Below are 56,811 nucleotides of genomic sequence, written 5' to 3'. Positions count from 1 at the left end.
GCAGGTCGGTGCCCGGTGTCTTGCCCGAGCTGTCCGACGCGGACGCGATGTCGATGATGTCGTCGGAGATCTGGAACGCGGTCCCGATCGTCGCGCCGAACCTGTGCAGCGACTCCACCTGCGCGTCCGTGCACCCGGAGAACATGCCGCCGTAGCGGCCGGACGTCGCGATCAGCGATCCGGTCTTCTCCGCGATCACGGCGAGGTAGTGCTCCACCGGGTCGTCGTCCGGGCGCGGCCCACGGGTCTCCCGCATCTGGCCGGTCACCAGCTCGGCGAACGTGTCCGCGATGATCCGGACCGCGATCGGGCCGAGGTCGGCCACCAGCCGCGACGCGTGCGCGAACAGGAAGTCGCCGGTGAGGATCGCGACCGTGTTGTCCCACCGCGAGTTGGCGCTCTCGGCCCCGCGGCGCATCGTCGCGGAGTCCATGACGTCGTCGTGGTAGAGCGTCGCCAGGTGGATCAGCTCGACGACGGCCGCGGCCGTGATGACCTCGTCCCCATCGGGATGCGGCCCGACGTGCGCCCCGAGCAACGTGAACAACGGCCGGAACCGCTTCCCACCCGCGTCGATCAGATGCAGCGAGGTCTCGGTGACGAACCGGTAGTCGCTGTGCACCTCGCGGTGCAGCAGGTCCTCGACCCGCTTGAGGCCATCCGCCGCCGATGCGGCCAGATCCGGGTCGCCGAGTTCGACTCCCGCAACGCTGTGCGTCTCCACCCGGTCAGCCTACGAAGTTGCCACCGCTGGCCCAGTTCAAGGCCAGCGTCGGGACAATGCCGAGCAATAGGGTGACGAGCACACCGAGCGTGATCGCCGCGGTGGTGAACGCCCCGGGCACCGCCACCGACGGCCCGTCCGGGGCCGGGTCGCTGAAGTACATCAACACGATCACCCGCAGGTAGAAGAACGCGGCGATCGCACTGGCCACCAGCGCGATGACCACCAGCGGCGCCATCCCGTCGCCCAGGGCCGCGGAGAACACCGCGAACTTGGCGGTGAACCCGCTGGTAAGCGGGATCCCGGCGAGGGCGAGCAGCAGGAACGTCATCACCCCGGCGACCAACGGCGAGCGCTTGGCCAGCCCGGCCCACTGGGACAGGTGGGTGGCCTCGCCGTCGGCGTCACGCACCAGGCTGATCAGACCGAACACGGCCACCGTGGTGAACCCGTAGGCCAGCAGGTAGAACAGCGTGCTCGACGTGCCCGCGCTGGTGATCGCCATGGCGCCGAGCAGCAGGAAGCCCGCGTGTGCGATCGAGGAGTACGCGATCATGCGCTTGATGTCGGTCTGGGTGAGACCGATGACCGCACCGATCACCATCGACGCGATCGCCACCGCCCACAGCACCCCGCGCCACTCCCACCGGGTGTCGCCGAAGGCCACGTGCAGCACCCGCAGGATGGCGCCGAACGCCGCGACCTTGGTGCAGGCCGCCATGAACGCGGTGACCGGCGTCGGGGCGCCCTGGTAGACGTCGGGCGTCCAGGTGTGGAACGGCCCGACCGAGCCCTTGAACAGCAGCCCGACGATCAGCAGCGCCAGCCCGCCGAACAGCAGCGCGTCGGACTTGTTCGAGCCGACGGCGGCGTCGGCGATGGCCGACAGCCGCACCGAACCGGCGTAGCCGTAGAGCAACGCGAGACCGTACAGGAAGAACGCCGAGGCGAACGCGCCCAGCAGGAAGTACTTGACCGCGGCCTCCTGCGACAGCAGCCGCCGGCGCCGCGCGAGCCCGCACATCAGGTACAGCGGCAGGCTCAGTACCTCGAGCGCGATGAACATCGTCAGCAGGTCGTTCGCCGCGCAGAAGGCCATCATCCCGCCGAGCGCGAACAGCGTGAACGGGAAGACCTCGGTCTGCATGGTCGGCTGCTCGCCGGCCAGCCCGTACGGGCGGTCCTCCGCGCCGTCCACCGGGCCGCCGATGGCGCCGCCACCGCCGGCGGCGACCCGGGCCGCCGGTGCTGCGACGAACGCGCCGCCGGGCTCGACCGAGCGGTCCGCGATCAGCAGCACGCTGGCCAGCGCGAGGGCCAGCAGGGTGCCCCACAGGAACAGCGTCGGGCGGTCGACGGCCACCATGTCGGCGAACGTGGTCAGCCCGCTGGGCCCGGTGCCGGCGTAGAAGCCGAGGGCCAGCCCGGCGCCGGCCAGCGTGACGAGGGTCAGCGTGACCTGCACCGGCCAGCGCTGGTGCCGGGGCAGGAACGCCTCGGCCAGCACCGCCAGACAGGCCCCGCCGAAGACGATCAGCATCGGCGCGACGGCCGCCCAGTCGATCGGCGGCGCCGAGAGCTGACCGGGAACCTGGGCAGCCTGCGCGAGGCTGATCTGCGCGCTCTGCGCGAAAACGGCCGGGATCACCGGGACATCCCTCCCACCGGGTCGGCCAGGCCGACCTCGGACATCGTGGCCGCCACCGACGGGTTGATCACGTCGAGCACCGGGCCGGGGAAGAACCCGAGCACCACGATCAGCACCACCAGCGGCGTCAGCAGCGCGATCTCCCGCTTGGACAGATCAGGGAAACCGGCCGCGCCGCGCTGCGCGGCGACGGCCGGGTCGAGCATCGTGCCGGGGCCACCGGGACTCGGCCCACCGGCCCCGCGCTCGAGTGCCGCGAGCACGGCGTTGCCGCGCACCGGGCCCTGCATCGTGCGCTGGTACATCCAGAGCACGTACAGGGCGGCGAAGATGATCCCGACGGTGGCCAGGATCGTGTAGACGGGTTCGCGCGGGAACGCGCCGATCAGCACCAGGAACTCGCTGACGAACGAGTTCGTGCCGGGCAGCGCCAGCGAGGACAGCCCCGCGAGGAGGAACAGCCCGGCCAGTACCGGGGCCAGCTTGTGCACCCCGCCGTAGTCGGTGACCAGCCGCGAGCCGCCGCGGGCGATCAGCAGGCCGACCACGAGGAACAGCATCCCGGTCGAGATGCCGTGGTTGACCATGTAGAGCGTCGAGCCGGCGAACGCCTGCGTCGAGAACGCGAAGATGCCCAGCGCGATGAAACCGAAGTGCGCGATCGAGGTGTAGGCGACGAACCGCTTCATGTCGGTCTGGCCGACCGCGAGCAGTGCGCCGTACAGGATCCCGATCACCGCGAGCGTCAGCACCAGCGGAGCCAGCTTCTGCGAGGCCGCCGGGAACAGCGGCAGGCAGTAGCGCAGGAAGCCGAACGTGCCGACCTTGTCCAGCACGCCGACGAGCAGCACACCCGCACCCACCGGGGCCTCGGCACCGGCGTCGGGCAGCCAGGTGTGGAACGGCACCAGCGGCGCCTTGATTGCGAAGGCCAGGAAGAAGCCCAGGAACAGCCAGATCTGGGTGGACTCGGGGATGCCGGCCGCGATCCGCTGCAGCTCGGTCCAGGTGAACGTGCCACCGGTCGGCAGCCGCTCGCCGCTCACCACGAACAGCCCGATCACCGAGGCGAGCATGACCAGCCCACCGAGCAGCGAGTACAGGAAGAACTTCACCGCGGCGTATTGCCTGCGCGGCCCGCCGAACCGGCCGATCAGGAAGTACATCGGGACCAGCATGGCCTCGAAGAACACGTAGAACAGGAAGACGTCGGTGGCCGCGAACACCCCGACGAGCAGGCCCTGGGTGGCCAGGATCAGCGCGAAGAAGCCGGCCGGATGGCGGCCCTCGGGGAGCTTCTCCTCCCAGGAGTAGGCCAGCACGATCGGCACCAGCACGGCGGTCAGCGCGAGCATGACCAGCGCGATGCCGTCGATGCCCAGCGCGAACCGGGCACCGAACTCCGGGATCCAGTTGACGGCGAACTCGAGCTGGAAGCGGGCCCCGGCGGCGGCGTCGGCCACCGAGTAGGAGAACCACGCGACCGCGGTCAGCACCAGCTCGACGAGCGCGACGCCCATCGCGACCAGCTTGGCCATCCGCGGGTCGCCGCCCTTGAGCGAGGCGACCACCAGCGCGCCGGCCAGCGGCACCAGTAGCAGGACGAGCAACAACACGCTTCCCCCAGTCACGCGAACCTCACCGCCAGCAGCGCCGCGATGACCAGCACCGACCCGCCGAGCATGCTCAGCGCGTACGACCGGACGAAGCCGGTCTGCGCCCTGCGCAATCGCCCGGAACTACCGCCCAGCAGCGCCGCAGTGCCGTTGACCACACCGTCCACCCCGCGGTTGTCGACGTAGACCAGCGCCCGGGACAGCCAGGTGCCCGGCCGGGCGATGAGCGCCTCGTTGATCGCGTTGGCGTACAGGTCGGCCCGCGCCGCCCGGACCGGCAGCGCGACCTGCACGGGCCGCTGCACCGGCACCCGGTGCCGCCCGACGGTCAGGTAGGCGATCAGCACCCCGAGCGCCGACAGTCCGAGGACCAGCCAGGGCACCACCGCGTGCGGCAGCGCGCCGCCCGGTAGTTCCTCGAGCTCACCCAGCGTCGGGGCGAGCCAGCGGACGATGCGGTCTCCGTTGTAGAGCAGGAAGCCCGCGAACACCGACCCGAACGCCAGCACGATCATCGGCACCGTCATCGACGACGGCGCCTCGTGCGGGTGGTACTCCTCGCCGTCGGCAGTGCGCAGGTCCTGCCAGCGCTTCTCACCGAAGAACGTCATCAGCACCAGCCGCGTCATGTAGAACGCGGTGATCCCCGCGGCGAGCGCGGCGAGACCGCCGAACACCCAGCCCTGCCAGCCCGGCTGCGTGAACGCGGCCTCGATGATCGCGTCCTTGGAGTAGTAGCCGGACAGGAACGGGAAGCCGATCAGGGCCAGGTAGGCGAGCCCGAACGTCACGAACGTGATCGGCATGTACTTCGCCAGCCCGCCGAAGCGGCGCATGTCCACCTCGTCGTGCATCGCGTGCATCACCGAGCCCGCCCCGAGGAACAGCCCCGCCTTGAAGAAGCCGTGCGTGAGCAGATGGAAGATGCCCAGCGCGTACCCCGCCGGGCCCAGCCCGACCGCGAGGATCATGTAACCGATCTGGCTGACCGTGGAGTACGCGAGCACCTTCTTGATGTCGTCGTACGCGCAGCCGACGATCGCACCGATCATCAGCGTGATGACGCCGATGAACGCGACGACCAGCCGGCCCGTTCCGGTCAGGTTGTAGATCGGGTTGCACCGCGCGATGAGGTAGACCCCGGCGGTGACCATCGTGGCCGCGTGGATCAGGGCCGAGACCGGGGTCGGGCCCTCCATTGCGTCCGGCAGCCACGACTGCAGCGGGAACTGGCCGGACTTGCCGCAGGCGCCGAGCAGCAGCAGCAGCGTGATGGCGAGGATGTCGCCGGGCGGCACCTCGCCGATCCGGGCGAAGACCTCGGTGTACTGCAGCGTGCCGAGATCCCGCCAGATCAAGAAGATCGCGATGGCCAGGCCGACGTCGCCGACCCGGTTCATCAAGAACGCCTTCTTCGCCGCGGTCGCCGCGGACGGCCGGTCCTGGTAGAAGCCGATGAGCAGGTAGGACGCGAGACCGACGCCCTCCCAGCCCAGGTACAGCATCACGAAGTTGTTGCCGAGGACGAGGATCAGCATCGCCGCGACGAACAGGTTCAGCTGCGCGAAGAACCGGCGCCGGCCGGGGTCGTGGCTCATGTAGCCGACCGAGTAGATGTGGATCAGCGACCCGACACCGGTGATCAGCAGCACGAACGTGATCGAGAGCGGGTCCAGCCGCAGCCCGAAGTCGATGTTCAGCGCGCCGACGTGGATCCAGTCGTAGAGCGACAGCTCGCGGGTGCGCTGCGCCGCGGCGAGGCCGAGGGTCTGGACGAAGATCGCCAGCCCGAGCACGAACGACGCGACCACGCTCAGCACGCCGAGCCAGTGACCCCAGCGGTCGGCGCGACGACCGGCGAGGAACAGGATCAACGCGCTCAGCGCGGGCAGTACGAAGAGCAGCCAGGCCACGGACGCGGCGCCGGTGGCCGGAGCGACGGAGCCGGCCTCGGGGAGCTCGGTAAGCACGGGGGCGCTCCTAGTACTTGAGCAGGTTCACGTCGTCCACCGAGGCGGAGCGACGAGTGCGGAAGATCGACATGATGATGGCCAGGCCGACGACGACCTCGCAGGCCGCGACCACCATCACGAACAGCGCCATGACCTGCCCGTCCAACGCGCCGTTGATCCGCGCGAACGTCACGAGGCTGAGGTTCACCGCGTTGAGCATCAGCTCGATGCACATGAACACGACGACGGCGTTGCGCCGGACCAGCACGCCGACCGCGCCGATGGAGAACAGCAGCGCGGAGAGCAGCAGGTAATACGTGGGGGTCACGACTCGTCCCGCTTCTCGATGCCGGTGGTGACAGGGGCCGCCGCGCCGTCGGCGGCGGCCGACCCGTTGGCGCCGGTCGGGCGGGCGCCGTCGCCGCGGCCGCCGGTGAGGGCGTGCGCGTCGGGGTTGTACCGCTCGATCTCGCGCACCGGCGTCGACTCGATGATCTCGGAGAGCGACTCCGGGGCGATCGAGCCGTCCGGCAGCACCGCCGGCATGGCCACCGAGTTCGCGGTGGCGTACACGCCGGGACCGGGCAGCGGGGAGACCCTCGCGTGCTCGCCGCGCAGCCGGGCCGTCACGGTGGCCCGCTGGCCGCGCTTCTCACGCGCCCTGGTCTGGGAGAACGAGAAGACCATCGCGCCCAGCGCCGCGGTCATCAGCAGCGCCGCGGTGAGCTCGAACGGGAACAGGTACTTGGTGAAGATCAGCGCGCCGAGGCCGGTGACGTTGCCGCCCGAGCCCGCCGCGTTCTGCCCGAGCCCGGCCGGGGTGACCGCGACCAGCGACCGGCCGATCCCGGCCACCAGCAGCGCGGCCAGCGCGACGCCGAGTACCAGGGCCGCCACCCGCTGCCCGCGGAGCACCTCCACCACCGAGTCGGAGCTGTCCCGGCCCACCAGCATGAGCACGAACAGGAACAGCATCATCACCGCGCCGGTGTAGACGATGATCTGCGCGAAGCCGAGGAACGGCGCCTGCTGCACCATGTAGAGCACCGCGAGGCTGAACATCGCGACCACGAGCATCAGCGCGGAGTGCACGGCGTTGCGGGCGAAGACCATGCCCAGCGCACCGGCCAGCGCGAGCGGGCCGAGCACCCAGAACGCGATGGCCTCACCGGTGGTGACCTGGCCCGCCCCGCTCTGGGCGGCCTGTGCGAGGACCGTGGTGATCGTCGGGGTGATCGTCGGGGTGATCATCGAACCTGCTCCCCCACCGGATCGGAGAGGTCGCCGCGCTCCGCCGCCTTGCGGGCGAGCTCGGGGCCCTCCACGTAGTAGTCCTGCTCGTCGGAGCCCAGCCGCATCGGGTGCGGCGGCTGCTCCATGCCCGGCAACAGCGGGGCGAGCAGCTGCTCCTTGGTGTAGATGAGGTCCTGCCGGTTGTCGTCGGCCAGCTCGTAGAAGTTGGTCATCGTGAGCGACCGGGTCGGGCAGGCCTCGATGCACAAGCCGCAGCCGATGCAGCGCAGGTAGTTGATCTGGTAGATCGCCCCGTAGCGCTCACCCGGGGAGTAGCGCTCCTCGTCGGTGTTGTCGCCGCCCTCGACATAGATCGCGTCGGCCGGGCAGGCCCAGGCGCACAGCTCGCAACCGACGCATTTCTCCAGGCCGTCCGGGTGCCGGTTGAGCTGGTGGCGCCCGTGATAACGCGGCGCTGCGGGCGGGAAGTCCTCCGGGTACTCCTCGGTGACGACCTTCTTGAACATCGTCGAGAAGGTGACGCCGAAGCCCTTGAAGAACTCAAACATCGTCGGTCTCCTTCCGGGAGTCCGCGGCGTCGCGGACCCCGCCGGCGAGCGCCCCGGCGGGCGGGCGCCCGTCGGGCGTCACCGCGGGGCCGCGCAGCTTGTGCCGGGGCGGCGCCGGCACCTTGAGGTCCAGCGGGGGCACCGGGTAGTCCGAGGCCAGCTCCACGGTGGCCTCCGGCTGCCGCTTGTCGGGCACCAGGAAGGCGATCACCAGGACGACGGCCAGCACGATGCCGAGGGTGAACAGCAGCGCGGTGACGTCGCCGCCCGCGCTGTTGCGGTAGATCCGGATCGCGAAGATGACGGTGATCCACAGCAGGCTGATCGGGACCAGGACCTTCCAGCCCAGCCGCATGAACTGGTCGTAGCGCAGCCGGGGCAGCGTGCCCCGCAGCCAGATGAAGAGGAACAGGAAGATCAGCGTCTTGATCAGGAAGGCGACCATCTGCAGCCACCCGTTGGAGTTCAGGAACGACAGCGGCCACGGCCAGGACCCGCCGCCGAGGAACAGCGTGGTGGCCATGGCGGAGACGGTGACCATGTTGACGTACTCGGCCAGGAAGAACAGCGCGAACTTCAGCGACGAGTACTCGGTGTGGAACCCGCCGACCAGCTCCGACTCGGCCTCCGGGAGGTCGAACGGAGCCCGGTTGGTCTCGCCGACCATGGAGATCACGAAGACCACGAAGCTCGGCAGCAACAGCCAGACGTACCAGCCTCCGGACTGGGCGGCGACGATGTCGGCGGTGGACAGCGATCCGGCGTAGAGGATCACCGCCACGAGCGACATGCCCAGCGCGATCTCGTAGGAGATCACCTGCGCGGCGCTGCGCAGCGAGCCGAACAGCGAGTACGGCGACCCGGAGGCCCAGCCGCCGAGCACGATCCCGTAGACGCCGAGGGAGCTGCACGCGAGCACCACCAGCACGCCGACCGGCAGGTCGACCAGCTGCAACACGGTGCGCTGGCCGAAGATCGAGACCTCGCCGCCGAACGGGATCACCGAGAACGCGACGAAGGCCGGGATCGTCGAGAGCACCGGGGCGATGAAGTAGACCTTCTTGTCGGCCAGGGCCGGCATGATGTCTTCCTTGAAGGCCAGCTTGAGGCCGTCGGCCAGCGACTGCAGCCAGCCGTTGGGGCCGACCCGGTTCGGGCCGGGACGCTGTTGCATCCGGGCCACGACCTTCCGCTCCCAGTTGATCATGAACAGGGTCAGCAGGACGCCGATCGCGAACAACGCGACGACCTTCAACGCGATGAGCCAGAACGGGTCGTCGGCCAGCAGCTGCTGCGTGTGGGTCATGCGGCACCTCCCGCGCCGTTGCTCGAGCCCGCGAGCGACTGCTCGGCGACCACACCCGTCACGGCGGTCACGCCGACGAGGTCACCGTGGCCCGCCCCGAGGGTCGCCCGTACCCGGGAGCCCGCCGAGTTGGCCGGCAACCAGACCACGCCGTCGGGCAGGTCGGTCAACGCCACCGGCAGCGTGATCGCGCCGAGGTCGGTGCGCACCGTGGCCGGCAGGCCCTCGGTGACGCCGAGCCGCTCGGCGGTCGCGGCGTTCAGCCGGAGGAAGGCGGCCCGGGCGGTCCCGGCCAGGGCCAGCTCGTCGACGGCCAGCGTGCTCTCATCGACGAGCTGGCGCCAGGTGGCGAGCACGGCCTGTCCGTAGGCCGGGCGCCGGGCCTCGCCTGCGGCCACCGACGGGCCGGGCGGGGCCGCTCCGACGAATCCGCCGAGCCGGGCGAGCTCGCCGGCGGCCGCCGCCGGGGTCTGGGTGAACAGGTCGACGTCCATCTCGACCGCGAGGGTGTCCAGCACCCGGCAGTCCGGCAGCACGCCGCTGGCGTCGAGGGTGATGTCGAACCGCCTGGCCCGGCCCTCCCAGTTGAGGTAGCTGCCGGCGCGCTGCGCATCCGGGGCGACCGGGAGTACCACGTCGGCGAGCTCGGTGACCGCGGAGGTGTGCAGTTCCAGACTGACGAGGAAGCCCACCTCGCGCAGCCCGGCCAGCGCCACCTGCGGGTCCGCCAGGTCGTACGGGTCGACCCCGCCGACCACCAGGCCGGCCAGCTCCCCCGCCGCCGCGGCGGCGAGGATCTCGTCGGTGCTACGGCCCGCCGCGGCCGGGATCGCGCCCTGGGCCAGGCCCCAGGCCCGCTCGATCTCGGCCCGGGCGGCCGCGTCGGCGACCGGCCGCCCGCCCGGCAGCAGGGTCGGGACCGCACCGGCGTCGAGCGCGCCGCGGTCACCGGCACGCCGCGGGATCCAGCCCACCGCCGCCCCGGTGCGCCCGGCCAGCGCGGACACCGCCGAGTACAGCCCGGGCACCTCGGCCGCGCGCTCACCGACCAGGATCACGCCACCGCCGGTCAGCGCCTCGACGACCTCGGCCGGGAGGTCGGCCAGCACGGCCGCCTCGGCGCCGGGCACCGCGTGGATCAGGTTGTCGTGGGCGGCGGGCTCGGCCGCGCCGCGCTCGAGCGCGCTCTTGCGCACCGCCGGCGTCGTCCACTGGCCGAGGTGGAACACCAGCTGGGCGTGCTTGCGGGCCGCCTTGCGCAGCCGCAGGAAGACGATCGGTGACTCCTCCTCGGGCTCGAACGCCACACAGAGCACCGCGGGCGCGGCCTCGAGCCGGGCGTAGTCGAGCACCTCGGGACCCTTGCCGACGACGTGTGCGGCCAGGAAGTCCAGTTCCTCGGCCGAGTGCGGCCGGGCCCGGAAGTCGATGTCGTTGGTGCGGACCGCGACCCGGGCGAACTTCGCGTAGGCGTAGGCGTCCTCGACCGTGAGCCGGCCGCCGGGCAGCACCCCGACCCCGCCGGCCGCCCGCGCAGCGAGCAGGCCCTCGGCGGCCTTCTGCAGCGCCTCGGTCCACGACGTCTCGGCGAGCACGCCGTCGGCCCTGCGCACCAGCGGCCGGGTGATCCGCTGCTTCGAGGTCAGGTAGCGGAACGCGAAGCGGCCCTTGTCGCAGGTCCACTCTTCGTTGACCTCGGGATCGTTGCCCGCGAGACGGCGCATGACCGTGCCGCGCCGGGAGTCGACCCGCTGCGCGCAACCCGACGAGCAGTGCTCGCACACCCCGGGCGTCGACACCAGGTCGAACGGCCGGGACCGGAACCGGTAGGCGGCGCTGGTCAGCGCACCGACCGGGCAGATCTGGATCGTGTTGCCCGAGAAGTAGGACTGGAACGGCTTGTCCTCGGCCACTCCGATCTGCTGCTCGGCGCCGCGCTCGAGCAGGTCGATGAACGGGTCCCCGCCGATCTGGTCGGAGAACCGGGTGCAGCGCTGGCAGAGCACGCAGCGCTCGCGGTCGAGCAGCACCTGCGAGGAGATCGGCAGCGGTTTGGGGAAGGTCCGCTTGGTCTCGACGAACCGGCTGTCGGTGCGCCCGCTCGTCATGGCCTGGTTCTGCAGCGGGCACTCGCCGCCCTTGTCGCAGATCGGGCAGTCCAACGGGTGGTTGATGAGCAGCAGCTCCATCACGCCCTGCTGCGCCTTGCCGGCCACCGGCGAGGTGTGCTGGGTCTTGACGACCATCCCGTCGGCCACCGTCATCGTGCAGCTGGCCTGCGGCTTCGGCATCGGGCGCCCGCCCATCTCCACCTCGACCAGGCACTGCCGGCAGGCACCGGCCGGGTCGAGCAGCGGGTGGTCGCAGAACCGGGGGACGATGATCCCGAGCCGCTCACAGGTGCGGATCAGCAGCTCGCCCTTGGGCGCGTCGACCTCGATGCCGTCGATGGTGAGCCGGACGTGGCCCTCCGGTACCGGCCGGGCGTCGGTGCCCGAGTCCTGGGTCAGGGTCATCTCGCCGCCTCCGCGGGAAGAAGAACGTCGGCGGGTGTCATGCTTGGGCTCCCACGAGATCGTCGAGCTGCTCCGGACGCTTGACCGCGGGCTGCTCGGCGATCAGGTCCAGGAACTCCTGGCGGAAGTACTTGATGGCGCTGGTGATCGGGCTCGTCGCGCCGTCACCGAGGGCGCAGAACGAGCGGCCCAGGATGTTGTCGCAGACGTCGAGCATGGTCTCGATGTCGGCCTCGGTGCCCTCGCCGTGCACCATCCGCTCGAGGATCTGGACCAGCCAGTAGGTCCCCTCGCGGCACGGCGTGCACTTGCCGCAGGACTCGTGCTTGTAGAACTCGGTCCACTTCATGACCGCCCACGGCACCGACACGGTCTCGTTGAAGACCTGCACGGCGGTGGTGCCCAGCATCGAGCCGGCGGCCGCGGCCCCCTCGAAGTCCAGCGGGACGTCGAGGTGTTCTGCGGTGAACAGCGGGGTCGACGAGCCGCCCGGGGTCCAGAACTTCAGCGGGATCCCGTCCTTCATCCCGCCGGCCAGCTCCAGCAGCTCGCGCAGCGTGATGCCGAGCGGGGCCTCGTACTGGCCGGGCCGCTCGACGTGCCCGGACACCGAGTAGATCTTGGGGCCGGGGCTCTTCTCCGAGCCCATGGTGCGAAACCAATCACTCCCGCCCTGCACGATCGCGGGAACCGAGGCGATCGTCTCCACGTTGTTCACCACAGTGGGCGATGCGTAGAGCCCCGAGGTGGCCGGGAACGGAGGCTTGAGGCGAGGTTGACCGCGACGCCCCTCGAGCGAGTCGAGCAACGCCGTCTCCTCGCCGCAGATGTACGCCCCCGCGCCGGCGTGCACCACGATGTCCAGGTCGAACCCGGAGTCGAGGATGTTCGTGCCGAGGTAGCCCTTGGCGTAGGCCTCGTCGACCGCGTTGCGCACCCGGCGGATGCAGTGCAGCGCCTCGCCGCGGACGTAGATCGCGCAGAAATTCGCGCGGATCGCATAACAGGTGATGATGCAGCCTTCGACCAGCGCGTGCGGGTCGGCCATCATCGTCGGGATGTCCTTGCAGGTGCCCGGCTCGCCCTCGTCGGCGTTGACCACCAGGTACTTGGGCTTGGCGCCCGGGCCGGTGCTGCCCTGCGGGATGAACGACCACTTCATCCCGGTCGGGAAACCGGCGCCGCCGCGGCCGCGCAGGCCGGAGTCCTTGACCAGCGCGATGAGCTGGTCGGGGTGCGCGGCGAGCGCGGTGCGCAGCGCCCGGTAGCCCTCGAGCTGCTCGTAGGTGTCGATCGACCAGGAGCGCGGCGACTGCCAGCGCCGGGTGAGGACCGGGGTGAGCGGGTCTGGACGCGCGATGGTGGGCTCGGTCATGACGTCACCTCTTCTCCGGCAGGTCCGGCATGGCCGGCGGTTCGTCGGGCATCGGCGGCGCGACCCAGCCGCGCTCGGCGGCCAACTGCGCTCCGCGCAGCGTCTCGGCTGCGGCGGACGGGCCCTCCACGCTGACCTCCAGGTTGGGGAAGATCCCGGCCAGCTCGAGTTCGACGGTCGTGAAGTCGGTCAGCGGAGCGCCCCGGGTCGGCGCCGGCCGCTCGCCGGCGCGCAGCGCGTCGACCAGCGCCTCCGCCGACTCGACCGTCTGGTTGTCGAAGTACTCGTAGTTGACCTGGATGACCGGCGCGAGGTCGCATGCGGCCAGGCACTCGGCGTGCTCCAGGGTGATCGAACCGGGCGTGCCCGGCTCGCCCGCGGTCTCCTCGTGGCCCAGCGGCCTGCCGTCGGTGCCGAGCCGGGCCTGCAGCGCCGCGTAGATGTCGTCGCCGCCCAGCGCCGCGCACAGCGTGTTGGTGCACACGCTGACCAGGTGCTCACCGCACGGGGTGCGCTTGTACATGGTGTAGAAGGTGGCCACCGCGCTGACCTCGGCGGTGGTCAGCTCCAGCGCCTCCGCGCAGTACCGGATGCCGTCCTGGCTGACATACCCCTCGACCGACTGCACGAGGTGCAGCAGCGGGAGCAGCGCCGAGCGGGACTGCGGGTACCGGGCGATGATCTCCTTGGTGCGCCGGCGGGTGACCTCGTCGAAGGTCGGGGAGACCGGCGACGGCTCGGCCACCACCGGCTCCCACAGGATCTCCTCGGGTGCGGCCACCGGGCCGTTCGTCTCCGGCGTCCCTTCGGGCAACGTCATCGGTCCACGCCTCCCATGACCGGGTCGATGCTCGCGACGGCGGCGATGACGTCGGCGACCATGCCGCCCTCGCTCATCGCCGGCATCGTCTGCAGGTTCACGAAGCTGGGGTCCCGGACGTGGACGCGTACCGGGCGGGTCCCGCCGTCGGAGACCAGGTGGTAGCCCAGCTCGCCGCGCGGCGACTCGATAGGCACGTAGACCTGCCCGGCGGGCACGTGGAAGCCCTCGGTCACCAGCTTGAAGTGGTGGATCAGCGACTCCATCGACTGACCCATGATCTTGCGGACGTGCTCGAGCGTGTTGCCCATGCCGTCGGAGCCGATCGAGAGCTGCGCCGGCCAGGCGATCTTGCGGTCCTCCACCATGACGGGCCCCGGCTCCATCTTCTTCACGGCCTGCTCGATGATCTTGAGCGACTCGTGGATCTCGGCGACGCGCAGCCGGTACCGGGCGTAGCAGTCGGCCTCGGTGGCCGTCGGGACCTCGAAGTCGTACTCCTCGTAGCCGAGGTAGGGCTCGACCTTGCGCTGGTCCCAGGGCAGCCCGGCCGCACGCAGGATCGGGCCGGTCGCGCCGAGCGCGAGGCAGCCGTCGAGCGGCAGGTAGCCGACGCCCTCCAGGCGCTGCCGCCAGATCGGCTGGCCGGTCAGCAGCTTGTCGTAGTCGGGCAGCCGGTAGCGCATCACCTTGATGAAGTCGGTGACCTTCTCCGCCCAGTCCTCGGGGAGGTCCTGGGCCAACCCGCCGGGGCGGATGAACGCGTGGTTCATGCGCAGGCCGGTCAGGTACTCCAGCAGGTGGAGCACCTCCTCGCGCTCGCGGAACCCGGCCGTCATACCGGTCAGCGCGCCCAGCTCCATGCCGCCGGTGGCCAGGCACACGAGGTGCGAGCCGATCCGGTTGAGCTCCATGAGCAGCACCCGGGCGACCTGCGCGCGGCGCGGCGCCTCGACACCGAGCAGCTTCTCCACGGCCAGGCAGTACGCGGCCTCGTTGAACAACGGCGCCAGGTAGTCGGCCCGGGTCACGAACGTGACGCCCTGGGTCCAGGTCCGGTACTCGCAGTTCTTCTCGATGCCGGTGTGCAGGTACCCGATCACCGAGCGGGCCTGTGTGACGGTCTCGCCCTCGAGCTCGAGCACCAGCCGCAGCACGCCGTGCGTGGACGGGTGCTGGGGACCCATGTTAATGATGATGCGGTCGTCGTGCTCGGAGTCGATCAGGGTGTCCCAGTCGCCACCGGTGACCGTGTAGATGGTGCCCTCGGTGGTCTCCCGTCCCGGGGCGTAGGCGTCCGGCGGTGGGATCTCACCGAAGTTCGACGCGTTGATGACGTCGTCGTGAGTGGTGTCCGTCATTCCGCCGCCTCCGCGGTCATGAGTAGGCCCTGCCCCGGTCGAGGACGGAGCGGGGATCTCCGCGCCCTACGCGTTGTCACGAGTACGCCCGCCGCCGGTCGAGGACGGAGCGGGGATCTCCGCGCCCTACGCGTTGTCACGAGTACGCCCGCCGCCGGTCGGGCGGGGGGATCTCCGCGCCCTTGTACTCCACCGGGATCCCGCCGAGCGGGTAGTCCTTGCGCTGGGGGTGGCCGTCCCAGTCGTCCGGCATGAGGATCCGGGTCAGCGCCGGGTGACCGTCGAAGATCACGCCGAACATGTCCCAGGTCTCGCGCTCGTGCCAGTCGGCCGTCGGGTACACCTCGACGACGCTGGGCACGTGCGGATCGTCGACGTCCAACGCGACCTCGAGCCGGATGCGGCGCCGGTAGGTCATGGACAGCAGGTGGTAGACGACGTGCAGGCGCTGCGCGACGTCCTCGCCGTAGTCCACACCGGACACCGAGGAGCACAGCTCGAAGCGCAGCGCGGCGTCGTCGCGCAGCGTGCGGGCCAACTCCAGCACCCGCTCGCGCTGCACGTAGAAGGTGATCTCGCCGCGGTCGACGGTCACCTGCTGCACCGCACTGCGCGGGATGCCGCGCTGGTCCAGGGCGTCGGCGAAGTCGTCGGCGAGTTCGTCGAACCAGCCGCCGAAGGGCCGCTCGGCCGGGGCCGGCGCGTACGCCGGGAGGCGCAGGCCGCCGAAACCCGAGGTGTCACCGGTGCCCCGGACCCCGAACATCCCGGCGCGCTCGCGCCCGGCCGGCGCGGCCGGGCGGGTGCCGCCCTCCGGCGCCATCCCGTTGCCGGAGCGGTGCTCGGCGAACTCGGTCGCGCCCGCCTCCGGCGCTTCGCCACCTCGGACCCGGTGCTCGGCGACGGCGGCGCCGCTCTCCTCGGCCGAGGACTGCGGCCCGCCGGTGGGCTCCGCGTCGTCCTTCGAGGTTCCCGTGGGTTCGGTCATCGCTGGATCACTTCTTCTTCGCGTACTTGATCGAGGACGGGATCAGCTCGGTCCTGTGCCCGCTCTCGGCCAGCGCCGCAGCGCGCTTCTGGCCCAGCGGCTCGTCCATGATCTTGGCGTGGATCTTGAGAATCGCGTCCATCAGCATTTCCGGGCGCGGCGGGCATCCCGGCAGGTACATGTCCACCGGCACCACGTGGTCGACACCCTGCACGACCGCGTAGTTGTTGAACATCCCGCCCGAGGAGGCGCAGACCCCCATCGCCAGCACCCATCGCGGTTCCGGCATCTGGTCGTAGATCTGCCGGAGAACGGGGGCCATCTTGTTGCTCACCCGGCCCGCGACGATCATCAGATCGGCCTGCCGCGGTGAGGCCCGGAAGACCTCCATGCCGAATCGCGCCAGGTCGTAGCGCGGGGCGCCGGTCGTCATCATCTCGATCGCGCAGCAGGCCAGCCCGAAGGTGGCCGGCCACAGCGAGGATTTGCGGGTCCAGTTGACCAGCTTCTCGACGCTGGTCAGCAGGACGCCGTTCGGCAGGTGCTCTTCGAGACCCATGACCTCAGTTCCAATCCAGCCCGCCGCGCCGCCACACGTAGGTGTAGGCGAAGCCGACCGTGGCGATGAACAGCACGATCTCCACCAGCCCGAACAGGCCCAGCGCGTCGGCGTTGACCGCGAACGGGTAGAGGAAAATCGTCTCGATGTCGAAGAGGATGAACAGCATCGCCGTCAGGTAGAAGGCGACCGGAACCCGGCCACCACCCACGATCGGCTGCGGCGACGGCTCGATCCCGCACTCGTAGGAGTCCAGCTTGGCCCGGTTGTAGCGCCGCGGCCCGATGTAGGGCGCGGCCGTCACCGAGAACAGTGCGAACGCGCCGGCCAGTGCGAACATCAGCACCAGCGGGAGATAGGGATCGAGCATCGTGACACCTTCGTCGTCTGCGCGGTCAGTTTTCCCTGATCGACACCGTCCGGCCGACCCTAGGTCGGGTCGATCATGCGGCCGTATTCAGGACAGCCTTACTACAAACTCGGTGCGAGCCTGGTCATCGCGGTGATGACCCGGTCGCTGATATTGCCTTCCTCGGGGTCGTAGAGATTCGCGAGCAACTTGAGCAGGAACGCCATCACCGTCTTGCGCGGCAACCCGTGCCGGGTCGCGATATGCATGACCGCAGGGTTGCCGATCAGCTTCGAGAAGGTGTTCCCGATCCGGTAGTAGCCGCCCAGCGCCTGGCTCATCCGGGCCGGGTACGCGGCGAGCGCGGCCTCCCGGGACGCACCCGCGCGGGCCAGTCCCTGCACCGCGCAGCGGGCCGCGATCGCGGCCGACTCCATCGCGTAGGCGATGCCCTCGCCGTTGAACGGGTTGACCATCCCGCCGGCGTCACCGACGAGCAGCAGGCCCGGCCGGTAGTGCGGGGTCCGGTTGAAGCCCATCGGCAGCGCGGCGCCGCCGACCTGGCCGATCGCGTTCTCCTCGCGGTAGCCCCACTCCTGCGGAGTCCCGTCGAGCCAGGACGTGAGCAGCGCCCGGTAGTCGGTCGAACCGAACGCCCGGCTGGTGGACAGGATGCCCAGCCCGACGTTGGACGTGCCGTCGCCCATCCCGAAGATCCAGCCGTAGCCGGGCAGGAGCCGGGGCCGCGCCGGATCCCTGCGGTCCCACAGTTCGAGGTGCGACTCGAGGTAGTCGTCGTGGCTGCGCGGGCTGGTGTAGTACCGGCGGACCGCGACACCCATCGGGCGGTCGTCGCGCCTGGCCATGCCCAGGCTCAGCGCCACCCGGGCGGACACGCCGTCGCAGGCGAGGGTGAGCGGCGCGCGGAAGCTGACCGGGCGCCTGTCCTTGCCCTTGCCGACATGTCCGGCGACCCCGGTGACCCGGCCGCTCCGCTCGTCGGTCACCGCCTCGGTGACCGCGGTGTCCTCGTGCAGCCGGGCACCGCACTTCTCCGCGTGCCGCGCGAGCAACTCGTCGAAGTCCTGCCGGGGCCGCACCGCGCCGTAGTCCGGGAACGACGCCAGCGTCGGCCACTCGAGTTCCAGACTGACCCCGCCGCCGACCACGCGCAGGCCCTTGTTGTGCAGCCAGCCGTTCCGCTCGGAGCAGTCGATGCCGAGATCGATCAGCTGCTTCATCCCGCGCGGGGTGAGGCCGTCACCGCAGACCTTGGGCCGGGGGAAGGTCGACTTCTCCAGCAGCAGAACGTCGAGTCCGGCACGGGCGAGGTACGCGGCAGCGGTGGAGCCCGCCGGACCGGCGCCGACGACGATCACGTCAGCCTCGGCGTCCGGGTGTCGGGTCCCGGCGCCGGTGGTGGGTCCGGGCGCGGCCATGCGGCTCCTTGTGAACAGATTCACGAAGTCCGTGGGCGAGTCTATGCGCCGCGTCCAGATCATGCGCGCCCGGTCCGTCACGCCATGTGCCGGAATGTCCGCCCCGATTCCGGGCGAAACATGATCGTTACCCGCGCGGACGCGGGGAGAGCTTCGTCACGGGCCCTTTCAGGGCCGGCGCGCGCGGTGCAGCGCGACAGCGCCGAAAGTCAGATCCCGCCACGCCACGTCGGCCCAGCCGGCGGCGGCGATACGCGTCGCCAGCAGCGGCTGCGCGGGCCAGGCCCGGATCGATTCCGCGAGGTAGGTGTAGGCCTCCGGATTGGACGACACCCGCTCGGCGACCGCAGGCAGCACGTGCTTGAGCACGACGTCGTGGTAGGCCACCCGGAACGGGGTCCACGTCGGGGTACCGAACTCGCACACCACCAGCCGCCCCCCGGGCCGGGTGACCCGGGCGAGCTCGGCGAGCGCCGCGTCCGGGTCGGCGACGTTACGCAGACCGAACGAGATCGTCACCGCGTCGAAGACGCCGTCGCGGAACGGCAGGTGCAACGCGTCGGCGGCCACCTTCGGCACGGCGCGCTTGTGCCCGGCGCAGAGCATGCCCAGCGAGAAGTCCGCCGCCACGCACCAGGCGCCGGACCGGGCCAGCGACACCGTCGACACCGCCGTGCCCGCGGCCAGGTCGAGCACCCGCTCGCCGGGCCGCAACGCGAGCGCCTCGCGGGTCAGCGAGCGCCACCGCCGGTCCTGCCCCCCGGTCAGCACCGTGTTGGTCAGGTCGTACCGCCGTGCGACGCCGTCGAACATCGCGGCGACGTCGTCGGGGTCCTTGTCGAGATCGGCGCGGGCCACGGTTGCGACCCTACGGCGGCACGCCCCGTCCGGCGCGCCCGGCCACCGAGTGCCACGCCACGGTGGTTCGATCATGCGTCGACGACCGTGGTGTGGCACTCGGCGCCGGTCAGGCGCCTGTGAGCGCGGCCAGCATGCGGTCGACCGAGGCCGGCCAGCCGAACTGTTCGGCGCGGGCGCGGGCCGCCGTCCGGCGCACCGCCTCGTCACCGGCCAGCAGCCCGCTCACCCCGGCGGCGAACGCGTCCGGATCGTCGGCCGCGGCCGCCCCGCAGGACGGCCGGACGATCTCCGGCAACGCCGACGACGCCGACACCACCACCGGCGTCCCGCTGGCGAGCGCCTCGAGTGCGGACAGCCCGAACGTCTCGTGCGGGCCCGGCGCCAGCGACACGTCGGCCGACGCGAGCAGCCGGGCCAGCCGGGGCCGTTCCGGCACGAACCCGATGAAGGTGACCGGCAGCCCCGCCGCCCGCCGCTCCAGCGCCGACCGCTTCGGCCCGTCGCCGGCCACCACCAGCCGCACCCGGTGCCCCCCGTCGCGCAGCGCGGCGACGGTGTCGATGCTGCGCTCCGGATGCTTCTCCGGCGACAGCCGCCCGCAGTGCACCAGCAGCGCGTCCGCCCCCTCGGCCAAGGACGTGCGCAGGCGCGCGTCGTGATGCAACGGCGAGAACGTCGTCAGATCCACCCCGAGCGGGACCTGCCGGACGTTGGCCGCCCCGATCCGGTCGAACTCCGCCCGCGCGAACGACGTGGTGCACACGACCGTGTCGTAGGCCGCCGCCATCCGGGCGTTCGCCACATCGGCGACCCGCCGGGCGGCGGGCGCGGGCAGCAGGAACTGGCCGAGCAGCCGGTCCAGCCGCTCGTGCGAGATCACCACGCCGGGCACCCCGCGGCGGGCCGCCCAGGCGCCGAGCCCACGCAGGGTGAGCCGGTCGGACACCTCGATCGCGTCGGGCCGCAGCGTGCCGAGCAGCCGCTGCACCCGCCACGGATCGACGGCCCGGTAACCGCCGGTCCCGGGCAGCTGCGGAGCCGCGACGGTGATCCGCCGGATCCCGCCGGGCAGCATCTCGACGCCGTGACGCGGCCCGGGCACGACCAGCACCACCTCGTGCCCGCGAGCGGCGTACCCGGCGCCGAGATGGTGCAACGCGGTGCGCAGCCCTCCGGAGCGTGGTCCGTAGAAGTTCGCCAGCTGGACGATGCGCACGCTCAGGCGGCCCGGGCCGGCCGGTGCGCCGCCGCACCGACCACGTCGGCGTAGTGCGCGAGGAGTTCGTCGCACACCGTGGACCAGGTCCGGCGCAGCACCGACTGCCGGGCGGCGGCACCGAACGCCGCGCGCAGAGCCGGGTCGGTCAGCGCGATCACCGCCTCGCGCAGCTGCGCGTCCGCCGCCACCGCGCCCGGGTCACCGGCCTCGGTCCCGTCGGGGCGCGGCGGCACCAGGAACCCGGTGCGGCCGGGCAGCACCAGGTCACGCGGGCCACCCGCATCGGGGGCCACCACCGGCAGCCCGGACGCGAGCGCCTCCTGCACGGCCTGGCAGAACGTCTCGGACGGCCCGGTGTGCACGAAGACGTCCAGCGACGCGTAGATCCGCGCCAGCTCGTCCCCGCCGCGGAAACCGAGGAACGCCGCCGCCGGCAGCAGGGCGCGCAGCCGCTCCTCGCTGGGCCCGGCGCCCACCACGACCAGCCGGACCCCGGGCACGCCGGCCAGCGCCGCCAGGCGCTCGACCTGCTTCTCCGGCGCCAGCCGGCCCACGTACCCGACCAGCAGCTCACCACCGGGGGCGAGCTCCGCGCGCAGCCCGGCATCACGCTTGGACGGGGTGAACCGGCGGGTGTCGACGCCGCGCGCCCACTGGTGCACCCGCGGCACGCCGCGGCCCTGCAGCGCCTCGGCGGCCCAGCTCGACGGCGCCAGCGTCCGGTCCGCCTGGCTGTGCAGCCGGCAGGTCCAGCGCCACGCCGCGCGCGCCGTCAGCCCGAGCCCGTAGGAGCCCGCGAATCCGGCCACGTCGGTCTGGTAGATCGCCACCGTCGGGATCCCGAGCCGGCGGGCCGCCGCCAGCCCGCGCGCGCCGACGACGAACGGCGCCGCCAGATGCACCACGTCGGGGGCGAACGCACGCAGCGCCTTGAGGATGCGCCGGCTGGGCATCCCGACCGGCATCGAGTTGACCACCGGGAGGTCCACCGCGGGCACCCGCACCACCGGTACCCCGTCGTGGGAGGCCGGTTCATCGGTTCCGGGCGCGATGACCAGGGCCTGATGGCCGGCCTCGCCAAGGTGCTCGAGGACCCGGAGCACCGAGTTGGTCACACCGTTGACCACGGGTAGGAAGCACTCGGACACGATCGCCACGCGCACACCGCAGACGGTGCACCCGCAGGCGGCCCGCGAGCCGACGCCGGGCTGACAGGTGGCAGAACGCAGGCCCAACAGCCCGTGCCGGTCGCGGAGTTGGCCGGGTGATCGGCCATCCGTCACCTGCGGGTCTCACCCGAGACACCCGACACGCCGACGCTGGGGCGGCATGACGGTCCTGCCTCACCCGAGCACTCCGGTCCACCCCATGCCCGTACCCCGGATGTCGGCGCCGCCGCCCGTGGAACCAGGGCTGCTGTCCCGGGCGCTGGAGGTCGCCGGGCGGCTGGCCAACGACGCCGCCGAGGTGATCATCGCGACCGCCGGGCGCGACCGCCGGTGCGGCGAGCCGGAGAACGGCCCACCCGGCGCCGAGTACAAGGCCAACCCCTTCGACTGGGTCACCGACACCGATCGGACCCTGGAGCGTCACACCCGCCGGGTGCTGGCCGCGGAGTTCCCCGGGATACCGGTCGTCGGCGAGGAGTACGGGGCCGACCCCGGGGTGGCGGGCGCCGAGTACCGCTGGGTGGTCGACCCGGTCGACGGCACGGCGAACTACGTCGCCGGGCTCCCGTGGTGCGCCTACAGCCTGGCCCTGGTCGACTCGTCGGGGCCGGTCGTGGGGGTGATCGCGGACCCGAACCGGGCGCAGATCTACGCCGCCGCCCGGGGCCGCGGGGTGCGCTCCAACGGGGTGCCGGTGCGGATCGCGCCCCGGACCAGCCCGTCGGGGGGCCTGGTCTGCGCCGAGCAGGTCACCGAGCCGCTGCTGCGCCGGGCCGCGGCCGCGCACACGGGCATCCGGGTGCTGGGGTCGGCGGCACTGGCCGTTGCCCAGGTCGCGCTCGGTCACGCGGTCGCGGCGGTGCTGGACAGCTACCACGAGTGGGACGTCGCGGGCGCGCTCGGGCTGGCGCTGGAGGCGGGCGCCGTCGTCGTCGACCGGGACGGCAGGGCGAACCCGCTGCCGGCCGGTGGGCTGCTGGTCGCGGTTCCGGGGGTGCTGGATGAGGTGTTCGGCTGGTGGCGGGCGAGCGGGTGATGCCGCGCAGGGTCTCGCGGCCGGGCGGGTCGGCGACCTAGGGTCGGAGCATCGCCACGACATCGACGTCCGCGGGGCCCACGCCGGCCGTCCGGGCCACGCCGTTCCTGTTCGCGATCATCTGGGCGTCCGGGTTCGTCGTCGCCAAGTACGCCGCGCCGTACGCCGAGCCGCTGAGCTTTCTGATCCTGCGCTACGCCGGCGTGGTGGCGATGATGGGGGCGCTGGCCCTGATCGCCCGGGCGGCGTGGCCGCGGGGGCGCCAGGCCGGGCACATCGCGGTGGCCGGGATCGGCATCCAGGCCGGCTACCTCGGCGGGGTGTGGGCCGCGGTCGCCGCCGGGATGCCGGCCGGGGTGGCCGCGCTGGTGGTGAACCTGCAGCCGGTCCTCACCGCCGTCGTCGCCTGGCTGCTCGGGGAGCGGATGGGCCTGCGCCGGGGCGCCGGGCTGGTGCTCGGCTTCCTCGGGGTGACGCTGGTGGTGTCGAGCAAGCTGACCACGACCGGACTGTCCTGGCTGACCCTCGGTCTCACCACGCTGGCCCTGCTCGCGATCACGGCCGGCACGCTCTACCAGAAGCACTTCTGCCCCGACTTCGACCTGCGCACCGGCCAGGTCGTGCAGTTCGGCGCGTCGATCGTGGTGACGCTGCCGTTCGTCCTCGCCTTCGAGTCGTTCCGGATCGCGTGGACCCCGCAGCTCATCGGCTCGCTGGCCTTCTCGGTGCTGGTGCTCACCGGGGGCGGGCTGTCGCTGCTGTTCCTGATGCTGCGCCGGGCCGCCGCGTCACAGGTGACCAGCTACTTCTACCTGGTCCCGGGGCTCGCCGCGCTGATGGCGTGGCTCATGTTCGGCGAGACGCTGGGCTGGATCGCGGTGGCCGGGATGGCGACGACGGTCCTCGGGGTGGCGCTGGCCGCCCGCGACCGGACACCGGTTCAGGCGGGATCGTGAGCGCGTCGGCGGCGCAGCCACAGCACGAGCGGCCCCAGCACGACCCAGACGCCCAGCAGGCCGGCACCCATCGGCGCCAGGCCGTCGAGCACGCTGCGCCCGGCGACGCGCACGAGTTCGGGCTTGGCCGCGTCGTACTCGATCGTGATCGTGTCCCCGGCGGCGAGGGCGTTCGGGTAGAACACGCCGCGCTCGGGCACCACCATCTGCCCGGTCGGGAGCAAGAACCGGACCAGGGTGCGCTCGAAACTCGACCCGTCGAGCACGTCCGCGGTGGTCACCACCCGGTGGGCGTCGATCGCGTGGTCGTCGAGGGCGGCGCCGGCGAGGGCCACCCCACCGAGCGCGGTGAGCAGCAGTGCGAGCCCGATCACGATCTGCGGCAGCCGGCGCCCGACCCCGCGCAGTGCGCTCCGCCCGGACCCCGCCAACTCGTCGATCAGCTCGATCGCGCTGCTGGTCACGGCGCAGGAGTCTAGGTGGTTCCGACCGGAGTGTGGCCCGTGCCTCCCGGGCCGGGCGCGCATCGGCATCGGGAGTTCCTTACGCTCGCAGACGTGACCATTGCCCCGCTGCCGTCCGGGTTGCGCGTGCGTACGCGGGCTGTGGACGACCCGGGTCGGCTCCTGGACCTGCTCCCCGACGACCGCAACCCGCTGTCCTGGGTACGCGGATCGGACGGCCTGGTGGGCTGGGGCGAGGTCGCTCGGATCACCGTCACCGGGCCGGATCGGTTCGCCGAGGCCGACGCCTGGTGGCGCGATTTCGCCGAGCGTCTCGAGGTCCGCGACGAGGTCGACGTCCCGGGCACCGGGGCGGTCGCGTTCACCAGCTTCACCTTCAGCCCCCGGTCCGCGGGGTCGGTGGTGATCGTGCCCCGGGTCGTGGTGGGCCGCCGCGACGGGCAGGCCTGGATCACCGAGTTCGCCGCCGGGGGCGGCCCGTCCGCGGTGCGGTCGGTCAGCCCGGTGCGCGCGAGCGGGCCGCTGCGCTACGGGGACGGGCGGCTTCCGGTGGGCCGCTACCGGCAGGCGGTCGCCGAGGCGGTGCGCCGGATGCAGGCCGGCGAGTTGGAGAAGGCCGCGCTGGCCCACGACCTGCTGGCGATCGGCGAGGAGCCGCTCGACCCCCGGTTCCTGCTGGGCGGGCTGGCCCGGCGCTACCCGACGTGCTGGTCGTTCGCGGTCGACGGGCTGGTCGGGGCCACCCCGGAGCTGCTACTGCGCCGCGACGGCGAGCAGGTGTCCTCCCGGGTGCTGGCCGGCACGATCTGGCCCGGCGAGCGCACCGGTTCCGACCTCGGCGGGGCTCTGCTCGCCTCGGCCAAGGACCGCCGCGAGCACGCGCTGGCCGTCGACTCGCTGGCCACCGCGCTGCGCCCACTGTGCGCCGCACTCGAGGTGCCGGAGGTCCCGGCCATCCTCGCCTTGCACAACGTCTCGCATCTGGCCAGCGACGTGTACGGGCAGCTCGACCCGGAAGCCCCCGCGTCGCTGCTGCAGCTGGCCGAGGCCGTGCACCCCACCGCAGCGGTCGGCGGCACCCCCCGCGACGCCGCCCTCGAGGTCATCGAGGAGCTGGAGGGCATGGACCGCGGCCGCTACGCGGGCCCGGTCGGCTGGGTCGACGCCGACGGCGACGGTGAGCTCGGTATCGCGCTGCGCTGTGCCCAGCTCGACGGCCGCACGGTCCGGCTGTTCGCCGGCTGCGGCATCGTCGCCGACTCCGACCCGGACACCGAGGTGCGCGAGGCCGCGGCCAAGCTCGTCGCGGTCCGGGAGGCGCTCGAAGGCACGGGGTGATCAGGAGTCAGCCGCGAGCTCCGGGGCCTTGCGGGCGCGGCCGTTCACGGGCCAGTGCGGCCACCTCGAGCTGCGAGCCGACCTCCAGCTTGCCCAGGATGGAGCGGATCTGGGTCCGCACCGTCGCGACCGACACGACGAACCGCGCCGCGATCGCGGCCGGGCGGTGGCCGGCGGCGATCTGCTCGACGATCTCGAGTTCGCGCGGGGTGAGTCGCTCCCAGCGGCTGCGCTTCAGCTCGGCCTCGCGGTCCGCCTCGGTGGCCAGCACCCGCAACCGCTCCCGCTCCTGCGCGGACAGCAGCGTCCGGCCCTCGGCGGCGCGCACCGCCGTCTCGACGAGGTCGTCGAACGGCGCGCTCTTGGACACCCAGCCCAGCGCACCGGCGGTGACCGCGGCGGCGATCCGGGAGTGATCGGTCGATCCGGTGACCATGAGCACCCGCCACCCGGCCCGCCGCAGCCGGGGCACCAGGTCGGCGCCGTCGCGGTCCCCGCCGAGGTCGAGGTCGAGCAGCACCAGACCGCCCGGCGGCGCCGGCTCGTCGATCCGGCCGAGCAGTTCGCCCGGGGACACGGCGGACGCCGACACCCCGCGCGTGACCAGCGCCATGGCCAGTGCCGCACCGACCAGCCCGTGATCGTCGACGATCAGGATCCCGGGGTGTTCCGCGGTCATGCGCCGACGCAGTCGGCCGTCGGGGCGCCCAGCCGTTCGGCGGGCAGGTCGATCACCGCGCTGCAGCCACGGCCGCCCGACGCCAGCGTGAGCGTTCCCTGGTGCTGGCCGACGATGTCCGCGGTGATCGCGAGGCCGAGCCCGGAACCGGTCGAGCCGGGCCCCCGCGCACCGCGTCGCAGCAGATCCTCCGCCGCGCCGGGTGGGAGCCCGGGGCCGTCGTCGGCGACTTCGATCCGCACCCGGCCGTCGGCGCTGCGGGCGCGCAGCCACACCTGCGCCCCGGGCGCGTGCCGCTCGCAGTTGACCAGCAGGTTGGCGATGACCTGGACGAGCGCAGCCTGATCCATCGCGACCCGGACATCGCCCTCGACCTCGACCTCGACGGCCAGACCGCCCGCTCGGTGCATCGCGGCGAGGTCGCCCAGCAGCGGCTCCACGGCCGACCCGGCGGGCAGCGGGGACCGCTCGCCGTCGCGCTGCAACATCCGTTGCAGCCGCTCCAGCTCTGCGCCGGCGGCGAGCAGCAGTCGCTGTCCGTCGGGTGAGGCCACCTCGTCCACGCTCAGGACGCGCGCCGCGCCGGAGAGCCCGGCGACCAGGTTGCGCATCTCGTGGTCCCGCTCGGCCACCGAGGCCATCGCCGCTTCGGCCTGCGCCAGCCGGGCCCGGGACGCCTCCTGCTGGCTCCAGACCTCCAGCACCGCGGAGAGCAGGGCGGGCACCGCGGCGACCAGGAGCATGGCCACCCCGGCCAGCTCCAGTGCTCCGACCAGCGGCCCGGGATCGGCACCGTACGGCAGCCCGTGGCCGAGGCGGATTCCGTGGCCGACGGCCACCGTGACGAACGCGAGTCCCACGAGCCTCAGCAGCGACCGGGCGGTGAGCACACCCCCCACCAGGAGGAGCAGCCCGGCGGCACCGGCACCCGACCACGCGAACAGGTCCACCGTCGACAGCAACGCGCGCGGCACGATGAAGTCGGGCGCCACCGCGTCGACCACGCCTGCGGCGGCGACGCCTGCCACGACCAGCGCGATCAGGACCACGACGAACACCCGGTGCCGGCGTCCCACCTCGGGGCCGGGGACGGCCGTGACGAGCAGACCGACGACGCCGAGCACCGCGACGCCGACGGCCAGCGGCCACATTCCGTCGCGGAGGTCGACCTCGACGGCCTGCGCCAGGAGCGCCACCCCGGTGAAGAGGCCGACCGCAGCCGCGATCTGGCCGGCTCGGCCGTTCGCACTCAGCCATGCGGTGACGACGAGCAGGATGGATGCCGCGATCCCGGCCGCGAACGTCAACACCCCCAGCACCCGCCCCACCATGAGGTGGCCGCTCTCCAGCCGGACCACCAGCAGGCCGGCCACTGCGCCCAGGGCGCTCAGTGCCAGCAGTTCTGCTGCGATCGCGCGACGGGCAGTAGGACGCCAGTGTCCGAGAACGTTCACGATCAACGTGCTGACCCCTTGAAAGACTGGGGACGACCACGCCGCGCCGGACGGGGTCGGGTGCTGGGGAGCGCCGATTTCCTGTTCGAACAGGAAATTGAGAGCGTTACGGGAAATGTCCGAACCGCCACACGGCGTCACCTGGACGTCGCATCACGGGCGGCCGCGCGGGCGCCCCGTTGCGCCTCAATGGAGCAGCCGTCATCTGCGGTGTGCGCTCCTCGGCGGACGGCGGCGCGCGTCCGTCCGTTCCGCCGGCGCGGCGGAGCCGGGCAGGAGCAGACCCGCCGCGACGACCAGTAGCGCCAGCCCGATCGCGAAGAACAGCCCGACCCTGCTGAACAGCCGGTCCTTGACCAATCCGACGAACGGTACGTCGTACCACTCGACTCCGTGCACATCGGCTGCAGCGACGGGATTCGGGTCGGGGGCGTTGTTGGCGTCGCCCTTCGTCCGGAACGCCGGCCCGGGCTGCACCTCGATCACCCGGTGGGTGACGATCCGGGTGTCGCCGCTCTGCCGGTCGCGATCGGTGAAGGTGATGACGTCGCCGACCCCGATCTCGGCGACCGGACGCGGCCGGATCACGACGGTCGACCCGACCGGCAGCGCCGGCTCCATGCTGCCGGAGAGCACGGTCAGCGCGGCGGCTCCGGTGACGGCGGGCACGACCGCGACGGCCCCGGCGGCGGCGACCATCGCGACGAGCACGAGTGCGGCGATCCACCTCCCGACCCGGCGAACCGGATGCGGCCGCGGGCCGGCGACGCGCACCGCCGGTATCCGCCCGGTCTCGGGCTCCACCGACATGGGCTCCTCCTGAAAGAAGACGAAACCCCGAGCGTTGCAGAGGCGAACCGCCGCGTCGTACCTCCGATGCGGTATTCGCGAGACCGATGCAGATACCTCGGTTGAGGTATGCGCGCAATCCGCCGGCACGCCAGAGTTCTGTTCCAACGCGGTCCATCAGGCCGCCGCTCCCCTCCCGCCGCGGACCGACCGCGATGATTTCAGGAGAACTGCCGTGAGCATTCTGCAGAAGAACAAGAAGGTCGCCGCCGGTATCGGCGTCGCCGCCCTGGCCGCCGCGGCGCTGGCGCTGGGGACGGGGACGTACGCAGCGTTCCAGGACACCGAGGCGGGCCCGGGCGGCACCCTGGCAACCGGCACCCTGGACCTCGTCGTCGGTGGCGGTGCCAGCCAGGCCGAGCTCTTCAGCGCGACCAACATCGCTCCGGGTTACAAGTCGCCCACCAAGACCCTGACGATCAAGAACGACGGCACGATCGACGGCGTTCTGTCCGGAACCATCAAGACCGAGGGCAGTGACAACGGCTGTACCGATCCTGAGCAGAAGGCTGGCGGCTGCACCAAGACGGAAGGCGACCTGCCGGAAGCCCTCCTGGTCACCATCTCCGGCACTGGAGTCCCCGGCACCGTCACCGTGCAGGCCAACCAGCTGCAGGGCGTCCTCCGGAACGTGCCGCTCGGTGCCGGCAAGGACCTGAAGTACGACTTCGTGTTCGAGCTGCCGCAGACGACCGGCAACAAGGTCCAGAGCGACTCGGTGACCATCACGTCGTCGGTGACGCTCGACCAGGGGAACTGAACATCTGACTGAATCAGGGTGGTGGATGCGATTCCGCGTCCACCACCCTTTCGGCACTTCCGACAAGGCGCACTGATTCGGAAGTCAAAGACGCATCGACCGATCCGCTGAACTGCGGAGACGGATTCTACCTCTGTGATCGATCCGGGAGTCCCGTGAACACGCGCACCGCATTCGCCATCCTCGCCGCCGCCCTGGCAACGGCCGGAGCGGGAGCGTTCGTCGCGATCTCCGGGTCCACCCTGGCGTCGTTCTCGGACACCGTGACGAGTACTCCGACCACCATCGGTGCGGCGACCGTGGTGCTCGGCCGCGACGGCAAGGGCCCCGACCTCAGGTACGACACACTCAAGCCCGGCAGCCCGCAGACCGTCAAGCTCACGGTCGACTACCAGGGCACCGTCCCGGCCGATGTGAGCCTGTCGATCACCCCGACGGACAAGAAGGGTGGCTCGACGTTCTGCCAGCAGAAGAACGGGAGCTGGCAGGCCCGTCCCGGCGCGGCGCTCCTGATCACGGTCGGCGACGCCGGCACGGTCAGCTACTGCTCGCTCTACAACGGGACGAGGATGCCGCTCCGGGCCGGCGTGCAGCCCGGCGCGAAGGTCGAGGTGCCCGTCACGGTGGCCCTCGCCGCCGACGCCAGGTCCGCCTTCGACATGAGCCAGGAAGACGGCGTGACCGTGTACGCCGACGGCGGCTTCACCGACCAGGCCACCGGCAAGATCACCGTCACCACCGCCGGGAAGAGGGGCGGGGACGACAGGTCGTCGTTCCTCGCCGCATCTCCGGCTCTGGTCGCGGCCGCTCCGGGAACCACGCCCGGAGCGATCGCCCCCGATGCGACCGATCCCGGCGCCGCCGCCCGCACCGCCTCGGCCGCGACACCGATCGAGCTGCCGGCCGAGTGCGCCGAAGCCGGCATGAAGCCGGACGACTTCGCCGAGGTGATCACCGTCGATCCCACGCACCGGAGCTGGAACGCCGCCGTCGAGCGCGGGGCCGGGGCGGGACCGTTCCTGATCCTGGGCACCGCGGGTGACGACACGATCGCCGGTTCGGGCGCCGCGGACTGCATCCTGGGGGGTGCGGGACGCGACACCATCTCCGGCGGGACCGGCAACGACGTGATCATCGGTGGCCCGGGCGACGACGTACTGCGCGGCGAGCAGGGCGACGACCGGCTGTACGGCGGCCCCGGCCGCGACGAGCTGCAGGGCGGGGACGGCACGGACCGGTTCGACGGGGGCGCCGACAGCGCCACCTGCGACCCCGTCGCCGGCGAACGTGCTGTCCGATGCACCCCGCCGCCCCCGGCGGCACCCGCGAGCCCGGCACCGTCGGCTCCCGCGCCCGTTCCATCTCCGGCACCGGCACCGGCACCCGCACCGCAGTCCACCCCGGAGCCCGCGGCTCCCAGCGCTCCCCCGTCCGATGCCGTCGTCGCTCCGCCGGCCGGGCCGTCCACGGCTCCGGCGGAGTCGCCCACTCCGGAACCGGTCCGGACGGAACCGGCCGCACCGTCGACCGCCACCGGAGCGCCGGCCTGACCGGTCGGGCTCAGCCCGCAGCGAGCACCGGCGCCACCGCGGTCTCGACGACCTTGCGCAGCGCGGCGTGCCCGTCGCGCAGCGACGCCCGCTGCGCCCGCACCTCCACCACCCGGATCCCCGGCACGGGCGCCACCGCGGCGGCCACCTCCGCCGGGTCCGCCACGGCGGTGTGCGCCACCCCGGTCGCCGCGCACAGCGCACCGAGGTCCACCCGGTGCGGGGTGCCGAAGACCCGCTCGAACGCACCGGCGTGCTCCGGCGCGCCCTGCTCGAGGAGGCTGAAGATCCCACCGCCCTGATCGTTGAGCACGACGAGGGTCAGGTCGGGCCGCGGTTCGCCGGGCCCGACGACGAGGCCGGTGGTGTCGTGCAGCAGCGTGAGGTCCCCGAGCAGCGCGTAGCTGGGGCCCGGGTGGGCCAGCGCCGCGCCGGCCGCCGTCGAGACCGTGCCGTCGATGCCGGCCACCCCACGGTTGGACAGCACCGTGAGGCCGGCCCGCGGCACCGCGGCCAACGACACGTCGCGCACCGGGTTGGACGAGCCGAGCACGAGCGCCGCGCCGCCGGGCAGGGCCGCGAGCAGCGCCCGGGCCAGCCGCAGGCCGGCCGGAGAGTCCGGCCCGTTCAGCGCGGCGTCCAGGGCGGCGCTCACCGCCGCGTCGGCAGCGCGCCAGCGGTCCGCCCAGCCGTCGGGCGGGCAGAGCGCGGGTGCGGCGCCGACCGCCCGCACCGTCCCCGCGACGTCGGTCCAGGGCGCACCGGCCGCGTCGGCGACCGCGTAGACGGCGACGTCGGGGTCTGCCAGCAACCGCTGCACCGGGCGGTGCAGCGTCGGCCGGCCGAGCACGAGCACCTGCGCCGGCTTGAGCACGGCCATCGGCGAGGCACCCAGCAGCCACGGGCCGGTCCGCAGTCCCTCCGCCCAGCGGCCCGACGACGGCTCGGCGATCACCGGCGCGCCGCCCAGGTCGACGTCGGCGGGCGCGCCGTGCCCGGCGATGACCACTGTGGGCGCCGCCGGGTCCAGCGGGAGCGTGGGCACCGTGCGGCGCCCGCCCGGCACCGTCGTCCACGGGCTGCCGTCCGGACGCCCGGCCAGCGGCTCCGGCCAGTCCGGGCCGGCCTGCGGCACCAGCGGCTCGGCGAACGGCACGTTGAGGTGCACCGGCCCGGGCGGCCCGCCCGGCACCCCGGCGGCGGCGGCCAGGACGCGGTCCACCGCGGAGCGCCAGCGAGCGGCGACGCCGGGCGCCGGGGTGGCCACGGCCGTGGTCAGGCCCAGCCGGACGGCGTCGCCGAAGATCCTTGGCTGGCTGATGGTCTGGCTCGCCCCGCTTCCGATCAGCTCCGGCGGGCGGTCCGCGGTGAGCGCGAGCAGAGGCACCCCGGCGTGCGAGGCCTCCAGCACGGCCGGGTGCAGGTTGGCCACCGCGGTGCCCGAGGTCGTGCACACCGGGACCGGACGGCCGGAGCGCAGCGCGAGACCCAGCGCGAGGAAACCGGCGGTGCGCTCGTCGATGCGCACGTGCAGCCGCAGCCGGCCGGCCGCGTCGGCGGCGTGCAGCGCGAAGGACAGCGGGGCGTTGCGCGAGCCCGGGCAGAGCACGGCGTCGGTGACACCGCAGCGCACGAGCTCGTCGACGATCACCTGAGCCTGCGCCGTCGAGGGATTCACGCCCGCAGCGTAGGCGGGCTCCCGGAAACGTGATCTTTCGCATCCTCGGGTGGGGAAGGCTCCCGGGGGCCGACTGGTTGAACTCTCACGTACGAGCATGCCATCGCAGGAGGTTCGAAGAATCGTGACTCGCCCGCTCGCCGCCGACAGCCCGCTGCTGCAGCCCCTCACCGTGGGCACGCTGCAGACGGCCAACCGGATCTGGATGGCCCCGCTCACCCGCAACCGGGCCGACACCGACGGCACCCCGAACGAGCTGCAGGCCGAGTATTACGCCCAGCGCGCCGGCGCCGGCCTGATCATCAGCGAGGGCTCCCAGCCCTCCGCGATCGGCCAGGGCTACCCGAACACCCCGGGCGTGCACAACGACGCCCAGCAAGCCGGCTGGAAGCGCATCGCCGAGGCCGTGCACGCCAAGGGCAGCAAGATCGTCATCCAGCTCATGCACGCCGGGCGCATCTCCCACCCCGACACCGTCGCGGGGCAGACCCCGGTCGCCCCCTCGGCGGTCCGCCCGGCCGGCAAGGTGTTCACCACAGGCGGGGAGCAGGAGTTCCCCACGCCGCGTGAGCTGGCCACCGACGAGGTGCCCGGCGTGGTCGCCGAGTACGCCGACGCCGCCCGCCGCGCCGTCGCCGCCGGTATCGACGGCATCGAACTGCACGCGGCCAACGGCTACCTGCTGCACCAGTTCCTGGCCGACGGGATCAACCAGCGAACCGACAACTACGGCGGCTCCGCGGAGAACCGGGCCCGCTTCGTCGTCGAGGTCGCGAAGGCCACCGCCGACGCGATCGGCGCCGACCGCGTCGGCATCCGGATCTCCCCCGGGAACACCTTCAACGACATCAGCGAGGACGACCTCACCGTCTACGAGACGCTGACCAGCCAGCTCGCCGAGCTCGGCCTGGCCTACCTGCACGTGCTCGCCGAGGCCGACGATCCGATCGTCGGCAAGCTGCGCGCGCTGTGGCCGAACACCTACGTGCTCAACACCGGCTTCGGTGTCGAGTCCGACCGCGACCAGTTCGAGCGGCTGATCGCCGACGGCGCCGTCGACGCGGTCACGGTCGGCCGCAAGTTCATCGCCAACCCCGACCTGGTGCGGCGCTGGACCGAGGACGCCGAGCTCAACGAGGCCGACGACACCACCTTCTACGGTGGCGACGCGAAGGGCTACACCGACTACCCGGCGCTCTGAGAGCACTCGTGTGCGGTAACTGGTGCCCTGGCACCACTTACCGCGCACGAGCGACTCACACGGGGATGAGTTCCCAGGCCACGGCCAGCTCCGCGCCGGGCAGGCGGGCGCCGTCGGCCTCGGCGATCGGGCGCAGGAACTCCTCCGGATCCGCCATCGCGCCACCCAGGGCGGCCAGGTAGGCGTCATGCGCCCGCAGCGAGGCGACGGCCCGGTCGAACGTCGCGCCGATGTCCACGGCGTGCCCGGCCAGCGGCGACGCCGCCACCGCGACCCACCGCACCCCGTCCCACGGCTCCCCGCCCTGGTCCGGGAACACCCATCGGTTGCCCGCGTCGTGCACCGCGTCCAGCGTCGCGAGCCCGACGTGACGGTGGTCGGCCATGTTCAGCCCGCCACCGGGCCAGGTCTCCCGGTGGTTGGAGATGATCACCAGCTCGGGCCGGTGCCGGCGAATCGCGACGGCGATGTCCCGGCGCAGCGGCAGCCCGTACTCGACCACGCCGTCGGGGTGGTCGAGGAACTCCACGTCCGACACCCCGACCTCGGCCGCCGCGGCCCGCTGCTCGGCCTCCCGCAGCGGCCCGCACTCGGCGGGCGGGAGCGTGTCGATGCCGGCCTCGCCCCGGGTGGCGAGCAGGTAGGCGACGGTACGGCCCTCGCCGGTCCACCGCGCGACGGCGCCGGAACCGCCGTACTCCAGGTCGTCGGGATGGGCGACGACGGCGAGCGCCCGCTGCCAGTCGGTGGGCATCGGCTCATACGGGTCGGTCATGCCCGGCATCCTGCCGCCGCCGATCCGCGAACGGGACCCTCCGGATAACGTCGCCCTCGATGAGCGCGATCCTGCAGGCCTCGGGCCTCGCCGCGGGCCACGGCGACCGCACCCTCTTCTCCGGCCTGGACCTCGTGGTCGCCCCCGGGGACGTCGCCGGGCTGGTCGGCGCGAACGGCGCCGGGAAGTCGACGCTGCTGCGGCTGCTCGCCGGCGTGGACGACCCCGAGCAGGGCACGGTCACGGTGAGCCCGCCGGAGGCGACGATCGGGCACCTGCCGCAGGAACCCGACCGCCGCCCGGGCGAGACCGTCGCCGCGTTCCTGGCCCGGCGCACCGGTGTGGCCGCCGCGCAGGCCGAGATGGACCGCACCGCCGCGGCGCTGGGCGAAGGCGCCCCGGGCGCCGACGACGCCTACGCGGCCGCGCTGGACCGCTGGCTCGCCCTCGGCGGCGCGGACCTGGACGAGCGCACCGGTGAGGTCGCGGCCACGGTCGGGCTCGGCGTCGCGCTCGACGCGCCGATGACCGCGCTGTCCGGCGGGCAGGCGGCCCGCGCGGGGCTCGCCGCCCTGCTGCTGTCGCGCTACGACGTGCTGCTGCTCGACGAGCCCACCAACGACCTCGATCTCGACGGGCTGGAGCGCCTGGAGCGGTTCGTGACGGGGTTGCGCAGCGCCTGCGTGATCGTCAGCCACGACCGGGAGTTCCTGGCCCGCACCGTCACCCGGGTCGTCGAGCTGGACCTGGCCCAGCAGCAGGTCGCGGTGTACGACGGCGGCTACGAGAGCTACCTCGTCGAGCGCGAGGTGGCCCGGCGGCACGTCCGCGAGGCCTACGAGGAGTACGCCGACACTCGTTCCGCCCTGCACGAACGGGCCCAGATGCAGCGCAACTGGATGGCCGCGGGGGTGCGCAACGCCCGGCGCAAGTCCGGCGACAACGACAAGATCAGCCGCAAGCACCGGGCCGAGACCAGCGAGAAGCAGGCCGCGAAGGCCCGCCAGACCCAGCGCATGATCGAGCGGCTGGAGGTGGTGGAGGAGCCGCGCAAGGAATGGGAGCTGCGGATGACCATCGCCGCCGCACCGCGCTCCGGCACGGTCGTGGCGACCCTGGGCGGCGCCGTGGTGCGCCGCGGGGACTTCATCCTCGGCCCCGTCGACGCCCAGGTCGACTGGGCCGACCGGGTCGTCATCACCGGGGCGAACGGCTCGGGCAAGTCGACGCTGCTCGGCGCGCTGCTGGGCCGCATCCCCGTCTCCGCGGGCACGGCCGGGCTGGGCTCGGGGGTACGGGTCGGTGAGATCGACCAGGCCCGGGGGTTGTTCCTCGGCCCGGAGTCACTGGCCCGCGCGTTCGGCGACGCGGTGCCGGACTGGTCGGAGTCCGAGGTCCGCACGCTGCTGGCCAAGTTCGGGCTCACCTCCGCGCACGCCCCGCGGCCGGCCGCGTCGCTGTCGCCGGGCGAGCGGACCCGCGCCGCGCTGGCACTGCTGCAGGCCCGCGAGGTGAACCTGCTGGTGCTCGACGAGCCGACCAACCACCTCGACCTGCCGGCGATCGAGCAGCTGGAGTCCGCGCTGGACTCCTTCCCCGGCACCGTGTTGCTGGTCACACACGACCGCCGAATGCTCGACAGCGTGCGGACCACCCGGCGCTGGACCGTCGCCGGCGGGCGGCTCACCGAGCACTGACCGGTGCCGGCCCCGGGACACGAAAGGGCCGGTGTGCGCGGCTGCGCACACCGGCCGGGAATCGTGCGGGTCAGGCCCTCACGCGTTCGGCGCCGCCTGCGGGCCGATGGCGAAGCGGAGCTCCTCCTGGCCGTCGGGCGTGGTCACCGGCTGCACGTCGAGGACCTTGTCGTCGAGCACCTGAGCCGCCACCGGCTCGAGGAAGACCGTGATCCCGTCGCCGCTGAGCACGGTGTCCTGCTCGATCGGCTGGGCCGCGAGGGAGAGCTCGAGGCCCTGATCCGGGTCGGTGGCCGCAATGCGCAGCCCACCCCCTTCGGGAAGCTCAGCGCCGGCGGTCAGGGACTTGATGGCTTCGGCCGCGGTATCGGTGATTGCCAACATGCCGCACCACGGTAGGCCCCCGCGGCGAACCCCGCAGGACCGCTGGGCGACTCAGCCGAAATCGTCCGGGTCGGGCCCGAGCCGGGTGCCGGTGTCGAGCTCGTCGATCGTCGCGACGTCGTCGGCCGCCAACTCGAAGTCGAACACGGCGATGTTCTCCCGGATCCGGGACGGGGTGACCGACTTCGGGAACACGATGTTGCCCAACTGCAGATGCCATCGGAGCACGATCTGGGCGGGGCTCTTCCCGTACTTCTCGGCGAGTGCGACGAGCCGGGGGTCGGCGAGCAGCTCACCGCCCTTCGCGATCGGGCTCCACGCCTCGGTCGCAATGGCGTTCTCCCGGTGGTAGGCGCGCAGCTCGGCCTGCGGGAACCACGGGTGCAGCTCGATCTGGTTGACCGCGGGGACGGTGCCGGTCTCGGCGGCGAGGCGTTCCAGATGCGCGATCTGGAAGTTGGAGACGCCGATCGCGCGGCTCTTGGCCTCGCGGGCGATCTGCTCGAACGCCTTCCAGGTTTCGACGTACCGGTTCTCCCCGGGCCGCGGCCAGTGGATCAGGAACAGGTCCACGTGGTCGAGGCCGAGCCGGTCCAGGCTCTCGTCGAGAGCCTTGAGCGCCTCGTCGTGGCCGTGCCGGTCGTTGCCGAGCTTGGTGGTGATGAACAGCTCGTCGCGCGGAATGCCGGAGGCGGCGATGGCGCGCCCGACGCCCTCCTCGTTGCGGTAGCCCTGGGCGGTGTCGATGTGCCGGTACCCGGCGTCCAGGGCTGCTCCGACGGCGTCGGCGGTGTGGGCCGGCTCGATCTGGAAGACCCCGTAACCGAACTGCGGGATCTGCACTCCGTTGTTCAGCGTCACCGTGCTGACCTCTGTCATGCTCCGGCCTACCCGCACGAACCGACCGGCTAATCGGGAGGCCGGCGCCGCCGGTTCAGCCGGCCCACACCTCCCGCACCGCCGCGGCCGCCGCCCGCGCCTGGGCCCGGCCCGCGCGGGCGGAGAACGCCCTGTGCGCCGGGTCGAGCACGGTGCGCCCGATGGCGTGCCGGGCCGCGTCGTCCGGGCTGACCACCGCCACCCGGAACCGCGCCCGCAGCGTCTCCACCTGGGCGTCGACGCCCACCACCGGGCCGAATCCGCGGGTCAGCGGGGCCAGCACGACAACGCGGTCGTACCCGGCGGCGAGATCGGCGTTGGCCACCGAGCGCACCCCGCCGTCGATCCAGCGGCTCCCGCCGGTGGTGATCGGCGGCCAGATGCCCGGGACCGCGCAGCTCGCGGCGACGGCCTCGACCAGCGGCGCGCCGGCCGTCCGGTCGAACGCGCGGAACTCCCCGGACCGGGCGTCGACGACCGGTACCGCACGATCCGTTCCCGGCCCGTCACCGCCGGCCCCGGTTCGGCGGCGACGAGCGAGGGGCGGCGCCCGACCCGGCTCGCCGCCCACGCCGGCGACCGGCCCGGGTCGCGGCAGCGCCGCTCGGCATGTCCCATCCGGCCACTGCGTCCGGCGGCCATCGGTCGGGTCCGGGCGGCTCCGGTTCGAACTCGGCCCAGCCGTCAGGCCGCGAGCCCGACGTCGGAACGTCCGCGACGAGCGCTCCCCGCGCCATCTGCTCGTTCAGGTACTCCGCGGACTCCCGGTAGGGCAGGTAGCACTCGCACGGGATCGGTGACCGATCGCCCTCCGGCCGCGGCCTGCCGTCCAGGCCGGGCCCGGCGTAACAGATCAGCGGCGTGCGCAGCTCCCACAACGGATCGCTGCCCTCGTCGAACCGGCCGGTGCCGTCGAGGAAGTCGAGGAAGTGCCGGAGTGCGATCTCGACACCTTCGGGCCACCGCGCCCGGTGCCGGAAACACCAGTTCGGGATCTCGCAGCGGAGCAGGCCGCGTACTCCGACACGCGTCCACAGGGTGAGCGAGTCGTGGTCGCCCTCGAACGGCCGGACGCCCGCCAGGACGAGCGCCAGCAGATCGGGATCGACCGGCTCCGCCTGATCGCAGCTCCAGGCGCAGACCTCGTCGATCAACAGCCGGTGTTCGACCCGGACCGCAGCGATGGCCTCGGCGAAGGGGACCGGACGGGGCATGACGACCTCCCATACTCGAACTGACGTTCGAACAAGAGGTTGTCACGCAACCCCGACAGTCGCGGCCGCGCCACGGGTCCCGCGCCGGTCGCCGCGATGCGTTGACAAGCCGGCACCGCCGACCTGAAACTCAACAAGCAGCGAATTTTCCAGCCGGGAGCCCCGATGTCCCCCTTGCCACGGGCCGTGGCTCGCTTCAACCGCAAGGTTCTCAACCACGTCACCACGCCGATCGCGTCCTGGCTGCCGGGCTTCGGCGTGGTCGTTCATCGCGGCCGTCGTTCAGGGCGCACCTACCGGACCCCGGTGAACGTCTTTCCGACCTCCCACGGCTACGTGGTCGCCCTGACCTACGGGCCCGGCGCGGACTGGGTGCGCAACGTCGCGGCCGCGGGCGGCTGCGTCCTGCACACGGGCAGACGGCACCTGCACCTCACCGAACCCCGGGTGTTCCACGACGAGAGCCGACGCGACACGCCGCTCGTCGTGCGCCGGATCCTCGGCCTGACCGGCGTCGCGGACTTCCTCGAACTCCGGCTGGCACCCGGTACCGGTGCAGACGACCGCTGACGCCGGTACCGGCCCGCAGGGCGCGTTCTACCCGTTCGCGTCATCTCCCGAGCTCAGGCCGAGCGCGGTGGCCGCCAGCTGGGCCAGGTGCACCGGTTCGCGCGTCCCGGCCTGGCGCAGCTGGGTGCGGCAGCTGAACCCGTCGGCCAGCACCGCGACGTCGGCGTCCGCGGCCCGCACCGCGGGCAGCAGCACCCGCTCCGCGCAGGCCATCGACACCTCGTAGTGGCCCCTCTCGAAACCGAAGTTGCCCGCGAGCCCGCAGCAGCCGGAGTCCAGCACCTCGGCCTCGACGCCGAGCGCGGCCAGCACGGCTTTGTCGTCGTCGGCACCGATCTCGGCGTGCTGGTGGCAGTGCACCTGCACGAGCGCCTTCTGCCCGGCCACGACCACGACCTCGGGCAACTCGTCGATGTGGTGGGCGAGAACCTCGGCGAACGTGCGCACGCCACCCGCCAGCGCGGCGGCCAGCGGCTCGTCGGGCAGCAGTTCCGGGCCGTCGGCGCGCAGCGCCGCGGTGCACGAGGGCTCCAGCCCGACCACCGGGACGCCCGCGGCCAGCCACGGCGCGATCGTCCGCAGGCTGCGCCGCAGCACCTTGCGTGCGGCGTCCACCTGGCCGGTCGAGGTCCAGGTCAGCCCGCAGCAGACGTCGCGCGGCGGGAGCTCCACGACGTAGCCCAGCGCCTCCAGCACCGCCACCGCATCGGCGGCGATGACCGGGTCGAAGTGGTTGGTGAACGTGTCGGGCCACAGCAGCACCCGCCCGCGCGGCGCCCCCGTCTGCCACGAACGGCACTTTCGTTCAATAGGTTCGACCGAACGTGCCGTTCGTGACAACGGGGAACGGGTGGAGCGGGCGGCGGCGGTCGCGGTGAAGGGGCGGCGCGCGATCGGCGGGATGGCGCGCTCCGGGGCGATGCCGCCGGCCCGCTTCACCGCGGCCGCCAGCGGGCCGCGGGCCGCGGCGTTCAGCGCGTCGACGGCACGGGCCGGCAGCCTGCCGACCATCCGCAGCCACCGCGGCAGCGCGCCCATCGAGTAGTGCGACGCCGGGCGCCGCTTGCCCTTGTAACGCTGCGCGAGGTACTCGGTCTTGTAGGCGGCCATGTCCACGCCGACCGGGCAGTCACGCTTGCAGCCCTTGCACGACAGGCACAGATCGAGGGCCTCGGCGACCTCCGGCGACTCCCAGCCGCCCGTGATCACCTGGCCGTTCGCCATCTCGAACAGCAGCCGGGCCCGGCCGCGGGTGGAGTGCATCTCCTCGCCGGTGGCCCGGTAGCTCGGGCACATCACCCCGCCCGACGCGGTGACGCACTTGCCCACGCCCAGGCAGCGCCGGGTGGCCCGGGTGAAGCTGCCGCGGTCGTGCGCGAACGCGAGCTCCGGCTCGTCGCGCAGCGTCGGCATCCCGACGAAGATCCGCAGGTCGTCGTCCATCTTGGCCGGCCGCACGATGCGCTCCGGGTTCATCCGCTCGTCCGGGTCCCAGATCGCCTTGAACTCCTCGAACGCGGCGATGATCTGCGGCGGGTACATCCGGGGCAGCAGCTCGGCGCGGGCCTGCCCGTCGCCGTGCTCGCCGGACAGCGACCCGCCGTGCGCGACGACGAGGTCGGCGGCGTCGGTCATGAACGCCCGGAAGTTCGCGATGCCGGCCCGGGTGAGCAGGTCGAAGTCGATCCGGACGTGCAGGCAGCCGTCGCCGAAGTGCCCGTAGTAGGCGCCGCGCCGGTCGTGGCGGGCCAGCAGCGCGTCGAACTCGCGCAGGTAGGCCCCGAAGCGCTGCGGCGGGACCGCGGCGTCCTCCCAGCCCGGCCAGGCCTCGCCGCCGTCCGGGCTGCGGGTGAGGATCCCGGCGCCGTCCTCGCGGATCCGCCACAGCGCCTTCATCGCCGCCGGGTCGCCGACCACGACGCTGCCGGTGACGCCGTAGGGCCTCATGGCCGTGACGACGGCGTGCGCGGCGGCCTCGGCCGCCTCCCGGGTGTCACCGCCGGTCTCGACGTAGAGCCAGCCACCGCCCTCCGGCAGCGCCCGGCTGGCCCGCTCCACGGGGTTGTGCGCGCGCAAGGCCGCGATCAGCCCGGCGTCCATGCCCTCGATGGTCAGCGGGTTGTGCTCCCGGACGACCACCACGTTGTCGGCGGCGATGTAGGCGTCGGGGAAGCCGAGCACGGCCAGCGCCCGGGCGGCCGGCGACTCCACCAGCCGGACCGTCGCCCCCAGCACCGTGGCGCAGGTGCCCTCGGTGCCGACCACGGCCTTGGCCAGGTCGAACCCGTTCTCCGGCAGCAACTGGTCGAGGTTGTAGCCCGACACCCGGCGGGTCAGGTCGGGGAAGCCGGAGCGGACGTCGTCGGCGAGCTTGTCGCGCAGGTCGCGCAGCGCACCGGGGATGCCACCGGCGCCCGGACCCGGCTCGCCGCGGCCGAGGGTGAGCCGCTCGCCGCGGTAGGTGAGCACGTCGAGGGCGTGCACGTTGTCGACGGTCTTGCCCCAGGCCACCGAGTGCGAGCCGCACGCGTTGTTGCCGATCATCCCGCCGAGCGTGCAGCGGTTGTGCGTGGACGGGTCCGGACCGAACGTGAGCCCGTGCGGGCGGGCCGCGTCGCGCAGCGTGTCGAGCACCAGGCCGGGCTGGACGCGCGCGGTGCGCGCGTCCGGGTCGATCTCCACGATGCCGTTCATGTGCTTGGTGAAGTCGAGCACGACGGCGGTGTTGACGGCCTGCCCCGCGATCGACGTGCCGGCGCCACGGGGCAGCACCGGGACCCCGTGTTCGCGGCACACCGCGACGGCGGCCTCGACGTCGGGGGCGTCCCGGGGCGCGACCACCCCGATCGGCACCCGGCGGTAGTTCGACGCGTCGGCGGAGTACATCGCCCGATGCGCGGCGTCGAAGCGGACCTCGCCGCCGACGGCGGCGGCGAGGTCGCCACGCAGGGCACGGAGGTCTCGGGGAAGGTCCTGCTGACTCACGCGCTCAGTGTGAACCGGACGATGAACCCGGCGACGACCCGGACGGTTTCGGGGGCGCGGCCGTGGAGGGCTTCTCGGCGGCCGGCTCGGCCGGGCCGTGCGAGTGCCCGTGGCCGTGCCCATGCCCGTGTCCGTGCCCATGCCCGTGCCCGGTGCCCGCGGAACCCGAACCGGCGCCGCTTCCGAGGACCGGGTCCCCGGCACGCAGCGGTGCGTCGTGGTAGCGGCCCTCGTGGGCGAGGATCGGCCGCTGGTCGCCGGCCAGTTCGGGATACGCCGACTCGAGCTTCTGGCGGCGCTCCCACTGCTTCTGCATCCGGGTCACGTACTCCCGGTTGCCGTTGTAGACCCCGCGCCAGGTCTGCGGCATCTGCTCCTTCGACAGGCCCGCGTCGGCCTGCCCGCCGAGGCTGAAGCCGGCCGGGATCTTGCGCGTCGCCCCGCCGCACTCCGGGCAGGCCGGCGCGTCGGCGTCGAACGAGGTCAGCCGCTCGAAGCGCAGGCCGCAGTCGCAGCGGTAGACGTAGATCGGCACTACAGGCACCTCCGGTGCTCGTGCGCGGTAAGCGGTGCGCCGGCACCACTTACCGCGCACGGGGGCTTTACCAATTGGAGATGGACTTCGTGAGGATGCCGGCGATGTCGTCCTCGGTCGGCGTCTTCGGACAGGTCGCCAGCAGCCGCTGCTGCTTCATCGTGCCGGGCACCAGGTCGGGCACGTCGGCCTCGGTGTAGCCGACGCCGCCGATCCCGTTCGGGATCCCGATGTCGCGCATCAGCCGGATCAGCACCGACGGCAGCTGCTCACGCGGGTCGTTGACCTTGTCCGCCCGCGGGTCCATCAGTTCCGCGGCCCGCAGGTGGCGCTCCGGGGCACTCTCGAACGAGAACCGGAACGCCTCCGGCGCGGTCAGCGACACCGACTGCCCGTGCGGGACCATCGGCTCGTCCTGGGGATAGCCCGCCGGCCGGTAGTCCTTGACCATGCCGGCGATGGGGTAGGCGTTGGCGTGCGGGATGTGCACGCCGGAGTTGCCGAAGCCCATGCCGGCGAAGGTCGCCGCCATCATCATGTTCGACCGCGCCTCGAGGTTGTCCCGCCCCTCGTGCACGGCCTTCCGGAACGACTGCGCGAGCAGGGTCATCGCCTTCTCGCACCACAGGTCCGACACCGGGTTCGACCCGCAGTAGGTGACCCGCTCCTCGGGCTTGCGGCGGTCGAACGTCGTGTACCAGCGCGCCGTGTAGGACTCGAGCGCGTGGCACACGATGTCCATCCCGGACGCCGCGGTCACCTCCGGCGGCAGCGACAGGGTCAGCAGCGGGTCGATGACGGCCAGGGTCGGCCGCAGCCGCCAGTGGCTGATCCCGGTCTTGACCTTCATCGACAGGATGTCCAGCACGCACATCGCGGTCGACTCGGAACCGGTACCGGCGGTGGTCGGGATGGCGACGAGCGGCTTGAGCTGACCCGGCGGGACCTTCGCGCTACCGATCGGCTTGTTGATGTAGTCCATCAGCTCGCCGGGGTAGCTGGTCAGCAGATTGATCGCCTTCGCGGTGTCGATCGCCGAACCGCCGCCCACGGCGACGAACCCGTCCCACGGGCCCTGCACCCGCGCGTACTCCGTCGCCTTGTTCATCGAGTCGTCGGTGGGCTCGACGTGCACGCCGTCGAAGATCTCCGACTCGATGTCGTAGCGCTTGAGGTTGTCCGCGATGCGCTGCGGCGCCCCGATCGCGTTGATGCCGGGGTCGGTCACGATGAGGACCCGCTTCACCCCGTAGCCGGACATCTCGAATCCGACCTCGTCAGAGGCGCCGGCACCGAACTTCAGCGGCGGCGCACCCCAGGTGAAGATCGTCTCCTCGGTCAGGTCGACGTCGGTCATGCCTTCCTCCTGCCGGGCGTGTGCACTGCCGTCACGTGTAGGAGCCGTCCGGCACCACACGCAGTTGGTGGATCTGGTCCGGGTCGTGGCCGAAGATCATCTGTGCGCCGGTCTTCTCCTGGATGCCGCGGAGCTTCTCCACCGACGAGTAGAACTGCTCCATGTTGTTGACGATCGCGGCCGGCGTGGCGGGTGGGCCGTAGCTGTCACCCATGTACACCGCATCCGAAGTGAAGATCATCGTGCCGGTGTCGGGCAGGTCGACCTGCATCGACATACAGCCCGGGGTGTGCCCCGGGGTCTGGATCAGCCGCACCCCGGGCAGGAAGTCGGTGTCGCCGGAGACCGTCTCGAAGTTCAGGCCCTCGTAGTCGGTCTTGAGGTGGGCGCCGTTGAACAGCTCGTCGAAACCGGTGGCGAACTCCAGCTCCTTGTCGCTGACCACGAGCCGGGCGTTGGTGTTCTCGAACATCCGCACGTTGCCGGCGTGGTCGAAGTGCAGGTGCGACAGGATCACGTAGTCGATCTCGTCGAGGCCCACGCCCATCGTCTTGAGCCGGGAGTCCAGGTACTCGTCGTCGCCGACCGCGTCGTAGGGGAAGAAGTCCTGGAAGCCGGTCGGCGCCCAGCGCTCCTGCCAGTCCCGCGGGCAGCTGGTGTCCCAGAGCACCTTGCCCTCGTCGGTCTCCACGAGGACGCAGTGCGTGGGCACCTCCGACCACGGCGCCGGCTGGTCCTTGTCGTGGATGGAACGGATGGTCCGGCCGGGCTTGAGCAACAGCCAGGTCAGGTCGGCGTGCATGGCCCCGCAGGGGATGATGCTCACCTTGTTCGCAGTTGCCATCGTGGTCCCTTCGGCACTGAGGGGTAGATGACGCGCGCTCGCGCGCGTGCAGCGTGACCGTGACATGTGGCATGTCACACGTCAATCCGTGCGCACACATGGATGCGTCAGGCCGGGTTGGTCCAGCCGAGATCGACGTCCACCGCACCCGGCCCCGCGCCCGCCTCCTGGGAGATCAGCAGCTCGGCAGTGTGCTGGATGTGCGCGCGCATCGCCTCGGCCGCCCCGTCGGCGTCCCCGGCCTCGATGCGCTCCAGCACCTCCCGGTGCTCGGCCACGATGTCGCCCAGGCTGCGCGATGCACGGGCGGTGGAGACCCCGCGGCGCAGCACCGTGTCGCGCAGCCCGTCGACGTACTCGGCCAGCCGCCGGTTGCCGGCGGCTTCCAGCACCGACCGGTGGAACCGCCGGTCGTGCTCCATCAACCGGAACTCGTCGTCGGCCTTCGCCGCGCGCTCCATGGCCTGGTAGAGCCGCCGCAGTTCCTTGCACCCGGCGACGTCGAGCTGCCCGACGGCCCGCCGGGTGGCCGGCACCTCGAGCAGCAGCCGCAGCGCGAAGACCTCCTCGAGGTCGTGCAGCGAGGTCTCCAGGACGCGCACGCCGCGGTTGCGCTCGAACCGCACCATGCCCTGCTGGGCGAGCTTGATGAGCGCCTCGCGGACCGGGGTGCGGGACACCCCGAGCTGGCCGGCGAGGGTCTGCACGGAGTGCAGCGTGCCGGGCAGCAGCTCACCGGTGATCACCGCGGTGCGCAGCGCGTCGAGGACCTGCGCGTTGACCGTCTCGGACGGCCTGACCTGCCTCACCGTTGACGCCCACGCACCGGGCGAGCGTGGCACGCCGTATTCCGCTCGGTCAACGAGCGCTGCGGTCACGGCGCGGTGGACGTCCGCGCCGGGTCCGGGGCCGGCGACAGCGGGCCTGCGGCCCGGTTCACCGCATCCTCGTGGACCGCCCTCGCCGCACCGCCGACGCCGCCGCGCGGCTGCGGCCCGGCAGCCGGCCGGCACCGGCGTCCTCCTCGGACGGTGAGCACGGGCACAGCCCGATTGGTCGTCTTCGGCCGGGAGCACTGCGTCCGCCGCCCCCGCGGCTTGCTAAATTCTTCCGGCGCAGGTCCAGCAGCGAGGCCGGCGGTCCCCCGTAGACCGATCCCGCTGGACAGGTGCCCATGCCCGACGACCTCGATCTGTCACGCTCGATCGAGGCCTTGACCGGATCCGACACGACCGACCAGGTCGGCCGATTCCGCCTCGACCTGCGCACCGGCCGGTGGACCTGGTCGGACGAGCTGCTCGCACTCCACGATCTCGCGCCCGGCGCCGCGCAGGTGGCCCCGACGCTGCTGGCGCTGCGGCATCCCGACGACCGTGGCGCCGACCAGGGACCGGTGACGGCCGCGATCGCCGCCGCCCGCCCGTTCGCCTCCGCCTTCCGGATCGTCAGCCCGGCCGGGCGCACCCGCACGGTGCTGGTCGTCGGCGAGCCCGAGCGCGACGCGGACGGCGCCGTGATCGCGGTGCGCGGCCACCTGGTCGAGCTCGCGGGCGCGGCGCGCCGGGAGTCCGAGCTGCAGGCACGGGCCGAGCAGTTGGAGACAGCGCTGCGCACCCGGCCGGTGATCGAGCAGGCCAAGGGCATGTTGATGCTGATGCACCGGTGCTCCGAGGAGGCCGCGTTCCGGTTGCTCATCGGTGTCTCGCAGGCGAGCAACCGCAAGCTGCGCGACGTCGCCGCCGAGATCGTGGAGGCGCTGGCCGGAGACGATCCGTTGCCGGAACCCACCGCACGGGTCCTCGCCGCCGAACTCGCCCAGCTGGCCCGCCGCGACGGGGCCGACCAGGCCGCTCGGCACTGAAAGTACTGTCGCAGGCGTGACCGACGCCGTCTCCGAGTTGTTCGATCCCGAAGCCTGGCGGGTCGTCCCCGGCTTCGACTTCACCGACATCACCTACCACCGGGCGGTGTCCACCGGCGCGGTGCGGATCGCGTTCGACCGCCCCGAGGTGCGCAACGCGTTCCGCCCGCACACGGTCGACGAGCTGTACCGCGCGCTGGACCACGCGCGGCAGACCCCGGACGTCGGCTGCGTGCTGCTGACCGGCAACGGGCCGTCCCCCCGCGACGGCGGCTGGGCGTTCTGCTCGGGTGGCGACCAGCGGATCCGCGGGCGCACCGGCTACCAGTACGCGAGCGGCGAGACGGCGGAGTCGGTGGACCCGGCGCGCGCGGGACGGCTGCACATCCTCGAGTGCCAGCGGCTCATCCGGTTCATGCCCAAGGTGGTCATCGCGGTGGTGCCGGGCTGGGCCGCCGGCGGCGGGCACTCGCTGCACGCGGTCGCGGACCTGACCCTGGCCAGCGCCGAGCACGCCCGGTTCAAGCAGACCGACGCCGACGTGGGCTCGTTCGACGGCGGGTACGGCTCGGCGTACCTGTCCCGCCAGGTCGGGCAGAAGTTCGCGCGGGAGATCTTCTTCCTCGGCCGGACCTACACCGCCGAGCAGATGCACCACATGGGCGCGGTGAACGAGGTGGTCCCGCACGCCGACCTGGAGAAGGTCGCGCTGCAGTGGGCGACGGAGATCAACGGCAAGTCGCCGACCGCGCAGCGGATGCTCAAGTATGCGTTCAACCTCGCCGACGACGGCCTGGTCGGCCAGCAGCTGTTCGCCGGGGAGGCGACCCGGCTGGCCTACATGACCGACGAGGCCGTCGAGGGCCGCGACGCGTTCCTGCAGAAGCGCGAGCCGGACTGGGCACCCTACCCGTGGCACTACTGAGCGGCTCCCGATGACGGCTCTGCTACGCGCGGTCCCGGTCGACGGCGCGCCGGAAACGATCGACGGCCTGGTGGACGCGCTCGGCGCCGCCCTGGACGGCCGCGGGCCCGCGGTCCTGCCGGTCGGCCCGCAGGCGCGGGACCGGGCCGACCCGGCCGCGCCGCCGGCGCCGGGCACCGCAGTGGTGATCACCACGTCGGGGTCCACGGGTGAGCCGAAGCACGTGATGCTGAGCGCCATGGCGCTCACCGCGTCGGCGCGGGCCACCGAGACCCGGCTCGGCGGGCCGGCCCGCTGGCTGCTCGCCCTGCCCGCGGATCACGTGGCCGGGGTCCAGGTGATCGTGCGCGCGCTGCTGGCCGGGGCCGGCCCGGTGGTGCAGGACGTCCGCGACGGCTTCCGGGCCGACGCGTTCGCCGCGGCGACCGCGCGACTCGACCCGGCCGCCCGGCGCTACACCAGCCTCGTGCCCACCCAGCTGCTCCGGCTGCTCGACGCCGGCGGTGCCGGGCTCGAAGCGCTGCGCAGCTACCACGCGGTGCTGGTCGGCGGGGCCGCGCTCGACGCCGCGCTGCGCGCCCGTGCCGAGGCGGCCGGGGTGACGATCGTCGCCACCTACGGGATGAGCGAGACCGCCGGCGGCTGTGTCTACGACGGGGTGCCGCTGGACGGCGTACAGGTCCGGTTCGCCGCCACCGGCCCCGACGGTACGGACGGCGCAGGGGGCCGGATCCTGCTCGGCGGCCCGACGCTGGCCGCGGGCTACCTCGGGCGCGCCGAGGAGACCGCGGCCGTGTTCACCGACGGCTGGTTCCGCACCGGCGATCTCGGCCGCTGGACCGGCGGCCGCCTCGAGGTGCTCGGCCGCGCCGACGACGTGATCATCACCGGCGGCGAGAAGGTCGCTCCGGCGGCGGTCGAGCGGGTGCTGGCCGGCCTGCCGGGGGTGAAGGCGGCGTGCGTGGTGGGGCTGCCCGACCGGCAGTGGGGTGAGATCGTCGCCGCCGCGCTGGTGCTGGCCGACCCCGCCGCTGATCTCGAGCCGGTGCGTGCGGCGGTACGCGACGAGATCGGCCGGGCCGCGGTGCCGCGCCGGCTGCTCGCGGTGGCCGACATCCCGTTGCGCGGCGTCGGCAAGCCGGACCGGACCGCCGTCCGGCGACTGCTCACCGCAACCACCGAATCCTGACCAATTGCCCCGATCGGGTTATCTACTACTACACCCCATGGTGGTGCTCACTCTGCGTTGATTGACCACTACTGACTTGTTCGATCTGCTGCGATCACTGACGGAACATGCATCACTGCCGTCACCCGAGTCACACAGGTCGAGCCAGAGGGAGTCGACAGAATGCCGACGAGGCTGCGCACCGCGCTGCTGATCGCAATCGCCGGCGCACTCATGGGCGGCACCGTCGTACCCGCCTCGGCACAGGAGCCCGCCCAGACGTCCTGGTCACCGGATCTCTCCACGGGCGAGGCCGCCGGTGTCTCGGTACGCAGCGACGGGGCCGAGCTGGACCCGGCACAGGCCCACCTCGCTCCACAGGACGACGCGACCGCCGGCGCGATGACCGAGGGCGGCCCCGACGCCGCCGGTGCGCTCGTGCCGACCGGGATGCTGACGCTCGACGCCCGCACCCTGGACCACGCGACCGACCGGGTGGACTCCACACTGGATGCCGACCTCCCGCCGGGCAGCACCGCCACCGTCGACGTACGCGGCCGCCGCGCCAACGGGAACTGGACCGAGTGGATCCCGGGCACGCCCGCCTCGGGTGGCACCACGGGCGCCAGCACCAGCACCGTCGAGCTCCCCGAGCCCAGCACCGTGGTGCAGAGCCGGCTCGTCCTCGCCGGTCCGCCCGGCACCGAGCCGCTGGTCCGCGACGTGCGCCTCACCGCACACCCCGCGTCGCCGTCGTCGCTGACCGAGGGCGGGGCCGAGCAGGGCCCGGTGCTCAGCTACCCGGTCTTCGCGACCCGGGAGGGCCTGGTCGGTGGCACCACGGCGAACGGGCACGTGATCGCCCCCCGGGACCACTTCGTCGCACTGCCCTCCCGCAGGGCGCTCTCACCGCGTGACACCAGCGACTACTCGGTCAAGGTCTGCGCCCCCAACCGCCGGTGCGCCTTCGCCCCCGTCTGGGACATCGGCCCGTGGAACACCCGCGACGACTACTGGAACCCCGGCTCGATCCGCCAGAACTGGGGCGATCTGCCCCAGGGCGTGCCGCAGGCGCAAGCCGCCTACCGCAACGGCTACAACGGCGGCAAGGACCAGTTCGGCCGCAAGCTCGTCAACCCGGCCGGGATCGACCTCGGCGACGGCGTGTTCTGGCACGCTCTCGGCCTCCGGGACAACTCGATGGTCACAGTGGACTACCTGTGGACCGGATCGGTCCGGCTGTCCAAGGTGAGCGCCCGGTCCGGGTCGGTCGACGTGTACGCCGCACCACGCAGCGACGCCGAGGTCGTCGGGATCGCCGCGGACAACGCGGACGTGCCGGTGGAATGCGGCCTCGGCAGCGGCCCGAACGCGTGGCTGCAGATCGGCGACGGCCAGTTCGTGGTGGCCGCCGCAGTCCCCGACCCCGGTCGGGTCAAGACCTGCGCCGGCGCGGGATAAGTTTCTCCCGTGGCCACTCTGGCGCAATGGATCGAAGGCGCCCGCCCGCGCACCCTCCCGACGGCGATCGCGCCGGTGCTCGTCGGCACCGGAGCGGCCCTCGGCGACGGCACCGTCGCCCCCGGGCGGGCGCTGCTCGCGCTCGTCGTGGCCGTCGCGCTGGTGATCGCGGTGAACTTCGCCAACGACTACTCCGACGGCATCCGCGGCACCGACGACGAGCGGGTGGGTCCGTTGCGGCTCGTCGGGTCGAAGGCGGCCGCGCCCGCGGCGGTGCGCACCGCCGCGTTCGTCGGGTTCGCGATCGCCGGGCTCGCCGGGCTGACCCTGGTCTCGCTGAGCCGGCAGTGGTGGCTGATCGCCGTCGGCGCGGTGTGCATCGCCGGCGCCTGGTTCTACACCGGCGGCAAGCGCCCGTACGGCTACGCCGGCCTCGGCGAGGTCGCGGTGTTCGTCTTCTTCGGCCTGGTCGGAGTGTTCGGCACCGTCGTCACCCAGAGCGGGCCGCCCGGGGCGCTCGCGATCATCGGCGCCGTCGGCGTCGGCCTGCTGACCTGCGCGGTGCTGGTGGCCAACAACCTGCGCGACATCCCGACCGACGAGGTGGCGGGCAAACGCACCCTGGCCGTGGTACTCGGGGAGAAGGACACCCGCCGGTTCTACGCCGCGCTGGTCCTGGTCCCGTTCGTGCTCAGCGCACTGGCCGGGCTGCGCAGCCTGCCGATGCTGCTCGGGCTGCTGGCCCTCCCGCTCGCCGTCGCCCAGGCTCGCCGGGTCCTCGGCGGGGCCGACGGCCGGAAGCTGATCCGCGTGCTGCGTGACACCGGCTTCCTGCTGCTGGCTTGGTCAGTCGCGACCGGTGTCGGACTCGCGCTGGGCGGCCTCGCCTGACGACGGCTCGGCCGCGGGGCGCGCCCAGTAGGCCGCGGCCACGTCGACCCGCGGTGGATCCGCCGGCGACCGGTCACCCGGCTGCTCCTCCCCGCGCAGCCGGGCCCGCAGCGCCTCCCGCTCCGCGGCCCGGCGCTCCCGCGCGACGGCCAGCGCGCCGTCGAGGCGCCGCCGCAGCCCGCGGAAGAGCACCAGCGACAGCGGCAGCGCCACGATCAGGGCCAGCAGCAGCGCGAGCAGGAACGGAATACCCGCCAGGGCGAGGACCGCGGTCAGCACCGCGAGGAGGCCCAACCGGGCCAGCGTGTAGAGCGCCAGCGTCATGCCCAGTCCGGGCTGCCGCCCCGGTCCGGCGCCGGTGGGTCCGGGAGGGGTCAACGCGGAGTCGGTCATGCCCCGAGGGTACGGCCGTGGGCACCGGCGCCGCCGGGACGGGCGGGGTGCATCATCGACACCAGGAGCGCCACCCGCCGCTGCGCCGTTTGCGCATCGATGTTGTCGATCATCCGGTTGGGAACACTCGCCCGATTAGTCCTTGGTGAGCCCTTTACCTTCGGACAACCGTTCGAGTACCCGGGGTCCGAGGTGTCACGATGGCCCGGAAATCAACGAAGTGTGGGAGGCCCGGATGTCCACTCCGACCCAGAACGCGAACGAGCGGCTGCTCACCCCTGGCGAGGTGGCCACCCTGTTCCGCGTCGATCCCAAGACCGTGACCCGCTGGGCCTCGGCCGGACGGATCGGCTCGATCCGCACGCCGGGCGGTCACCGGCGGTTCCGTGAGTCCGAGGTTCGCGGCATGCTCGCCGACCTCACGAGCGAGGCGACCCTCCCCACCCGGGGCTGAGTCGACTCATCACCGAGTGAGGGGCCCGATACCCGACCGTAGCCGGGTGTCGGGTTCCTTTACCCGGCTCCAGCGCCCTCTCCGCTAGCCTCGGAGGCGGAGGTGGTGGCGATGCTGTTCCTTGTCGCGTTCGCAGGTGCCGCGATCATTGCGCTGCTGCTGTGGAGGGCGATGAACACCGAGCGCGCAGACATCCCCAGCGCGCCCCGACGCCCGGCGACCGGCCACGCGCGGCCCCGCACGAGTGGGCCCGACGACGACCCCGAGTTCCTGCGTCAACTCGACGAGAAGGTCAAGCGCCGCGACGATCCGCCCGCGGTCTGAGGCCTGCGCCGCAGTACCGCTCGCGGCGCCGTCCCGCGGTTCAGGACGGGAACCCGTCCGCCACCGACGCCGCCAGCTCCAGCAAGGCGATCCGCGTCCCCGGCTCCAGCCGGTCCAGATCCACCTCCGCACCTTCCTCCAGGTGTGCGTCGAACGGGATCCGTACCACCGCCCGGCAGCGCAGCGCGAAGTGCTCGGCCACCCGGTCCAGGTCCACGCCGCCGGCCGAGCGGTGCACGCAGTTGATCACTGCGACCGCGTTCTGCACCAGGTCGCCGTGGCCGTGCGCATCCAGCCAGTCCATGGTCGCCGACGCGCTGCGGGCACCGTCGATCGAGCCTGACGAGACGATGATCAGCTGATCGGCCACACCCAGCACGCCGTACATCGCCGAGTGCATCAGTCCGGTGCCGCAGTCGGTCAGCACGATGTTGTAGAAGTGCTCGAGCAGGTTGACCGTGCGCCGGTAGTCGTCCTCGCTGAACGCCTCGGAGACGGCGGGGTCCTGCTCGCTGGCCAGCACCTCCAGCCGGGAGGGGCCCTGCGAGGTGTAGGCGCGCACGTCTGTGTAGCGGCGGACCCGCTGCGCGTCGCGCAGCAGATGCCGGACCGTGGCGCTCGTCTCCAGCGGGATCTTCTGGCTCAGCGTGCCGCGGTCGGGATTGGCGTCCACGGCGACCACCCGGTCCCCGCGCAGCGACGCGAACGTCGCCCCGAGGGTGGCCGTCATCGTGGTCTTCCCCACACCGCCCTTCAAGCTCAGCATCGCGATCTTGTAGCAACCCAGCAGCGGCTGGTTGACCCGCGCGGTCAGTTCGCGCCTGCGGATGTCGGCGGGGCTCTCCCCCGGATTGATCAGCCGCCCGGACGCCCGGTAGATCAGCCGCCGCCAGCCGGACTGCGGGGGCCGCTTGGTGGGGCGCAACAACCGCGCCGAGGACAGGTCGGCACCTCCGGTGAGATCCGCCTCGCCGTTGCGGGCTCGCTGGGCCTCCTGCGCCGCGACGGCGCCCGGATCGATCCAGCCCATGCCCCGGGGCGGGGTACGCAGGTCCGGCTGCCCGACGGGGGGCCGCAGGGGCGCGACGTCGGCCCGGGCCGCGGCGGCGGGCGGCTGCGGCGCCGGGGCGGCAGGCGGCGCTGAGGCGGCAGGCGGCTGCGGCGCCGACGGGTGCGGCTCCCGGGCCGGGGTGGCCGGCGGCGCGGTCTCCCGCTGCCACTCAGCGGGCGCCGCAGCGGTGGACCGGGCGGCCACGGGCGGTGGTGGCGCCTGCTCGCGCGGGATCGCCGCCGAGTGGACGACGGAGGGCCGCTCCGGCCGCTGGGCTGCGGGCGTGGCCGGTGCCGGCCTGGCCGCGCGGTCCGAGGCGATGGTCTCGACCGGGCGCTCCTCGGCCGGGGCGGAGCGCAGATCGATTCCCGACGGCGGGGTGGTCGGGTCGATCTCCGACACCAGGTCCTCGGCCGCCTCGGCGTCGAGCCCGGAACCCCAGATGTCGTTCTGTGCGGTCCCCTCCCAGCCGGTGGCCCGGCGGTGGGCGTCCGGCGCAGCCGGCTTGGACTCGATCACCGGCTCCGATCGGGGAGCGGGCGGGGACGTGTCGCGGCGGGTCGGCCGGCTCGCGGCCGACGGATCGGCTCCCCAGCGTTCGCGCACGTAACGCCCCACTGAGCCATCCGGGAAGTCCTCCGGCTCTCGCTCGCTCACAGAAGCCGACCGTAGTCGCGCGGGGCGCCGCGGTCGAGGTGCGGCCCGGCCGGTCGGCCTACCGGCTGATGCTCCGGCCGGCAGGCACGTCTGCTCTCAGGAGGGAAGACCGGCGTAGGAGTGCAGGCCGGCGACGACCATGTTGATGAAGAAGAGGTTGAACACCACGACCGCGAAGCCCAGCGCGTTGATCCATGCCGCGCGGGTCGTGCGCCAGCCCGCGGTGGCCCGGGCGTGCAGGTAGGCGGCGTAGACCACCCAGGCGACGAACGCGACCGTCTCCTTCGGGTCCCAGCCCCAGAACCGGCCCCAGGCCGCTTCGGCCCAGATCGCACCGGCGATCACCGCGAAGGTGTAGATCGGGAAGGCGACGGCCGTCACGCGGTAGGCGAGCCGGTCGAGCGAGGCCGTCGACGGCAGCTTCTCGACCAGCCCGGCGGCCTTGCCGGTGCGGCTGAGGAGGTACAGCAGGCTCGCGACGCCCGCGACGAGGAACAGGCCCGAGGCCAGCGTCACCGTCGTGACGTGAATGACCAGCCAGTACGACTGCAGCGCCGGCACCACCGGGGCGGCCTGCGCGTACAGCACGGTCCCGCCGAGGAACATCAGGATCAGCACCGGGGTCAGCACGAACACCCCCGCCCGGCGCAGCGACGGCGAGCGGCGCAGCACGACCAGCCAGGTGACCATCGCCGCCAGGCAGATCGCCGCGGTGAACTCGTACATGTTGCCCAGCGGCCAGCGCTGGGCGGCCAGGCCGCGCAGCACGATCGCGGTGAGGTGCAGCAGCACCCCGAGCACCGTCAGCGAGACCGCCATCCGGCCGAAGCGCTCCGAGCGGGGCCGGCCGGCCGGCGCTGCGGGCTCCGTGGGCTCGTCCACCGCCGCCACGGGCGGCTCGGACCCGGTCTCGCCGCCGGCGCCGACGAGGGCCGCCGCCTTGACGTCGGCCTTGGCCGAGTCGCGGGCGGCCACGTACTCCGCGGCGTGCAGCAGCATGGCGAGCACGTAGACCGCGACCGCGCCCATGTAGAAGCGGTCGCTGAAGAGCGAAAGGACCGGGTCGATTGGCATCAGGTGTCCTTCGGTGGTGATTCCACAAGGTCCGCCCGCAGGCGGTGGAACTCCTCGCCGTAGCCGGCCTGGTCCGTGCGGGCCAGACCGCCGATCTCCACGACGGTACGTCCGGCACCGTCCGGTCCGGTACCCGGGGTGACCCGGACCCAGAACCGCCGGCGTTTGATCGAGAGCGACAGCCCCAGCCCGAGCAGGATGAGGATCGCGAACACCAGAACGGCGTCCTCTCCCGGGTCGTGGCTGACCTGCAGCGACACCCAGGGGATGACGTCGTCGAAGCGCACCGTGGTGCCGTCGTCGAGGCGGACGCTCTCCCCGGGGCGCAGGTTGGCCCGCGCCACCCGCTTGAGCTCGCCGGAGTCGACCTTGCTCTGGTCGATGGTGAAGATCGACTGGCCGCGGCCGTCGTCGAGGCCGAGGTCGCCGCGCAGGACGTCCACCGCGACCTCGGGGTCGCGCAGCTCGGGGAACACCGACGTGACGACCTTGCCGCCGGAGCTCGTCGGCGCGAACAGCCCGGTGACGGCGAGCTGGCTGGTGCGGCGCTGCTCGTCGTCGGCCACGCCGGGGCGCTCGAACTTCGTGGCGCCCTCCGAGAGCAGGGTGCCCTGGTCGACCGGCTTCCACTGGATCTCACCGGTGCGCTGCTGCCCGTCGGGCCAGGTGACGGTGAACCGCGGCGCGTAGCCGTGGCCGAGCAGGTAGACCCGGGAACCGTCGAGCCGCAGCGGGTGGTTCACCGACAGCGGGTAGGGGGTCCAGGTGGTGCGACCGGCGGCGAGGTCCGCGGCGCTCTGGTAGCCGATGTCGGACTTGTAACTGAGGGGCTGGCCGTTGGGCAGGTAGTCGGCCTCGAAGTCGTTGACCTTCACACAGAACGGTTCGAGCTGGGTGCCGTCGACGCGGAGCCCGGGGCGGAACGAGTCGTACCCCAGGATCGACGAGTTGCAGAACTGCCCGCCACCGGTGAGCACGATGACCTGGCCCTCGTAGCCGTACAGCTTGCCGGCCGCGAAGCCGATGAGCAGCCCGACCAGGCTGAGGTGGAAGACGAGGTTGCCGGTCTCGCGCAGGTAACCCCTCTCGGCCGAGATCGTCCGCGCGCCCGAGGCCTCGGTGGCCTCGGCGGTGCGCCAGCCGAACCGGCGCCGGGCGCCCAGCCGGGTGCGCACCCGGTCCAGGAACTCCTCGGCGGGCATGTCGACGGTCGCCTCGGCGTGGTGCGGCAGCCGGGACAGGTTGCGCGGGGTGGCCACCGGGGCGGCGCGCATGCCGCGCGCGTACTCGATCGTCCGCGGCAACAGGCAGCCGATGAGCGAGATCATCAGCAGCAGGTAGATCGCGGCGAACCAGGGAGCGGCGAAGACGTCGAAGAAGCCGAGCTTGTCCAGCCAGGGCGCGAGCCGGGGGTAGTCGGTGAAGTACTGGTCGACGAGCTGCTGGTTCAGCGAGCGCTGCGGGAGCAGCGCGCCCGGCAACGCGGCGAGGGCCAGCAGGAACAACAGCACGAGCGCGGTGCGCATGCTGGTGAGCCCGCGCCAGGTGTTGCGCAGGAAGGCCAGTGCCCGGGATGCGGCGCCCGGACGCCGCGAGGGCGGTTCGGCGGTGTCGCTGGGGCTCGCCTGGGGCGGCGAGGGGGG

53 protein-coding genes (1 of these 53 only partly in view) are annotated in these 56,811 nt (G+C 72.6%); 15 read left to right on the top strand and 38 right to left on the bottom strand.

Going from position 1 to position 56,811, the window contains the following annotated elements:
• The 19 genes from HF526_RS20905 to HF526_RS20815 form a co-directional block, all read right to left on the bottom strand.
• A protein-coding gene (locus HF526_RS20905; protein ID WP_169383234.1) for a polyprenyl synthetase family protein crosses the window boundary here: on the bottom strand, positions 1–724 show its 5' portion. 278 nt of this gene lie to the left of the window's left edge; 724 of the gene's 1,002 nt are visible here — the first part of the coding sequence; the start codon lies at positions 722–724; its stop codon lies off the left edge, out of view.
• 4 nt (positions 725–728) lie between these two features.
• Positions 729–2,264 (bottom strand): NADH-quinone oxidoreductase subunit NuoN, encoded by a 1,536-nt coding sequence (gene nuoN, locus HF526_RS20900; protein WP_211177566.1) that lies wholly within the window; start codon positions 2,262–2,264, stop codon positions 729–731.
• Between the two features lie 104 nt (positions 2,265–2,368).
• Positions 2,369–4,003 carry an NADH-quinone oxidoreductase subunit M gene (locus HF526_RS20895; RefSeq protein WP_169383233.1) on the bottom strand — a complete coding sequence of 545 codons (1,635 nt, stop codon included), beginning with the start codon at positions 4,001–4,003 and terminating at the stop codon, positions 2,369–2,371.
• Positions 4,000–5,958 carry an NADH-quinone oxidoreductase subunit L gene (gene nuoL / locus HF526_RS20890; RefSeq protein WP_169383232.1) on the bottom strand — a complete coding sequence of 653 codons (1,959 nt, stop codon included), beginning with the start codon at positions 5,956–5,958 and terminating at the stop codon, positions 4,000–4,002. Before nuoL ends, HF526_RS20895 begins: the two co-directional genes overlap by 4 nt.
• A 10-nt stretch (positions 5,959–5,968) precedes the next feature.
• Positions 5,969–6,268 carry an NADH-quinone oxidoreductase subunit NuoK gene (gene nuoK, locus HF526_RS20885; RefSeq protein WP_169383231.1) on the bottom strand — a complete coding sequence of 100 codons (300 nt, stop codon included), beginning with the start codon at positions 6,266–6,268 and terminating at the stop codon, positions 5,969–5,971.
• A complete protein-coding gene (locus HF526_RS20880; RefSeq protein ID WP_169383230.1) occupies positions 6,265–7,191 on the bottom strand; it encodes an NADH-quinone oxidoreductase subunit J in 927 nt (308 codons plus the stop codon). The genes nuoK and HF526_RS20880 overlap by 4 nt, the downstream gene beginning before the upstream one ends.
• Positions 7,188–7,742, bottom strand: a complete 555-nt coding sequence (gene nuoI / locus HF526_RS20875; protein ID WP_169383229.1) for an NADH-quinone oxidoreductase subunit NuoI — start codon at positions 7,740–7,742, stop codon at positions 7,188–7,190. Before nuoI ends, HF526_RS20880 begins: the two co-directional genes overlap by 4 nt.
• The gene (gene nuoH, locus HF526_RS20870; protein ID WP_169383228.1) at positions 7,735–9,048 is read right to left on the bottom strand and encodes an NADH-quinone oxidoreductase subunit NuoH; all 1,314 of its coding nucleotides are present in this window, start codon (positions 9,046–9,048) and stop codon (positions 7,735–7,737) included. The genes nuoI and nuoH overlap by 8 nt, the downstream gene beginning before the upstream one ends.
• Positions 9,045–11,564, bottom strand: a complete 2,520-nt coding sequence (locus HF526_RS20865) for an NADH-quinone oxidoreductase subunit G (RefSeq protein WP_169383227.1) — start codon at positions 11,562–11,564, stop codon at positions 9,045–9,047. The genes nuoH and HF526_RS20865 overlap by 4 nt, the downstream gene beginning before the upstream one ends.
• A 37-nt stretch (positions 11,565–11,601) precedes the next feature.
• On the bottom strand, positions 11,602–12,939 hold the full coding sequence (gene nuoF, locus HF526_RS20860) for an NADH-quinone oxidoreductase subunit NuoF (RefSeq protein ID WP_169383226.1): 1,338 nt from the start codon (positions 12,937–12,939) through the stop codon (positions 11,602–11,604).
• Positions 12,940–12,943: 4 nt separating this feature from the next.
• Positions 12,944–13,759 (bottom strand): NADH-quinone oxidoreductase subunit NuoE, encoded by an 816-nt coding sequence (nuoE, locus tag HF526_RS20855; RefSeq protein ID WP_169383225.1) that lies wholly within the window; start codon positions 13,757–13,759, stop codon positions 12,944–12,946.
• Positions 13,756–15,120, bottom strand: coding sequence for an NADH-quinone oxidoreductase subunit D (locus tag HF526_RS20850; RefSeq protein ID WP_169383224.1), 1,365 nt, complete (start codon positions 15,118–15,120; stop codon positions 13,756–13,758). Before HF526_RS20850 ends, nuoE begins: the two co-directional genes overlap by 4 nt.
• Before the next feature lie 136 nt (positions 15,121–15,256).
• A complete protein-coding gene (locus HF526_RS20845) occupies positions 15,257–16,108 on the bottom strand; it encodes an NADH-quinone oxidoreductase subunit C (protein WP_239028940.1) in 852 nt (283 codons plus the stop codon).
• A 7-nt stretch (positions 16,109–16,115) separates the two neighbouring features.
• Entirely contained in the window at positions 16,116–16,667 is a 552-nt protein-coding gene (locus HF526_RS20840; RefSeq protein ID WP_169383223.1) for a NuoB/complex I 20 kDa subunit family protein, read from the bottom strand.
• A 4-nt stretch (positions 16,668–16,671) separates the two neighbouring features.
• Positions 16,672–17,037 carry an NADH-quinone oxidoreductase subunit A gene (locus HF526_RS20835; RefSeq protein WP_169383222.1) on the bottom strand — a complete coding sequence of 122 codons (366 nt, stop codon included), beginning with the start codon at positions 17,035–17,037 and terminating at the stop codon, positions 16,672–16,674.
• 101 nt (positions 17,038–17,138) lie between these two features.
• Positions 17,139–18,455, bottom strand: a complete 1,317-nt coding sequence (locus HF526_RS20830; RefSeq protein ID WP_169383221.1) for a geranylgeranyl reductase family protein — start codon at positions 18,453–18,455, stop codon at positions 17,139–17,141.
• A gap of 168 nt (positions 18,456–18,623) precedes the next feature.
• Entirely contained in the window at positions 18,624–19,313 is a 690-nt protein-coding gene (locus HF526_RS20825) for a demethylmenaquinone methyltransferase (protein WP_338051632.1), read from the bottom strand.
• A 109-nt stretch (positions 19,314–19,422) separates the two neighbouring features.
• A complete protein-coding gene (locus tag HF526_RS20820; protein WP_169383219.1) occupies positions 19,423–20,532 on the bottom strand; it encodes a glycosyltransferase in 1,110 nt (369 codons plus the stop codon).
• A 2-nt stretch (positions 20,533–20,534) separates the two neighbouring features.
• On the bottom strand, positions 20,535–21,698 hold the full coding sequence (locus tag HF526_RS20815) for a glycosyltransferase (protein ID WP_169383218.1): 1,164 nt from the start codon (positions 21,696–21,698) through the stop codon (positions 20,535–20,537).
• A 205-nt stretch (positions 21,699–21,903) separates the two neighbouring features.
• Here HF526_RS20815 and HF526_RS20810 point away from each other — a divergent pair, with 205 nt between their 5' ends.
• Both HF526_RS20810 and HF526_RS20805 read left to right on the top strand, forming a co-directional pair.
• Positions 21,904–22,740, top strand: a complete 837-nt coding sequence (locus HF526_RS20810; protein WP_239028939.1) for an inositol monophosphatase family protein — start codon at positions 21,904–21,906, stop codon at positions 22,738–22,740.
• A gap of 50 nt (positions 22,741–22,790) precedes the next feature.
• Entirely contained in the window at positions 22,791–23,696 is a 906-nt protein-coding gene (locus HF526_RS20805) for an EamA family transporter (RefSeq protein WP_169383241.1), read from the top strand.
• Here HF526_RS20805 and HF526_RS20800 read toward each other — a convergent pair.
• Positions 23,681–24,160 carry a DUF3592 domain-containing protein gene (locus tag HF526_RS20800; RefSeq protein ID WP_169383216.1) on the bottom strand — a complete coding sequence of 160 codons (480 nt, stop codon included), beginning with the start codon at positions 24,158–24,160 and terminating at the stop codon, positions 23,681–23,683. The two genes, HF526_RS20805 and HF526_RS20800, sit on opposite strands and share 16 nt — an antisense overlap.
• A 93-nt stretch (positions 24,161–24,253) precedes the next feature.
• On the opposite strand from HF526_RS20800, the gene HF526_RS20795 reads away from it, so the two are divergent.
• Positions 24,254–25,498, top strand: coding sequence for an isochorismate synthase (locus tag HF526_RS20795; RefSeq protein ID WP_338051631.1), 1,245 nt, complete (start codon positions 24,254–24,256; stop codon positions 25,496–25,498).
• 7 nt (positions 25,499–25,505) lie between these two features.
• On the opposite strand, the gene HF526_RS20790 is transcribed toward HF526_RS20795, so the two are convergent.
• The 3 genes from HF526_RS20790 to HF526_RS20780 form a co-directional block, all read right to left on the bottom strand.
• Positions 25,506–26,177 carry a response regulator transcription factor gene (locus tag HF526_RS20790; protein ID WP_169383215.1) on the bottom strand — a complete coding sequence of 224 codons (672 nt, stop codon included), beginning with the start codon at positions 26,175–26,177 and terminating at the stop codon, positions 25,506–25,508.
• Positions 26,174–27,631 (bottom strand): ATP-binding protein, encoded by a 1,458-nt coding sequence (locus HF526_RS37005; protein ID WP_169383214.1) that lies wholly within the window; start codon positions 27,629–27,631, stop codon positions 26,174–26,176. The genes HF526_RS20790 and HF526_RS37005 overlap by 4 nt, the downstream gene beginning before the upstream one ends.
• Positions 27,632–27,832: 201 nt before the next feature.
• Positions 27,833–28,441 (bottom strand): signal peptidase I, encoded by a 609-nt coding sequence (locus HF526_RS20780; protein WP_169383213.1) that lies wholly within the window; start codon positions 28,439–28,441, stop codon positions 27,833–27,835.
• A gap of 214 nt (positions 28,442–28,655) precedes the next feature.
• Here HF526_RS20780 and HF526_RS20775 point away from each other — a divergent pair, with 214 nt between their 5' ends.
• Together HF526_RS20775 and HF526_RS37000 are read left to right on the top strand one after the other, a co-directional pair.
• Positions 28,656–29,240 carry a TasA family protein gene (locus tag HF526_RS20775; RefSeq protein ID WP_169383212.1) on the top strand — a complete coding sequence of 195 codons (585 nt, stop codon included), beginning with the start codon at positions 28,656–28,658 and terminating at the stop codon, positions 29,238–29,240.
• A gap of 155 nt (positions 29,241–29,395) precedes the next feature.
• Complete coding sequence (locus HF526_RS37000; RefSeq protein ID WP_211177554.1) at positions 29,396–30,790, top strand: calcium-binding protein; 1,395 nt, start codon at positions 29,396–29,398, stop codon at positions 30,788–30,790.
• Positions 30,791–30,800: 10 nt separating this feature from the next.
• Here HF526_RS37000 and menD read toward each other — a convergent pair whose 3' ends face one another.
• Positions 30,801–32,468, bottom strand: coding sequence for a 2-succinyl-5-enolpyruvyl-6-hydroxy-3-cyclohexene-1-carboxylic-acid synthase (gene menD / locus HF526_RS20765; RefSeq protein WP_169383211.1), 1,668 nt, complete (start codon positions 32,466–32,468; stop codon positions 30,801–30,803).
• 124 nt (positions 32,469–32,592) lie between these two features.
• Between menD and HF526_RS20760 the strand changes: the two genes are divergently transcribed.
• On the top strand, positions 32,593–33,669 hold the full coding sequence (locus HF526_RS20760; RefSeq protein WP_338051630.1) for an alkene reductase: 1,077 nt from the start codon (positions 32,593–32,595) through the stop codon (positions 33,667–33,669).
• Between the two features lie 55 nt (positions 33,670–33,724).
• Here HF526_RS20760 and HF526_RS20755 read toward each other — a convergent pair whose 3' ends face one another.
• Entirely contained in the window at positions 33,725–34,444 is a 720-nt protein-coding gene (locus tag HF526_RS20755) for a PIG-L deacetylase family protein (RefSeq protein WP_169383209.1), read from the bottom strand.
• A 59-nt stretch (positions 34,445–34,503) separates the two neighbouring features.
• On the opposite strand from HF526_RS20755, the gene HF526_RS20750 reads away from it, so the two are divergent.
• Positions 34,504–36,141, top strand: a complete 1,638-nt coding sequence (locus tag HF526_RS20750; RefSeq protein WP_169383208.1) for an ABC-F family ATP-binding cassette domain-containing protein — start codon at positions 34,504–34,506, stop codon at positions 36,139–36,141.
• Positions 36,142–36,219: 78 nt separating this feature from the next.
• Here HF526_RS20750 and HF526_RS20745 read toward each other — a convergent pair whose 3' ends face one another.
• The 4 genes from HF526_RS20745 to HF526_RS34675 are packed head-to-tail and all read right to left on the bottom strand — an operon-like array spanning position 36,220 to position 38,618.
• On the bottom strand, positions 36,220–36,525 hold the full coding sequence (locus HF526_RS20745) for an adhesin (RefSeq protein ID WP_169383207.1): 306 nt from the start codon (positions 36,523–36,525) through the stop codon (positions 36,220–36,222).
• Positions 36,526–36,576: 51 nt separating this feature from the next.
• Positions 36,577–37,404: an aldo/keto reductase gene (locus tag HF526_RS20740; protein WP_169383206.1), complete on the bottom strand. Its 828-nt coding sequence runs from the start codon at positions 37,402–37,404 to the stop codon at positions 36,577–36,579.
• Positions 37,405–37,459: 55 nt separating this feature from the next.
• A complete protein-coding gene (locus HF526_RS20735) occupies positions 37,460–37,975 on the bottom strand; it encodes a patatin-like phospholipase family protein (RefSeq protein WP_211177552.1) in 516 nt (171 codons plus the stop codon).
• Positions 37,911–38,618, bottom strand: coding sequence for a hypothetical protein (locus tag HF526_RS34675; protein ID WP_211177551.1), 708 nt, complete (start codon positions 38,616–38,618; stop codon positions 37,911–37,913). The genes HF526_RS20735 and HF526_RS34675 overlap by 65 nt, the downstream gene beginning before the upstream one ends.
• A 165-nt stretch (positions 38,619–38,783) precedes the next feature.
• Here HF526_RS34675 and HF526_RS20730 point away from each other — a divergent pair, with 165 nt between their 5' ends.
• A complete protein-coding gene (locus HF526_RS20730) occupies positions 38,784–39,188 on the top strand; it encodes a nitroreductase family deazaflavin-dependent oxidoreductase (RefSeq protein WP_169383205.1) in 405 nt (134 codons plus the stop codon).
• Between the two features lie 27 nt (positions 39,189–39,215).
• Here the strand turns inward: HF526_RS20730 and HF526_RS20725 are convergent, their stop codons facing one another.
• From HF526_RS20725 to HF526_RS20705, 5 genes are all read right to left on the bottom strand, one after another.
• The gene (locus HF526_RS20725) at positions 39,216–42,173 is read right to left on the bottom strand and encodes an FAD-binding and (Fe-S)-binding domain-containing protein (RefSeq protein ID WP_338051629.1); all 2,958 of its coding nucleotides are present in this window, start codon (positions 42,171–42,173) and stop codon (positions 39,216–39,218) included.
• A 4-nt stretch (positions 42,174–42,177) separates the two neighbouring features.
• Entirely contained in the window at positions 42,178–42,708 is a 531-nt protein-coding gene (locus tag HF526_RS20720) for an FmdB family zinc ribbon protein (RefSeq protein WP_169383203.1), read from the bottom strand.
• A gap of 67 nt (positions 42,709–42,775) precedes the next feature.
• On the bottom strand, positions 42,776–44,065 hold the full coding sequence (locus tag HF526_RS20715; RefSeq protein WP_169383202.1) for a hydroxyacid-oxoacid transhydrogenase: 1,290 nt from the start codon (positions 44,063–44,065) through the stop codon (positions 42,776–42,778).
• Between the two features lie 31 nt (positions 44,066–44,096).
• Complete coding sequence (locus HF526_RS20710) at positions 44,097–44,909, bottom strand: N-acyl homoserine lactonase family protein (RefSeq protein ID WP_169383201.1); 813 nt, start codon at positions 44,907–44,909, stop codon at positions 44,097–44,099.
• Positions 44,910–45,016: 107 nt separating this feature from the next.
• A complete protein-coding gene (locus HF526_RS20705; RefSeq protein WP_169383200.1) occupies positions 45,017–45,718 on the bottom strand; it encodes an FCD domain-containing protein in 702 nt (233 codons plus the stop codon).
• A gap of 365 nt (positions 45,719–46,083) precedes the next feature.
• Between HF526_RS20705 and HF526_RS20700 the strand changes: the two genes are divergently transcribed.
• From HF526_RS20700 to HF526_RS20680, 5 genes are all read left to right on the top strand, one after another.
• A complete protein-coding gene (locus tag HF526_RS20700; protein WP_169383199.1) occupies positions 46,084–46,770 on the top strand; it encodes an ANTAR domain-containing response regulator in 687 nt (228 codons plus the stop codon).
• A 16-nt stretch (positions 46,771–46,786) separates the two neighbouring features.
• Complete coding sequence (locus tag HF526_RS20695; protein WP_169383198.1) at positions 46,787–47,695, top strand: 1,4-dihydroxy-2-naphthoyl-CoA synthase; 909 nt, start codon at positions 46,787–46,789, stop codon at positions 47,693–47,695.
• Between the two features lie 10 nt (positions 47,696–47,705).
• Entirely contained in the window at positions 47,706–48,884 is a 1,179-nt protein-coding gene (menE, locus tag HF526_RS20690; protein WP_169383197.1) for an o-succinylbenzoate--CoA ligase, read from the top strand.
• Positions 48,885–49,046: 162 nt separating this feature from the next.
• The gene (locus HF526_RS36485) at positions 49,047–50,324 is read left to right on the top strand and encodes a hypothetical protein (RefSeq protein ID WP_169383196.1); all 1,278 of its coding nucleotides are present in this window, start codon (positions 49,047–49,049) and stop codon (positions 50,322–50,324) included.
• Positions 50,325–50,333: 9 nt separating this feature from the next.
• A complete protein-coding gene (locus tag HF526_RS20680; protein WP_169383195.1) occupies positions 50,334–51,215 on the top strand; it encodes a 1,4-dihydroxy-2-naphthoate polyprenyltransferase in 882 nt (293 codons plus the stop codon).
• On the opposite strand, the gene HF526_RS20675 is transcribed toward HF526_RS20680, so the two are convergent.
• Positions 51,171–51,608: a DUF4229 domain-containing protein gene (locus HF526_RS20675; protein WP_169383194.1), complete on the bottom strand. Its 438-nt coding sequence runs from the start codon at positions 51,606–51,608 to the stop codon at positions 51,171–51,173. The genes HF526_RS20680 and HF526_RS20675 overlap by 45 nt on opposite strands.
• 235 nt (positions 51,609–51,843) lie before the next feature.
• Here HF526_RS20675 and HF526_RS20670 point away from each other — a divergent pair, with 235 nt between their 5' ends.
• Entirely contained in the window at positions 51,844–52,062 is a 219-nt protein-coding gene (locus HF526_RS20670) for a BldC family transcriptional regulator (protein WP_169383193.1), read from the top strand.
• Positions 52,063–52,173: 111 nt separating this feature from the next.
• Positions 52,174–52,386, top strand: a complete 213-nt coding sequence (locus HF526_RS20665) for a hypothetical protein (RefSeq protein ID WP_169383192.1) — start codon at positions 52,174–52,176, stop codon at positions 52,384–52,386.
• A 40-nt stretch (positions 52,387–52,426) separates the two neighbouring features.
• On the opposite strand, the gene HF526_RS20660 is transcribed toward HF526_RS20665, so the two are convergent.
• The 3 genes from HF526_RS20660 to resB form a co-directional block, all read right to left on the bottom strand.
• Positions 52,427–54,094 (bottom strand): MinD/ParA family ATP-binding protein, encoded by a 1,668-nt coding sequence (locus HF526_RS20660; protein ID WP_338051628.1) that lies wholly within the window; start codon positions 54,092–54,094, stop codon positions 52,427–52,429.
• A gap of 96 nt (positions 54,095–54,190) precedes the next feature.
• A complete protein-coding gene (gene ccsB, locus HF526_RS20655) occupies positions 54,191–55,168 on the bottom strand; it encodes a c-type cytochrome biogenesis protein CcsB (protein ID WP_169383191.1) in 978 nt (325 codons plus the stop codon).
• Positions 55,168–56,811: cytochrome c biogenesis protein ResB (gene resB, locus HF526_RS20650; RefSeq protein WP_420821647.1), on the bottom strand; the 1,644-nt coding region annotated here is incomplete at its 5' end. The genes resB and ccsB, both read right to left, overlap by 1 nt.

Origin of the sequence: Pseudonocardia acidicola (assembly GCF_012911935.1) — a bacterium.
In the GTDB taxonomy this organism is placed as follows: domain Bacteria; phylum Actinomycetota; class Actinomycetes; order Mycobacteriales; family Pseudonocardiaceae; genus Pseudonocardia; species Pseudonocardia acidicola.
Note: the sequence above shows the minus strand (reverse complement) of the source record. Positions and strands in the feature narration are given on the sequence as shown.

Excerpts from the sequence above, each read along its gene's own strand:
- nuoN (WP_211177566.1), bottom strand. The coding sequence starts at position 2,264 with ATGCTGATCGTCTTCGGCGGGGCCTGTCTGGCGGTGCTGGCCGAGGCG.
- HF526_RS20880 (WP_169383230.1), bottom strand. The coding sequence starts at position 7,191 with ATGATCACCCCGACGATCACCCCGACGATCACCACGGTCCTCGCACAG.
- nuoI (WP_169383229.1), bottom strand. The coding sequence starts at position 7,742 with ATGTTTGAGTTCTTCAAGGGCTTCGGCGTCACCTTCTCGACGATGTTC.
- nuoH (WP_169383228.1), bottom strand. The coding sequence starts at position 9,048 with ATGACCCACACGCAGCAGCTGCTGGCCGACGACCCGTTCTGGCTCATC.
- HF526_RS20865 (WP_169383227.1), bottom strand. The coding sequence starts at position 11,564 with ATGACCCTGACCCAGGACTCGGGCACCGACGCCCGGCCGGTACCGGAG.
- nuoF (WP_169383226.1), bottom strand. The coding sequence starts at position 12,939 with ATGACCGAGCCCACCATCGCGCGTCCAGACCCGCTCACCCCGGTCCTC.
- nuoE (WP_169383225.1), bottom strand. The coding sequence starts at position 13,759 with ATGACGTTGCCCGAAGGGACGCCGGAGACGAACGGCCCGGTGGCCGCA.
- HF526_RS20850 (WP_169383224.1), bottom strand. The coding sequence starts at position 15,120 with ATGACGGACACCACTCACGACGACGTCATCAACGCGTCGAACTTCGGT.
- HF526_RS20845 (WP_239028940.1), bottom strand. The coding sequence starts at position 16,108 with ATGACCGAACCCACGGGAACCTCGAAGGACGACGCGGAGCCCACCGGC.
- HF526_RS20840 (WP_169383223.1), bottom strand. The coding sequence starts at position 16,667 with ATGGGTCTCGAAGAGCACCTGCCGAACGGCGTCCTGCTGACCAGCGTC.
- HF526_RS20835 (WP_169383222.1), bottom strand. The coding sequence starts at position 17,037 with ATGCTCGATCCCTATCTCCCGCTGGTGCTGATGTTCGCACTGGCCGGC.
- HF526_RS20830 (WP_169383221.1), bottom strand. The coding sequence starts at position 18,455 with ATGGCCGCGCCCGGACCCACCACCGGCGCCGGGACCCGACACCCGGAC.
- HF526_RS20810 (WP_239028939.1), top strand. The coding sequence starts at position 21,904 with ATGCCCGTACCCCGGATGTCGGCGCCGCCGCCCGTGGAACCAGGGCTG.
- HF526_RS20790 (WP_169383215.1), bottom strand. The coding sequence starts at position 26,177 with ATGACCGCGGAACACCCCGGGATCCTGATCGTCGACGATCACGGGCTG.
- HF526_RS20780 (WP_169383213.1), bottom strand. The coding sequence starts at position 28,441 with ATGTCGGTGGAGCCCGAGACCGGGCGGATACCGGCGGTGCGCGTCGCC.
- HF526_RS20755 (WP_169383209.1), bottom strand. The coding sequence starts at position 34,444 with ATGACCGACCCGTATGAGCCGATGCCCACCGACTGGCAGCGGGCGCTC.
- HF526_RS20750 (WP_169383208.1), top strand. The coding sequence starts at position 34,504 with ATGAGCGCGATCCTGCAGGCCTCGGGCCTCGCCGCGGGCCACGGCGAC.
- HF526_RS20745 (WP_169383207.1), bottom strand. The coding sequence starts at position 36,525 with ATGTTGGCAATCACCGATACCGCGGCCGAAGCCATCAAGTCCCTGACC.
- HF526_RS20740 (WP_169383206.1), bottom strand. The coding sequence starts at position 37,404 with ATGACAGAGGTCAGCACGGTGACGCTGAACAACGGAGTGCAGATCCCG.
- HF526_RS34675 (WP_211177551.1), bottom strand. The coding sequence starts at position 38,618 with ATGCCCCGTCCGGTCCCCTTCGCCGAGGCCATCGCTGCGGTCCGGGTC.
- HF526_RS20730 (WP_169383205.1), top strand. The coding sequence starts at position 38,784 with ATGTCCCCCTTGCCACGGGCCGTGGCTCGCTTCAACCGCAAGGTTCTC.
- HF526_RS20715 (WP_169383202.1), bottom strand. The coding sequence starts at position 44,065 with ATGACCGACGTCGACCTGACCGAGGAGACGATCTTCACCTGGGGTGCG.
- HF526_RS20710 (WP_169383201.1), bottom strand. The coding sequence starts at position 44,909 with ATGGCAACTGCGAACAAGGTGAGCATCATCCCCTGCGGGGCCATGCAC.
- HF526_RS20700 (WP_169383199.1), top strand. The coding sequence starts at position 46,084 with ATGCCCGACGACCTCGATCTGTCACGCTCGATCGAGGCCTTGACCGGA.
- menE (WP_169383197.1), top strand. The coding sequence starts at position 47,706 with ATGACGGCTCTGCTACGCGCGGTCCCGGTCGACGGCGCGCCGGAAACG.
- HF526_RS36485 (WP_169383196.1), top strand. The coding sequence starts at position 49,047 with ATGCCGACGAGGCTGCGCACCGCGCTGCTGATCGCAATCGCCGGCGCA.
- HF526_RS20675 (WP_169383194.1), bottom strand. The coding sequence starts at position 51,608 with ATGACCGACTCCGCGTTGACCCCTCCCGGACCCACCGGCGCCGGACCG.
- HF526_RS20670 (WP_169383193.1), top strand. The coding sequence starts at position 51,844 with ATGTCCACTCCGACCCAGAACGCGAACGAGCGGCTGCTCACCCCTGGC.
- HF526_RS20665 (WP_169383192.1), top strand. The coding sequence starts at position 52,174 with ATGCTGTTCCTTGTCGCGTTCGCAGGTGCCGCGATCATTGCGCTGCTG.
- ccsB (WP_169383191.1), bottom strand. The coding sequence starts at position 55,168 with ATGCCAATCGACCCGGTCCTTTCGCTCTTCAGCGACCGCTTCTACATG.